This window comes from Streptomyces sp. RPT161 (assembly GCF_027533845.1).
Taxonomy (GTDB): Bacteria; Actinomycetota; Actinomycetes; order Streptomycetales; family Streptomycetaceae; genus Streptantibioticus_A; species Streptantibioticus_A silvisoli_A.
Window position 1 is genome coordinate 569,667 of the sequence record NZ_JAPZVN010000002.1, and the last position, 57,671, is coordinate 627,337.

Sequence of the window (57,671 nt, forward strand, 5' to 3'; positions counted from 1 at the left end):
CCAGACCGAGGACGCCGCCGACGTCGCCGCCCGGGTGCGCAACGCGGGCGCGGTCTTCGTCGGCGCGTACGCCCCGGTCTCGCTGGGCGACTACTGCGCGGGCTCCAACCACGTACTGCCCACCGGCGGCTGCGCCTGCCACTCCTCGGGCCTGTCGGTGCAGTCCTTCCTGCGCGGCATCCACGTCGTGGACTACACGCGGGACGCCCTCGCCGAGGTGGCCCACCACGTGGTGACGCTGGCCCAGGCCGAGGACCTGCCCGCGCACGGCGCGGCCCTGAAGGCGAGGTTCGGATGGAAGGTGCCCGGCCAGTGACCCGTATCGACGACCTCCCGATCCGGGACGAACTACGCGGCAAGACCCCGTACGGCGCCCCCCAACTCGACGTACCGGTACGCCTGAACACCAACGAGAACCCGTACCCGCTGCCCGAGCCGCTGGTCGAGCGGATCGCCGAGCGGGTCCGCGGGGCGGCCCGCGAGCTCAACCGCTACCCGGACCGGGACGCGGTGGAGCTGCGCACCCAGCTGGCCGCTTACCTGACCAGGACCACCGGCCACCGGATCGGGCTGGCCGGGGTCTGGGCGGCGAACGGCTCCAACGAGGTCATCCAGCAACTGCTGCAGACCTTCGGCGGTCCCGGCCGCACCGCCATCGGCTTCGAGCCGTCGTACTCGATGCACGCGCTGATCTCGCGCAGCACCGGTACCGGCTGGATCTCCGGGGCGCGCCAGGCGGACTTCACCATCGACGTCGAGGAGGCGAAGGCCCAGATCGCCGCGCTCCGCCCCGACGTGGTCTTCGTCTGCTCGCCGAACAACCCCACCGGCACCGCGGTGGAAGCCGACACCGTGCTGGCGCTGTACGAGGCGGCGCAGGCCGCCAAGGCCGGGACCGCCGGTGCGCTCGTGGTGGTCGACGAGGCGTACGGCGAGTTCTCGCACCGCCCCTCGCTGCTGCCGCTGATCGAGGGCCGACCGAATCTCGTGGTGTCCCGCACCATGTCCAAGGCGTTCGGCGCCGCCGGACTGCGCCTGGGCTACCTGGCCGCCGACCCGGCCGTGGTCGACGCGGTCCAGCTGGTGCGGCTGCCGTACCACCTGTCGGCGGTCACCCAGGCCACCGCGCTCGCCGCCCTGGAGCACACGGATACTCTGCTGGGGTACGTCGAGCAGCTGAAGGCCGAGCGCGACCGATTGGTCACCGAGCTACGGGCGATCGGCTGCGAGGTGACGGAGTCGGACGCGAACTTCGTGCAGTTCGGCCGGTTCGAGGACGCCCACGCCGCCTGGCAGGGTTTGCTGGACCGCGGCGTACTGGTCCGTGACAACGGGGTACCGGGTTGGCTACGCGTCACCGCGGGCACCCCGGCCGAGAACGACGCGTTCCTCGACGCGGTGCGCGAGCTGAAGAAGGAGAACTGAGCACATGACCCGCGTGGGCCGCGTGGAACGCACCACCAAGGAGACATCGGTGCTGGTCGAGATCAATCTCGACGGCACCGGCCAGGTCGATGTGTCGACGGGCGTCGGCTTCTTCGACCACATGCTTGACCAACTGGGCCGCCACGGCCTGTTCGACCTCACCGTCAAGACCGACGGCGACCTGCACATCGACACCCACCACACCATCGAGGACACCTCGCTGGCGCTCGGTGCCGCGTTCAAGCAGGCGCTCGGTGACAAGCGCGGCATCGTCCGGTTCGCCAACGCCTCGGTCCCGCTGGACGAGTCGCTGGCCCAGGTGACCGTCGACCTGTCCGGGCGACCGTTTCTGGTGCACAGCGAGCCGGACGGCATGGCGCCCATGATCGGCACCTACGACACCACCATGACCCGGCACATACTGGAGTCGTTCGTCGCCCAGGCGCAGATCGCCCTGCACGTCCACGTCCCCTACGGGCGCAACGCGCACCACATCGTGGAATGCCAGTTCAAGGCACTCGCCCGCGCCCTGCGGTACGCCGCGGAGATCGACCCGCGGCAGACGGGGATCCCCTCCACGAAGGGCGCGCTGTGAACAAGGGCGCGATGCTGTTCATCCTGTTGGGGCTGTTCCTCGCCGGAGGCGTTTACTCCTTCTGGAAGCAGAAGATGCCCAAGAGCGTGGTCGTACTGCTCGGAATCGGTTCGGTGATGTCGCTCGCGGCCGGGCTGCTGCGGCTCTAGCGCCGCGCACGTGGAAAGGGACAAGCGATGAGCAAGCGCGTGGTCGTCTTCGACTACGGCTTCGGAAACGTCCGTTCCGCCGAGCGGGCGCTGGCCCGGGTCGGCGCCGACGTGGAGATCACCGCCGACTACGACGCCGCGATGGCCGCCGACGGGCTGCTGGTGCCCGGCGTCGGCGCGTTCGCCGCCTGCATGGCCGGGCTGAAGGCGGCCCGCGGCGACTGGATCATCGGTCGGCGACTGGCGGGCGGGCGGCCGATCATGGGCATCTGCGTCGGCATGCAGATCCTCTTCGCCCGCGGCGTCGAGCACGGCGTGGAGACCGCGGGCTGCGACGAGTGGCCCGGCACCGTCGAGCCGCTGCGCGCGCCGGTCGTGCCGCACATGGGCTGGAACACCGTCGACGCGCCGGAGGACTCCAAGCTGTTCGCCGGGCTCGACAAGGACGAGCACTACTACTTCGTGCACTCCTACGGGGTGCGCGAGTGGGAACTGGAAGTCACCAACGACGCCATCCGCGCCCCCAAGGTCACCTGGGCCACGCACGGCGAGCCGTTCGTCGCCGCGGTCGAGAACGGGCCGCTGTGGGCCACCCAGTTCCATCCCGAGAAGTCCGGCGACGCCGGCGCCCAGCTGCTGACCAACTGGATCGAGACCCTGTGAGCCGCCCGATGTCCAAGCTCGAACTCCTGCCCGCCGTCGACGTGCGCGACGGCCAGGCCGTCCGCCTGGTGCACGGTGAGTCCGGTTCCGAGACCTCCTACGGCGACCCGCTGGCCGCCGCCCTGGCCTGGCAGCAGGCGGGCGCCGAGTGGCTGCACCTGGTCGACCTGGACGCGGCGTTCGGCACCGGCGACAACCGCGACCAGATCGCCGAGGTGGTGCGCTCCATGGACATCAAGGTGGAACTGTCCGGCGGCATCCGCGACGACGCCTCGCTGGCCGCCGCGCTGGCCACCGGCTGCACCCGGGTCAACCTCGGCACCGCCGCCCTGGAGAGCCCGCAGTGGGTGGCCAAGGCCATCGCCGAGCACGGCGACCGGATCGCGGTCGGCCTGGACGTGCGCGGCACCACGCTGCGCGGCCGCGGCTGGACCCGGGACGGCGGCGACCTGTACGAGACGCTGGCCCGCCTCGACTCCGAGGGGTGCGCCCGCTACGTCGTCACCGACATCGCCAAGGACGGCACGCTCCAGGGCCCCAACCTGGAACTGCTGCGCAACGTCTGCGCCGCGACCGACGCTCCCGTGGTGGCGTCCGGCGGCGTTTCCTCGCTCGATGACCTGCGCGCCATCGCCGCCCTCGTCCCCGAGGGTGTGGAAGGCGCCATCGTGGGCAAAGCCCTCTACGCCAAGGCATTCACCCTTGAGGAAGCGTTGAAGGCGGTGTCGCGATGACCGGAACCCCCGCTGTGCGGCGAGTGCAGAGCGATAGTCCGTGGGAGGAGACCATGGGCTTCGCCCGAGCCGTCGAGGTCGGCGACCGGGTGCTGGTGTCCGGCACGATGCCGCTGGTCAAGGGGGTTCTCCAGGGCGAAGGCGATCCGTACCTGCAGGCCAAGGCGGCGTTCGCGAACGCGTTCGCGGCACTGGAGCCGTTGGGCCTCGGGGCCGCGGACGTGGTCCGCACCCGTATGTACATCACCCACGCCCGCGACGTGGACGCGGCGGGCCGCGCGCACAAGGAGCTGTTCGACGACATCCGCCCGGCCACCAGCCTGGTGGTGGTCTCCGGCTTCGTCGACTCGCGGGTGCTGGTCGAGGTGGAAGTCGAAGCAGTGCGTCCGGTGGCCCGCCCTGACGGACGCCACGCTGAGGAACCGAGTGGAGATACGCCGTGAGCCTGGCCGTCCGGGTCATTCCCTGCCTCGACGTGGCCGACGGTCGCGTCGTCAAGGGCGTCAACTTCCAGAACCTGCGGGACGCCGGCGACCCCGTCGAGATGGCGAAGGTGTACGACGCGGAAGGCGCGGACGAACTCACCTTCCTCGACATCACCGCCTCCTCCGGCAACCGGGAGACCACCTACGACGTGGTGCGCCGCACCGCGGAGCAGGTCTTCATCCCGCTGACCGTCGGCGGCGGGGTGCGCACCGCCGAGGACGTCAACAAGCTGCTGCGGTCCGGCGCGGACAAGGTCGGCGTCAACACCGCGGCGATCGCCCGGCCGGAGCTGATCCGGGAGATCGCGGAGCGGTTCGGCAGCCAGGTCCTGGTGCTGTCGGTGGACGCCCGCCGCTGCCCCGAGGGCACCGTCACGCCCTCCGGATACGAGGTCACCACGCACGGCGGCCGCCGCGGCACCGGCATCGACGCCGTCGAATGGGCGCACCGAGCGGTCGAGTTGGGCGCCGGGGAGATCCTGCTGAACTCGATGGACGCGGACGGCACGAAGGACGGCTACGACACCGAGATGATCGAGGCGGTGCGCAAGCACGTCACCGTCCCGGTCATCGCCAGCGGCGGCGCCGGCAAGCTGGGCGACTTCCCACCCGCCATCGAGGCGGGCGCGGACGCGGTACTGGCCGCCTCCGTGTTCCACTTCGGCGACCTGCGGATCAGCGAGGTCAAGCGGACGCTGCGGGAAGCGGGGCATCCGGTCCGCTAGCCCCGGGCCGGGGCGCAGCGTGGCCGGGGCCGCCGGTTCGCATCGTCGCGGCGGCCTCCGCGTGGGGCTAGGCGTCGATTCCCAGCTTGGCGGCGCGCAGCTTCTCCACGGCGTCCTTGTCGCCGTCCAGTTCCACATGGGCGGCGGACTGGCGGCCGAAAGCGAACAGGGTCAGCTCGTCCGGCTCCCCGGTCACGGTGACCACCGGTGCGCCCCGGTGGGCCACCGCCGTCTGGCCGTCGGGGCGGCGCAGCACCAGGCCGACCGGCGACCTGCGGCCCAGCACCCTGGCCGCCCGCTCCAACCGCTTCCACAGCAGGTTCGCGAAGACCGGGTCGATGGCCCGCTCCGCCCACTCCGGCTGGGCCCGGCGGACGTCCTCGGCGTGCACGAAGAACTCGACGCTGTTCGCCGCCTCGTCGATCTGCTTCAGGGCGAATGGTGAGGAGCGCGGCGGGCCGGTCCGGATGAGCTGGATCAGCTCCTCGTACGGCTTGGCGGTGAACTCCTGCTGGACCCGGTCGAGCCGGGCCTTCAGCGGCTTGAACAGGATGCCGCCCGCCGCGTCCGGACGCCGCTCCCGGACCACCACATGGGCGGCCAGATCACGCGCGGTCCAGCCCTCGCACAGCGTCGGTGCCCCGGGGCCAGCGCTCTCCAACAGGTCTGCCAGCAGCAGACGTTCACGCTGCGCATGTGTCGACATGGCGGCAGCGTACGTCCACCCCCGTACGGGCGGCTACGGCAACGGGGCGGTCAGCTGCTTGCCGTCCATCGAATTGCTCAACGTCAGCGAGCAGGAGACGGTGTCCTCGCCCTGGAACTGGTAGGTCGCCAGGTCCGGGTAGAGCGCGTAGTTGTAGTACGTCCGCCCGTCCCTGGGTATGGACTCCAGCCGCTTCTTGGCGTCCGGCTCGCACAGTGCGAGCACCTTGCTCTTGAGGTCGTCCTCGGTGGTCACGGTGCCGGACAGGGTCTCGTTGGCTATGACCTCGCCGTCGTGCACCGAGGTGCAGGAGACCTTGGTGATCTGCTGGACACGGCTGTCCAGGCCGGGGGAGTTGAAGCAGTCGCCGGGCGAGAGCTTCACGTAGATCAGATGCTGGCTGGCCGACGGCATGGGCACCCCGGGCAGCGAGGAGCCGTCCGACGGGTCCTGGCTCGGCAGGCCGGACGCGCCGGAGTCGGACGGTACGGGTGACGCGGACGGGGAGCCGTCGGCCTGCGCGCTGTTGTTGTCGCTGTGGCTGCTGCCGAGCCAGACGATGCCGCCGATGACGATGGCCAGCACCACCACGGCGCCGATGACTATGCCCGCGACCTTCGGGCCCTTGCCCGGCCCCGGTGGGGGCGGCGGCGGATACGGCGGGTATCCGCCGGGGCCGCCGGGGCCGTATCCACCCGGTCCCGCCGGGCCGCCGGGCGCTCCCGGACCGTAGCCGCCGAACCCGCCGGGGCCGGGCGGCTGGGGACCGTATCCGCCATTGCCGGGCGGAGGCGGCGGGCCGAAGCCCTGCGGCGGGCCGAAGCCGCCGCCGGAGCCCGGGGGCGGGGTCTCGTTCGGCGGTGGAGGGAAACTCATGACCGAAGCATGCCCCATGGGACTGACAGCCGTTCGCCAGGGATGCCAAGTCGTGACTCCCAGCTCAGCGGCGGCAGTTGCGTCCCGTCGCACCGGGCACAGCGGTCTTCCGGCGCATCGCGGCGCCGACGGTTTCCCGTATCCGGCACGGCTGATCCACAATGGGGGGCATGCCAGCCGTCTCCCGCCTCGATCCCGCCATCGCCGCCCGCCTCAAGCGGTCCGCCGACGGCCTGGTCCCGGCCATCGCCCAGCAGTACGACACCGGTGAGGTGCTGATGCTGGGCTGGATGGACGACGAGGCGCTGCACCGCACCCTCACCACCGGCCGCTGCACGTACTGGAGCCGCAGCCGCCAGGAGTACTGGGTCAAGGGGGACACCTCCGGCCATGTGCAGCACGTGAAGTCGGTCGCCCTCGACTGTGACGGCGACACCCTGCTGGTCAAGGTCGACCAGGTGGGCGCGGCCTGCCACACCGGGGACCGCACGTGCTTCGACGCGGACCCCCTGCCGCTGAGCTAGTCGGCCCTCGGGACCTCGCCGCGCGGGGCTTGCGGAAGCGGCCTTGCCACAGGCGGGAGCATCGCGGCGGAAAGGCGGGCGTCCACCGCGGCGGAGCCCACCGCGGCCCGGATCCCGAACCCGCTGGAGAGGCGCCGCCGCCCGGATCCGCACCCCCTCGGGAAGGGTATGGTGCGAGCCATGACCACGGGCTACGTCACCCCCGACCTCGAAACGTTCCGCGAGCTGGCCCGGGATCGCCGGGTCATCCCGGTGACCCGGCGGCTGCTCGCCGACGGCGACACGCCCGTGGGCCTGTACCGGAAGCTGGCGGGCGAGCGCCCCGGGACGTTCCTGCTGGAGTCCGCGGAACACGGCCGCTCCTGGTCGCGCTACTCCTTCGTCGGCGTACGCAGCGACGCCACCTTGACCGAGCGCGACGGCCAGGCGCACTGGCTCGGCACGCCGCCGGTCGGGGTCCCCACCGGCGGTGACCCGCTCGGCGCGCTGCGGGCCACCATCGAGACCCTGCACACCCCGCGTGACCTGCACTCCAGCGGTACGCTCCCGCCGTTCACCGGCGGCATGGTGGGCTACCTCGGCTACGACGTGGTACGCCGCCTGGAGAAGCACATCGGCGACCACGCCAAGGACGACCTGCGGCTGCCCGAGCTGACCATGCTGCTCACCTCGGACCTCGCCGTGCTCGACCACTGGGACGGCACCGTCCTGCTGATCGCCAACGCCATCAACCACAACGACCTGGAGACCGGCGTCGACGAGGCCTACGCGGACGCCGTTGCGCGGCTCGACAACATGGCCGCCGACCTGGCCCGCCCGTCGGACAGCTCCCCCTGCGAACTGCCGCCCTCCGAACTGCCGGAGTTCACCGCGCTGTGGGGCGGCCCCGCGTACCAGGACGTGGTGGAGGACATCAAGGAGCGCATCCGCGCCGGTGAGGCGTTCCAGGTCGTGCCGTCGCAACGGTTCGAGACGCCGTGCCCGGCCAGCGCGCTGGACGTCTACCGGGTACTGCGGGCGACCAACCCCAGTCCGTACATGTACCTGCTGCGCTTCGACGGCTTCGACGTGGTGGGCTCCTCGCCCGAGGCGCTGGTGAAGGTCGAGGACGGGCAGGCGATGGTGCACCCCATCGCCGGAACCCGGCCGCGCGGCGGCACCCCGCAGGAGGACCAGGCGCTCGCCGAGGAACTGATGGCCGACCCCAAGGAGCGCGCCGAGCACCTGATGCTGGTCGACCTCGGCCGCAACGACCTGGGCCGGGTCTGCGAGCCGGGCAGCGTCGAGGTGGTCGACTTCATGTCCATCGAGCGGTACAGCCACGTCATGCACATCGTCTCGACGGTCACCGGCAAGGTCGCCGGGGGCCGTACCGCCTTCGACGTGCTGACCGCCTGCTTCCCGGCCGGGACCCTTTCGGGCGCGCCCAAGCCGCGCGCGATGCAGATCATCGACGAACTGGAGCCCACCCGCCGGGGGTTGTACGGCGGCTGTGTCGGCTATCTGGACTTCGCCGGTGACTCCGACACCGCGATCGCCATCAGGACCGCGCTGCTGCGTGACGGCACGGCATATGTTCAGGCGGGCGCCGGCATCGTGGCGGACTCCGATCCGGTGGCCGAGGACACCGAGTGCCGCAACAAGGCGGCGGCGGTGCTGCGCGCCGTGGCCACCGCCAACCGGCTGTGAACGCGGGGGAGTTGGGCCGCCCCCGGGAGTGGGCGGCCCAACCCGCTTGAGGGAGTCAGCCCTTGAAGGCGCTGACGCCCTTCGGGGTGCCGAGGCCCGTGGGGCCGTCGTACCCGGGCTTGGCGGTGCACAGGTAGCTGCCGCCGCACGAGCCGTTGGAGCCGCTCGTCACATCGTTGAGCGCCGAGGTGTGGGCGTACGGGAAGGACGCCGGCGTGGAGCCGGAAGAGGGCGTTCCGGCGAGGGCGTAGACGCTGGCGATGATCGGCGAGGACACACTGGTGCCGCCGAACACCTCCCAGCCCGGGTCGCCGCCGTAGGTGTCGTAGACCGCCACCCCGGTGGCAGGGTCGGCGACCGCCGAGACATCGGCGACCGTGCGCTTGCCGCAGCCGCTGTCCTTCTGCCAGCTCGGCTTGGCGTCGTCCGCCGAGCAGCCGGAACCGGCACCGCTCCAGGCGGTCTCGGTCCAACCCCGGCTGCTGGACGCCGTGGTGAGGTGCGTGCCGCCGACGGCGGTGACATAGCGGGAGGCGGCCGGGTACCCCACGCCGTAGCCGGAGTCGCCGGAGCTGGCGGTGATGGCGACGCCGGGGTGCTTGAAGTACTGGCTGTCGTAACCGGAGTCGGACGAGGACTCGCCGCCGCCGTAGCTGTTGGAGACGTACCGGGCGCCGAGCTTGACCGCCTCGTTGACCGACGCGCCGAGGTCGCCCATGGACGCCGAGTTGGCCTCGACCAGCAGGATGTGGCAGCTGGGGCAGATCGCGCTGACCATGTCGACGTCCAGCGACTCCTCCTCGGCCCAACCGGCGTCGGCGGAGGGGAGTTTGCTGGTGCTGCCGGTCTGGCCGACCTTCTTGAAGCAGCCGTTCGCGCTGGTGCAGGCGGGCAGGCCGAACTGCTTGCGGTAGGCGGCCACGTCCTTCTCGGCGTTGGGGTCGTCCTGCGCGTCCACGATCGCCACGGTGGCGCCGGAACCGCCGCTGGACGGAAGGGAGTAGGCCTTGTGCAGGTCGCCCGGTCCGAAGCCGGAGGGGGCGGCCTCGGGAGACGTGCCGGACGCCTTGGCGGCGACGGTGCCGGCGACCACCTTGAGCGCGTCACACGCCGCCCAGCCGGCCTTCTTCGGTACGGCGCAGGAGTGGACGGTGCGGACGGTGTTGGCCGAGGGCTGCCCCGCGTGGGCGGGGGCGGCGGCGAAGCCGGTGAGCGCCAGGCTCGCGACGGCGGTCAGGGAGAGCCCGGCGCTGCGGAGCGCCTTGGGAGTGGGTCTGCGCAATGTACTGCCTCCTGTGGCTGGTGACCCGGAGTCATGAGGGGGGACGGGCCACGGCGTACAGGGGGTGAGCCGTGGCCCGCTTGCGCGACGGTGCAACGGGGTGCCCCGATATCCGGAGCGGGATTGCCGGAAAACGTATTGTGACCGGCACACGTCAACAAGACCGGCTGCGTGACTCTGTACCGCCGCTTTGCCGGTGGATGTCATTCCGTAGGCAAGAAATTGCGCGGCCGTGGCCGAGGGCGGCGCATTAACCACCCCCGTCGGGGTAGACACCCCAAATCGCCGTCCGCGGCCCCCGGGTGCCCGGCCGCCGCGCGGTGACGAGATAGTGGTAGGCGTGAGTGCCGCCGCCGTACCCCAGCCCCGCCCCGCCGAGGGGCCCGCCGCCGAACCGCCGCGCCGCGCCGCCGGACGGCGCAGTCTGGCCGTGGCGCTGCTGCTCGGCGCGCTGGGCGCCGCCATGGTGCTGCTCGCCGTGGGCAAGACCTGGTCCACCGGAACCGCGCCCTCGGCTGGGAGCACGGTCCCGGTCAGCGTCACCGGCAAGACGGTCACCGGGCTGCCCGATGCGCTGGCGCTGGTCGGGCTGGCCGCACTGGTCGCGGTCTTCGCGGTGCGCCGGGTCGGCCGGTTGATCGTTTCCGTGCTGCTCGCGCTCTGCGGCGCCGGGACCGTCGCGGCCAGCGTCGGCGGCGCGGGCGACACCAGGGCGCTGGGCGCCGCCGCCGCCCGGGCCAGCGGCCTGACCGGTACCGCCGTCCAGCACGTCGGCCACACCGGCTGGCCCTGGGCCGCCGCCGCGGGCGGCCTGCTGCTGCTGCTCGCCGGAGTGCTGGCCGTGGTCCGGGGCGCGGCCTGGCCCGCCATGTCCAGCCGCTACGAGCGCGCGGACGGCCCCCGTACGCCGCGCGCCGCCCGCCGCGCACCGGACCCCGAGCACCCCGGCGAGATGTGGAAGGCCCTGGACCGGGGCGAGGACCCCACGGCCGGCTGAATCGCGGTAGGGACACCCCGCTCAGGAGCACTACTCCGGACGGGGGACAATGGTCCGGAGCAGCAGTGCGCCACCCCTCGGCGCCACAGCACCTTCAGGAAGGGAGCAGCAATGGCGGGAAACCACCACGGACACACGCCTGCCGCCTGGACCGGCGTGACCATCGCCTTCATCGGCTTCTGCGTGTCGGGCGTCTTCACGGTGGCGGCCAAGCCGGTCGGTTTCTGGGCGGGCCTTGTCGTGGTCGCCCTCGGCGGCATCGTGGGTCTGGGCATGCGCATGGCGGGCCTTGGCGCCCCGCTGCCGCAGAAGTCCCGCTCCTGAGGCCCCTTCCGGCGGAACCGTGGCACCGGGGCCTTTCAGACCGCCCCTGGTGCTGCGCCCGCCGGTGATTCCGTAGAGAATCGGCCACGTGGCGTCCACCCAACACCGACCGGCCCCCCACTCCCTGGTGCGGCGGGTCAGCGTCCCCGTCGGCCTGCTGGCAGCGGTCGCGGGGGCTTTCGGCTACGTGGGCTCGGTCGACCCCAACCATCCGGGGCACTACCCCGTCTGCCCTTTCCTGTACCTGACTGGCTGGTACTGCCCCGCCTGCGGCGGACTGCGCAGCGCGTACGCCGTGGTGCACGGCGACTTCGGCGCCGCACTGCGTGACAACGCGCTCGCCGTGGTCGGCTACGGAGCCGCCGCCGTGCTGTGGGTGCTCTGGCTCTCCCGCGAGGCGCGCGGACGCCCGGTCGGAACGCGGGTGCCGCGGGCGGTGTGGTGGGGGATGGGAGCGGTCGTACTGGTCTTCGGCGTTGTCCGGAACCTGCCGTTCGGGTCCTTCCTGGCCCCCTAGGCGCCCCTGCGAGCGGTGGTGTTCGTCCAGGTGGTGGGACTGGTGGCGACCGGATGCGGGTTCTCGGCCCGGTGACGGATACCATCGCACTACCTGAGCTCCACAGATCCACCAGTAGGTTTTCGGAACTTCGACAACCGCCACCGGAAGGGGGCCGCTCGCGTGAGTGTGCTCGACGAGATCATCGACGGAGTCCGCGCGGACCTCGCCGAACGGCAGGCGCGTGTCTCCCTCGACGAGCTCAAGGAGCGGGCGGCCAAGGCGCGGCCGGCCAAGGACGGCGTGGCCGCGCTGCGCGGCGACAGCGTGAAGGTGATTTGCGAGGTCAAGCGCTCCAGCCCCAGCAAGGGCGCGCTCGCCGCGATCGCCGACCCGGCCGGCCTGGCCGCCGACTACGAGGCGGGCGGCGCCGCCGTCATCAGCGTGCTCACCGAGCAGCGCCGGTTCGGCGGCTCCCTGGCCGACCTGGAGGCGGTACGCGCCCGGGTCGACGTACCCGTACTGCGCAAGGACTTCATCGTCACCGCCTACCAGCTGTGGGAGGCGCGGGCGTACGGCGCGGACCTCGCGCTGCTGATCGTCGCGGCGCTCGAACAGGAGGCGCTGGTCTCCCTCATCGAGCGCGCCGAGTCCATCGGCCTCACCCCGCTGGTCGAGGCGCACGACGAGGACGAGGTCGAGCGCGCGGTGGACGCCGGGGCGAAGATCATCGGAATCAACGCCCGCGACCTGAAGACCCTCCAGGTGGACCGGGGAACCTTCGCGCGCGTCGCGCCGGAGGTCCCCGACCACATCGTGAAGGTCGCCGAGTCGGGCGTACGCGGTCCGCACGACCTGATCGCCTACGCCAACGACGGCGCCGACGCGGTGCTCGTCGGCGAGTCCCTGGTCACCGGCCGTGACCCCAAGGCCGCCGTCGCCGACCTGGTCGCGGCGGGGGCCCACCCCGCGCTGCGGCACGGAAGGGACTGACGCGTCCCGTGCAGCTCTCCGCCCGCCTCGCCCCCGGTTGCCGCCCGCGCGGCTGCCGCGCGCCCGCGCGCCGGGTGCTCGGGCGGCGCGTGCGGTACGTGATCGGCTGCGAGCCGGGCCAGGTGAACGGCATGCGATGGCGCCGTCGCTCAGCGACGGCTTGAACGGGCTCGGGGCACGTCCCCGGTTCCGTCCGGCTCGGTTTCGCGGGCTGGGGTGAGTTCGGCACCGCCGGGCCACAGCGTTGCGGTTGCCCGCCGACACGGCGCAGGGGCTTCGCACCGCAACGGCGCGGTCCGCTCACCGCTCCAGTTCCGAAACCTCCTTTCCGCCGCAAGGGCGGCCAACCCCCACGGCGGAGTCCGTCGGTGGCGAACTGACCGGGACCACCGGAACGCACCGCTACCCCCAGGGGACGCCGCCGGGCGCACAGGAGCCATAGCCATACCGGCACAAGCCGCTAAAGTCGCATTCACCGGGAAAACCACCGCATTCGTCGCAGATCACGGAGTACGGGGCGCCAGCCCCGTCGAGGAGACACCGGATGTCCACCGACTTCTTCATCCCGGACCCCGAGGGTCAAGTCCCCACCGCCGACGGCTACTTCGGCCCCTTCGGCGGGAAGTTCATTCCCGAGGCGCTGGTCGCCGCGGTCGACGAGGTCGCCGCGGAGTACGAGAAGGCCAAGGGCGACCCCACCTTCGCCGCCGAGCTCAACGACCTGCTCGTCCACTACACCGGGCGCCCCAGCCCGCTCACCGAGGTCCCGCGGTTCGCCGAACACGCGGGCGGCGCACGGATCTTCCTCAAGCGCGAGGACCTCAACCACACCGGCTCGCACAAGATCAACAACGTGCTGGGCCAGGCCCTGCTCACCAAGCGCATGGGCAAGACCCGGGTGATCGCGGAGACCGGCGCCGGTCAGCACGGCGTCGCCACCGCCACCGCCTGCGCGCTGTTCGGCCTGGACTGCACCATCTACATGGGCGAGGTGGACACCGAGCGCCAGGCGCTCAACGTCGCCCGGATGCGGATGCTGGGCGCCGAGGTCATCGCCGTGAAGTCCGGCAGCCGCACCCTCAAGGACGCCATCAACGAGGCGTTCCGCGACTGGGTCGCCAACGTCGACTCCACCCACTACCTGTTCGGCACCGTCGCCGGACCGCACCCGTTCCCGGCGCTGGTGCGCGACTTCCACCGGGTGATCGGGGTGGAGGCGCGCCGCCAGATCCTGGCGCGGGCCGGTCGGCTGCCCGACGCGATCTGCGCCTGCGTCGGCGGCGGCTCCAACGCGATCGGCATCTTCCACGCCTTCCTGCCCGACGAGGACGTACGCCTGGTCGGCCTTGAGGCCGCCGGGCACGGCGTCGAGTCCGGCGAGCACGCGGCCACCCTCACCGCGGGCGACCCGGGCATCCTGCACGGCTCGCGCTCCTACGTGCTCCAGGACGAGGACGGCCAGATCACCGAGCCGTACTCGATCTCGGCCGGGCTGGACTACCCGGGCATCGGCCCCGAGCACTCGTACCTGAAGGACATCGGCCGCGCCGAGTACTACCCGGTGACCGACGACGAGGCGATGCAGGCGCTGCTGCTGCTGTCCCGTACCGAGGGCATCATCCCGGCCATCGAGAGCGCGCACGCGCTCGTGGGCGCCCTGCGCATCGGCCGCGAGCTCGGGCCCAACGGGCTGCTGTTGGTCAACCTCTCCGGCCGCGGCGACAAGGACATGGACACGGCCGCCCGTTACTTCGGGCTGTACGACTCACCCGAGGGGGACGCCCAGTGAGCGGGAACATCCAGCTGCTGAACAAGGTGCTGGCCACCGCCAAGGCCGAGAACCGCGCCGCCCTGGTGGGGTACCTGCCCGCGGGCTTCCCGACCGTGGCCGACGGCATCGCCGCCGCGACCGCCATGATCGAGGGCGGCTGCGACATCGTCGAGATCGGACTGCCGCACAGCGATCCGGTGCTGGACGGTCCGGTGATCCAGACCGCCGACGACATCGCGCTGCGCGGGGGCGTCAAGATCGTCGACGTGGTCCGCACGGTCGGCGAGGTGCACGCGGCGACCGGTGCGCCGGTGCTCTGCATGACGTACTGGAACCCCGTCGACCGCCACGGCGCGGAGCGGTTCGCCGAGGAGCTGGCCGCCGCCGGTGGGGCCGGCTGCATCCTGCCCGACCTGCCCGTCGAGGAGTCCGCCGGATGGCGCGCGGCGGCCGAGCGGCACGGCCTCGCCACCGTCTTCGTGGTCGCGCCCAGCAGCCGCGACGAACGCCTGGCCAAGATCACCGCCGCCGGTTCCGGCTTCGTCTACGCGGCCTCGCTGATGGGCGTCACGGGCACCCGTGAGTCCGTCGGCGCCCAGGCCGCCGACCTGGTACGCCGCACCCGGGCCAGCACCGACCTGCCGGTCTGCGTGGGGCTCGGGGTCTCCAACGCCGGGCAGGCCGCCGAGGTCGCCGGGTTCGCCGACGGCGTCATCGTCGGCTCCGCGTTCGTCAAGCGGCTGCTGGACGCCCCCGACACCGCGTCCGGCATCGCAGCGGCCCGCGAGCTGGCCGGGGAACTGGCGACCGGCGTGCGTAAGCGCTGAGCCGCCCGGTGTGATCCGTTCGGGGGAATTGACCGCCGGGGACGCGCGCTGCCGTGTCCCCGGCGCGTTAAGCAGGGGCGTGAGCGACAAGAACAGCGAGGGAAGGCGCAGCGCCCGCGAGCGGCTGCAGGCGGAGCGCGAGCGCGAGAAGGCCAGGGCCAAGCGCAAGCGGGCCGTCATGGTGTCGGGCGGGATCATCGCCGTACTGGCCATCGCCGCGGCCGTCGGGATCATGGTCGCCAACAGCAAGAGCGGCTCCAGCAGCGGCCCGGTGACGGCGCCCACGGGTGCCGTCGGCAAGGGCGATCTCGCCATCCCGGTGGGCAGAAACGGTGCGCCCTCGACGCTCACGGTGTACGAGGACTTCCGCTGCCCGGCCTGCGACGCCTTCGAGAAGGGCTTCCGCGACACCGTGCACAGCCTGATGGACAGCGGCCAGCTCAAGGGCGAGTACCACCTGGTCCGGCTGATCGACGGCAACAGCGGCGGCACCGGCTCGCTGAACGCGGCCAACGCCGCGGCCTGCGCACAGAACCAGGGCAAGTTCCGCGACTACCACGACGTGCTCTACGACAACCAGCCCGACGAGCGGGTGGACAAGTTCGCCGACAAGAACTACCTGCTCCAGCTCGCCGACAAGGTGCCGGGCCTGAAGACGCCGGCCTTCACCTCCTGCGTCCAGAACGGCACGTACAACGCGTGGGTGGACAAGTCCAACGCCGACTTCAACAGCTCCGGCTACAACTCGACCCCCACCATCCTGCTCAACGGCAAGAGCATCTTCGGCGAGAACCAGCCCCTCACGCCCGAGCAGCTCAAGGCCGACGTCACCGCGGCGAACAAGGGCAAGCCGGTCCCCAGCAGCTGACCGGCCCGTTACGCACCCGTTGCCGGGTGGATTGCGCCCGCCCCCGCCCGGCACGGTAGCGTCAGGTACGCCATGGACCTCGCATACATTCCCAGCCCGTCGAGGGGCGTCGTCTACCTCGGCCCCATTCCGCTGCGCGGTTACGCGTTCTGCATCATCATCGGCGTCTTCGTCGCCGTGTGGCTGGGCAGCCGCCGGTGGGTGGCGCGCGGCGGTGTGAAGACCACCGTCGCCGACATCGCGGTGTGGGCGGTGCCGTTCGGACTGCTCGGCGGGCGGCTTTACCACGTCATCACCGACTACGAGCTGTACTTCGGCAAGGGCAAGGACTGGGTCGGCGCCTTCAAGGTCTGGGACGGCGGTCTCGGCATCTGGGGCGCGGTCGCGCTGGGCGCCCTCGGCGCCTGGATCGGCTGCCGCCGCCGGGGCATCCCGCTGCCCGCTTACGCGGACGCGGTGGCGCCCGGCATCGCCATCGCCCAGGGCATCGGCCGCTGGGGCAACTGGTTCAACCAGGAGCTGTACGGCGGCCCGACCAAGCTGCCGTGGGCGCTGGAGATCGACCCGGCGCACCGCCCGGCGGCCACCCCGGACATCGGCCTGTACCACCCGACGTTCCTGTACGAGTCGCTGTGGGACATCCTGGTCGTCGCGATGCTGGTGCTCTGGGCCGACAAGCGCTTCAAACTCGGGCACGGCCGCGCCTTCGCCCTGTACGTGGCCGCGTACTGCGTGGGCCGCGGGTGGATCGAGCACATGCGGGTGGACTACGCGCACCACATCCTGGGCCTGCGGCTCAACGACTGGACAGCGATCATCGTCTTCCTGGCGGCGGTGACCTACATCGTGGTCTCGGCGCGGCTGCGTCCGGGCCGTGAGACGGTCGTGGAACCGGCCGCCGAGCAGACCGACGGCGAGCCGCAGTCCGACGCCGGTGCGGTGACCGGCGGCGAGCGGCCCGCCCCCGACGCCGCAGCGGAGGCCGCCGCACCGCACGACGAAGCCGCCGCGGACGACCCGGCGAACGCCCCCGACACCCAGGCGGCCAAGCCCCACGCCGCCGAGAAGACGGCCGAGGCGGCCAAGCCCCACGCCGCCGAGAAGACGGCCGAGGCCCCCGACACGGAGCCGTCCAAGAAGGCCTGACGCCTCCCACACGGTCCCGAGAAGGCCGCCGGATCTGACGGATCCGGCGGCCTTCCCGCGTAGCGGGACCGCGGCGCGGGAACCGCCCCCGCGGGGTCCGCACCCGCTTTGGCCAGGCTTTCCTTGCTGGCAGAGGCCATCGCTTCGTGCGTATCTTCGATGCGTTTGGGAGGGACCGGGCGGTCCGCACCTGGCCCGGAAGGGAGACCGAGCAGATGTCCACCGTCGTCGAGAACGAGGCCGAGCGCTTCGACTACCACGTACCGCACCACAGCCACCGCGACGTCAACGGTGGCTGGCTGCGCCCGGCCGTCTTCGGGGCGATGGACGGACTGGTGTCCAACTTCGCGTTGATGACCGGTGTCGCCGGAGGGCACGTCTCCAACAAGACCATCGTGATCGCCGGTCTCGTCGGCCTGGCGGCCGGAGCCTTCTCCATGGCGGCGGGCGAGTACACCTCGGTCGCCTCGCAGCGTGAGCTGGTGGAGGCCGAACTGGAGCTGGAGCGGCTGGAGTTGCGCCGCAACCCCAAGGACGAGCTGTACGAGCTGGCCAAGCTCTACGAATCCCGCGGCGTGGAACCGAAGCTGGCGATGGAGGTCGCGCGCCAGCTGTCCGCCGACCCCGAGCAGGCGCTGGAGATACACGCCCGCGAGGAACTGGGCATCGACCCGTCCGACCTGCCCTCGCCGCTGGTCGCCGCCGTCTCGTCATTCGGATCGTTCGCGGCCGGCGCGCTGCTGCCGCTGCTGCCGTACCTGCTGGGGGCCACCGCGCTGTGGCCCGCGCTCGTGGTGGCGCTGCTGGGGCTGTTCGCCTGCGGCGCGGTGGTGGCCCGGGTGACGGCCAGGTCGTGGTGGTTCAGCGGGCTGCGGCAGCTGGTGCTGGGCGGCGCGGCGGCCGGGGTCACCTTCCTCCTGGGCTCGCTGTTCGGGACCGCGGTCGGTTAGCCTGGTCAGCCGGGCCGTGACGTAGGCCACAAGCCACCGGATGGCCCATGGTGTTACCCGATCGTTTCGGCAGGCTTACGGCGGGGCATGAGGTACAAGCGCGCCGGGCAGTGCCGCCCGCCAAGGCGCCGGGTGACCTGCTCGGGGACCCCGAATCCACCGCGTTAGTCCACATACTGGGAAGCCCATATCCACTGTTCGGGATCCCGGTCATCATGTAACCTGCACGAAATCGCAGAGGGCCAGCGTCGTCCCTGTTGCGCCGTGACATCACTCCGGCAATGCAATGCCACGACGACAGGAGAGCCGATGCGTTCCGCGTCCACGCACTCCGCGCCCGGCACCCGCTGGGCTCGTATGGACGGGCGTCCCGCCCCGCAGGGGATGTACGACCCCCGCAACGAGCACGACGCCTGCGGCGTCGGATTCGTGGCCACCCTCACCGGCGAGGCGGACCACGCGCTCGTAGAGCAGGCGCTGACGGTGCTGCGCAATCTGGAGCACCGCGGAGCCACCGGTTCGGAACCCGACTCCGGCGACGGCGCCGGAATCCTTGTCCAGATCCCGGACAGCTTCCTGCGCGAGACCGTCTCCTTCGAGCTGCCCGCCGCCGGCGCCTACGCGGTCGGCATCGGCTTCCTGCCGGTCGAGGACGAGGCCAGGGCCAAGGCGGTGGACTCCATCGAGCGGATCGCCGCCGAGGAGGGCCTGGAACTGCTGGGCTGGCGCGAGGTGCCGGTCGCCCCCGAACTGCTGGGCGCCTCGGCCCGCGCCACCATGCCGTACTTCTCACAGCTGTTCGTCGCCGACGCCACCGGAGGACGGCAGGGCCTGGAGCTGGACCGGCTCGCCTTCGTGCTGCGCAAGCGCGCCGAGCGCGAGGTGAACGTCTACTTCCCGTCGCTGTCCGCGCGGACCATCGTCTACAAGGGCATGCTGACCACCGGCCAGCTGGAGCCGTTCTTCCCCGACCTGTCCGACCGCCGGTTCGCCACCGCGATCGCCCTGGTCCACTCCCGCTTCTCCACCAACACCTTCCCCAGCTGGCCCCTGGCCCACCCGTACCGGTTCGTGGCGCACAACGGCGAGATCAACACCGTCAAGGGCAACCGCAACTGGATGCGGGCCCGCGAGTCGCAGCTGGCCAGCGACGCTTTCGGCTCCGCCGATCATGGAACGGGCAAGGGCGACCTGGAGCGGATCTTCCCCATCTGCACCCCGGACGCCTCGGACTCCGCGACCTTCGACGAGGTGCTGGAACTGCTGCACCTCGGCGGCCGCTCACTGCCGCACAGCGTGCTGATGATGATCCCCGAGGCGTGGGAGAACCACGACTCCATGGACCCGGCCCGCCGAGCCTTCTACCAGTACCACTCCACGATGATGGAGCCCTGGGACGGCCCGGCCTGCGTCACCTTCACCGACGGAACCCTGGTCGGCGCGGTGCTGGACCGCAACGGCCTGCGTCCGGGCCGCTACTGGGTCACCGACGACGGCCTGGTGGTGCTCTCCTCCGAGGTCGGCGTGCTGGACATCGCCCCGGAGAAGGTGGTCCGCAAGGGCCGCCTCCAGCCGGGCCGGATGTTCCTGGTCGACACCGCCGGCCACCGCATCATCGAGGACGACGAGGTCAAGGCGGAGCTGGCCGCCCAGCAGCCGTACGCCGAATGGCTGGAAGCCGGTCTGATCCACCTCAAGGACCTGCCCGAGCGCGAGCACATCGTGCACACCCACGCCTCGGTCACCCGCCGCCAGCAGACCTTCGGCTACACCGAGGAGGAACTGCGGGTCATCCTCGCGCCGATGGCGAAGACCGGCGCCGAGCCGATCGGCTCCATGGGCACCGACTCGCCGATCGCCGCGCTCTCCGAGCGTCCCCGGCTGCTGTTCGACTACTTCACCCAGCTGTTCGCGCAGGTCACCAACCCGCCGCTGGACGCCATCCGCGAGGAACTGGTCACCTCGCTGATCTCCGTGGTCGGCCCGCAGGGCAACCTGCTGGAGCCGACCCCGGCGGCCTGCCGCAACGTCACCCTGCCGTTCCCGGTGATCGACAACGACGAGCTGGCCAAGCTCATCCACATCAACGCCGACGGCGACATGCCCGGACTGAAGGCCGCCACGCTTTCCGGCCTGTACCGGGTCGCGGGCGGCGGCCAGGCGCTGGCCGCCCGGCTCGCCGAGATCTGCGCCGAGGCCGACGCCGCCATAGCGGCCGGCGCCCGGCTGATCGTGCTCTCCGACCGCCACTCCGACGCGGAGCACGCGCCGATCCCGTCGCTGCTGCTCACCTCGGCCGTCCACCACCACCTGATCCGCACCAAGACCCGCACCCAGGTCGGCCTGCTGGTCGAGGCCGGTGACGTGCGCGAGGTGCACCACGTCGCGCTGCTGGTCGGCTACGGCGCCGCGGCCGTCAACCCGTACCTGGCGATGGAGTCGGTCGAGGACCTGGTGCGCGCCGGGACCTTCCTGCCGGGTACCGAGCCGGAGGCCGCGATCAAGAACCTGATCAAGGCGCTGGGCAAGGGCGTGCTGAAGGTGATGTCCAAGATGGGCATCTCCACCGTCGCCTCCTACCGCGGCGCCCAGGTCTTCGAGGCCGTCGGCCTGGACGAGGGCTTCGTGGACACCTACTTCCACGGCACCACCACCAAGATCGGCGGCGCCGGGATCGACGTCATCGCCAAGGAGGTCGCCGCCCGGCACGCCAAGGCGTACCCGGCCTCCGGCATCGCCGCCGCGCACCGCCGCCTGGAGATCGGCGGCGAGTACCAGTGGCGCCGCGAGGGCGAACCCCACCTGTTCGACCCGGAGACCGTCTTCCGGCTCCAGCACGCCACCCGCACCCGTCGCTACGACATCTTCAAGAAGTACACGGACCGGGTGAACGAGCAGTCCGAGCGGCTGATGACGCTGCGCGGCCTGTTCAACCTCAAGACCGGCGAGCGGCCCCCGGTGCCGATCGAGGAGGTCGAGCCGGTCTCCGAGATCGTCAAGCGCTTCTCCACCGGCGCCATGTCGTACGGGTCGATCAGCCGCGAGGCGCACGAGACCCTGGCCATCGCCATGAACCAGCTCGGCGGCAAGTCCAACACCGGCGAGGGCGGCGAGGACCCGGAGCGGCTCTACGACCCGGCCCGGCGCTCGGCGATCAAGCAGGTCGCCTCCGGCCGCTTCGGCGTCACCTCCGAGTACCTGGTCAACGCCGACGACATCCAGATCAAGATGGCCCAGGGCGCCAAGCCCGGCGAGGGCGGCCAGCTGCCCGGCCACAAGGTCTACCCGTGGGTCGCCAAGACGCGGCACTCCACCCCCGGCGTCGGCCTGATCTCGCCGCCGCCGCACCACGACATCTACTCCATCGAGGACCTCGCCCAGCTCATCCACGACCTGAAGAACGCCAACCCGGCCGCCCGCATCCATGTGAAGCTGGTCTCCGAGGTCGGCGTCGGCACGGTCGCGGCGGGCGTCTCCAAGGCCCACGCGGACGTCGTGCTGATCTCCGGCCACGACGGCGGCACCGGTGCCTCGCCGCTCACCAGCCTCAAGCACGCGGGCGGCCCCTGGGAGTTGGGCCTGGCCGAGACACAGCAGACCCTGCTGCTCAACGGGCTGCGCGACCGGATCGTGGTGCAGACCGACGGCCAGCTCAAGACCGGCCGTGACGTGGTCATCGCCGCGCTGCTCGGTGCCGAGGAGTTCGGCTTCGCCACCGCGCCGCTGGTCGTCTCCGGCTGCGTGATGATGCGGGTGTGCCACCTGGACACCTGCCCGGTCGGCATCGCCACCCAGAACCCGGTGCTGCGCGAACGGTTCAACGGCAAGGCCGAGTTCGTGGTCAACTTCTTCCAGTTCATCGCCGAAGAGGTCCGCGAACTCCTCGCCGAACTCGGCTTCCGCTCCATCGAGGAGGCCGTCGGCCGCGCGGAGTTGATCGACACCACCCGTGCCGTCAACCACTGGAAGGCCCAGGGCCTCGACCTCGCGCCGCTGCTGCACGTGCCCGAACTGCCGGACGGCGCGGTGCGCCACCAGGTCGTCACCCAGGACCACGGCCTGGCGAAGGCACTCGACAACCAGCTGATCAAGCTGGCCGCCGACGCACTGGAGAGCGGCTCGCCGGTGCGCGCCCAGCTGCCGATCCGCAACATCAACCGCACGGTCGGCACCATGCTCGGCCATGAGGTCACCAAGCGGTACGGCGGCGCCGGCCTGCCCGACGACACCATCGACGTCACCTTCACCGGCTCCGCCGGGCAGTCGTTCGGCGCGTTCCTGCCCAAGGGCGTCACGCTGCGCCTGGAGGGCGACGCCAACGACTACGTCGGCAAGGGGCTTTCCGGCGGCCGGGTCATCGTGCGCCCGGACCGGGGCGCCGACCACCTCGCCGAGTACTCCACGATCGCGGGCAACACCCTCGGCTACGGCGCCACTGGCGGCGAGATGTTCCTGCGCGGCCAGGTCGGCGAACGGTTCTGCGTCCGCAACTCCGGTGCCACCGTCGTGGCCGAGGGCGTCGGCGACCACGGCTGCGAGTACATGACCGGCGGGCGCGCCGTCGTACTGGGCGAGACCGGGCGGAACTTCGCCGCGGGAATGTCCGGCGGCATCGCCTACGTCCTCGACCTGGACCCCTCCCGGGTCAACAACCAGTTGGTCGGCGTCGAGCAGCTGGACGCCGACGACATCGCGTGGCTGCACGACGTGGTGCGCCGCCACCAGCAGGAGACAGGCTCCACCGTCGCCGAGGCGCTGCTCGCCGACTGGGGCACCACCCTCACCCGGTTCGGCAAGGTCATGCCGAGGGACTACAAGGCAGTGCTCGCCGCCAAGGACGCCGCCGAGCAAGCGGGACTCAGCGAGTCCGAGACCACGGCGAAGATGATGGAGGCGGCTCATGGCTGACCCGAAGGGCTTTCTGACCACCGGGCGCGAGGTCGCCACCTCCCGCCCGGTCAGCGAGCGGGTCACGGACTGGAACGAGGTCTACGTCCCCGGCTCACTGCTGCCGATCATCTCCAAGCAGGCAGGCCGCTGCATGGACTGCGGCATCCCGTTCTGCCACAACGGCTGCCCGCTGGGGAACCTCATCCCGGAGTGGAACGACTACGCGTACCGCGGTGACTGGAAGGCCGCCTACGAGCGGCTGCACGCCACCAACAACTTCCCCGAGTTCACCGGGCGGTTGTGCCCCGCGCCGTGCGAGTCCGCCTGTGTGCTGGGCATCAACCAGCCCCCGGTCACCATCAAGAACGTCGAGGTCACCATCGTCGACAAGGCGTGGGAGGGCGGCCATGTCACCCCGCAGCCGCCGGACCGGCTCTCCGGCAAGACCGTCGCGGTGATCGGCTCGGGACCGGCCGGACTCGCCGCCGCCCAGCAGCTCACCCGGGCCGGGCACACGGTCGCGGTGTACGAGCGCGCCGACCGTATCGGCGGCCTGCTGCGCTACGGCATCCCCGAGTTCAAGATGGAGAAGCGGCACATCAACCGCCGTATCGAGCAGATGCGCGCGGAGGGCACCAAGTTCCGCACCGGAGTGCAGGTCGGCACCGACGTGGACGCCGCCGCGCTGAAGCGGCGGTACGACGCCGTGGTCATCGCGGCCGGTGCCACCACCGCCCGTGATCTGCCGGTGCCGGGCCGCGAGTTGAACGGCATCCACCAGGCGATGGAGTACCTGCCGCTGGCCAACAAGGTCCAGGAAGGCGACTACGTCGCCTCCCCGATCTCCGCCGAGGGCAAGCACGTCGTCGTCATCGGCGGCGGCGACACCGGCGCGGACTGCGTCGGCACGGCGCACCGCCAGGGCGCGGCCTCCGTCACACAGTTGGAGATCATGCCGCGCCCCGCCGACGAGCGCCCCGCCCACCAGCCGTGGCCCACGTACCCGATGACGTACAAGGTCACCTCCGCGCACGAGGAGGGCGGCGAGCGGGTCTACTCGGTCAACACGGCGCGGTTCGAGGGCGACGAGGACGGGAACGTGCAGTTCCTGCACCTGGTCGAGGTCGAGTTCAAGGACGGCAAGTTCGAGCCGAAGCCCGGCACCGAGCGGAAGATCCCGGCCCAACTCGTCACCCTCGCCATGGGGTTCACCGGTACCGACCAGCGCAACGGCCTGGTCGAACAACTCGGCCTGGAACTCGACGAGCGCGGCAACATCGCCCGCGACAAGGACTTCGCCACCAACGTGGACGGTGTCTTCGTCGCCGGTGACGCGGGCCGCGGCCAGTCGTTGATCGTATGGGCGATCGCCGAGGGCCGCTCGGCCGCCCGTGCTGTCGACGGCTACCTGACCGGCGCCAGTTCACTGCACGCGCCGATCCGCCCGACCGACCGCGCGCTGGCGGTCTGACGGCGGCCACGAGTGAGCCGTACAGCGCCGTACGGCTGTTGAGGCGGCGCCCGCCCCCTTCCCCGACCGGAGGGCCGGGCGCCGCGTCGTGTCCCTACCGAGGCGTAGCCTGACCCTGGTTCACCGAACGGTAGTTGGGGAGGCATCAGGTGGTAGAGCACCGCAGCGTCAACGTGAACGGCATCCGGTTGCACATCGCCGAGGAGGGCGAGGGGCCGCTCGTCGTGCTGCTGCACGGATTTCCGGAGTGCTGGTACTCCTGGCGCCACCAGTTCGCGCCGCTTGCCGCCGCCGGGTACCGGGTCGTCGCGCCCGACCAGCGCGGCTACGGGCGCAGCGACCGGCCCGAGGAGATCGAGGCCTACACCATCCTGCACCTGGTCGGTGACGTCATCGGCCTGATCCACGCGCTCGGCGAGGAGAGCGCCGTGGTCGTCGGCCACGACTGGGGCGCACCGGTCGCCTGGCACACCGCGCTGCTGCGCCCCGACGTGGTGTCCGCCGTCGCGGGCCTGAGCGTGCCGCCGCAGCCGCGCGGCCCGGTACCGCCGTTGCGGGCGATGCGCGAGCGGTTCGACGGGCAGTTCTACTGGAACTACTTCGAGACGCCCGGCGTCGCCGACGCCGAACTCGCCGCCGACCCGCGCACCACGTTCCGCCGCACGCTGTACGGCGCCTGCGGCGACAACCCGCACAACAACCCGCCCGCCCAGCCCCTGATCCAGCCCGGCGGCGGCTTCCTCGACCGCGTCAAGGCCCCGGAGAAGCTGCCCTCCTGGATCACCGAGGAGGACATCGACGTCTTCGTCGCGGAGTACGGCGAGGCGGGCTTCACCGGCGGCCTGAACTGGTACCGCAACCTGGACCGCAACTGGGAACTGACGGCCGCCTGGCAGGGCGCCGCCGTCCAGCCCCCCGCCCTGTACATCACCGGCGACCGAGACCTGGTCTACGGCTTTCCCGGCATGGAAGACCTACTCCCCGCGCTGCCCAACCTCCACCCCAACCTCCGCGAGCCCATCATCCTGGAGGGCTGCGGCCACTGGACCCAACAGGAACGCCCCCAGGAGGTCAACGCGGCGCTGCTGGAGTTCTTGGACTCCCTGTAAAGCCCCCCGCCTCCGCGCCCCGGCTCCCGACCTGTCGGGAGCCGGGTCGCAGCCCCACCGCCCCAGAGGGGCGGTGGCGGCGCCCCGAGACGCGGTCAGAATCGCAGCCCCAGCGCGGGGGCGCCCCAACGGCGTCCGGAACCCAACCCGAGCGGACCGGTATCGACGGGGCCGCGCCGAGGTCAAGCCGACCGGTTCCCGGGCGCGCCCCGACGGCGTTGGGGACGCGACCGGAGGGGACCGGTGTCGGCGGGTCCGCGTCGAGGCAGACCGCGCCGGACGGTTCCCGGACGTAGCTGCTAGCGGGGACAGGGGCGCAGCCCAGGGGGGGACGGGGGACGCACCCCAACGGCGTCCGGGACGCAACCGGAGGGGACCGGTGTTGACGGAGCCGCGCCGAGGCAAACCGCGCGGGGTTTGGGGCGCAACCCCACGTGGGACGGGGACACAGCGCCGAGCGGGGTTTGGGGCGCAGCCCCAGCGGGTTCGGCGCAGCCCAGGCGGGGTTTGGGACGCAGCCCTGAGCGGGCTTTAGGGCGCAGCCCTAGCGGGAGGCGCAGCCTCAGCGGGGGCGCTGTCCAGGTGGGGTTCGGGGCGGAGCCCCGAGCGGGGTCCGGGGCTGCGCTCCGCCGGGGTTTGGGGCGGAGCCCCGAGGGGGGCTGGGGCTGCGCCCCAGAAGGGCGGGCGGGTGGGCTACGTGTCGCACTGGAGTTCCGACCCACAAACCCCACACCGCGCCGTGAACCTCCCCCGCACCGGAACCCGGATCCGCTGATGGCACGTGGGGCAGGGGAACGACACCCGCAGCGGCGACCCGCCCTCGAACGCGTAGCCCCCCGCCCGCACGGGCGACACCCCGTCCCCCCGCTGCACGATCCGGCGGTCCGCCGCGTACCGCCGTCGACCGGCCCACCCGCACCGCGCCAGCGGCGGCTGCCGCAGATCCGCCTGGGCCCGCGCCATCCCCGCGCGGTACGCGTCCCGCGCCTGCGCGCTGGAGAACCACGGCTCGATGTCGTCCCCGAACGCCAGCGCCCGCTTGGCCAGCACGTACCCGAACTCCTCCGGGGTCAGATACCCGAGCTTGGACGCCGACCGCACCAGCCGGTCCCCGCGTACGTTGCTCTCCTCCCGGTAGGCGTCCAGCAGCAGCCACCCCGCACCGAGATAGGCGGACGCGGTGTCCGTGAGGATCTCGTTGTCCCGCGTACCGGCGAACTCCAGCCCCAGCCGGTGCAGATAGACATGCATCACCTCATGCGCCAGGCACGCCCCGATGTCCCGACGATCCTCCTTGAACCGCGAGTTCAGCTCGATGAAGTACTCCGGCCCGGCCTCCAGCTCCACGTTCCCCGCGTGCACCATGTCCCGGAACGCCACGATCATCCGCGCCTCCGGCAACCGCAGGTGCTGCACGATGGTCCGCGCCACCTGCTGGGTGCCCAGGTAGATGTCGGCGTCCGGCGGTACCCGCACCTCGTCCGGGAGTACGCTGACCGCGAACGTGCTGATGGTGTCGTACGACAGCCGCCTGTAGAGCGCGGTCAGGGAGGCCTGGATGGTCTTTAGGTGCGGAAAGCCGTGCACGATCGGCCCGGAGGCCGGTCCAGACCGGTCCGCGGGTTCGGCATGACGCGTCACGGGCACCTCCCCAGGGCTGTCGCCCTTACGAGCCTACGTGCCGCCGCCACCTTTCGCCCTCGGCTCAACCACGCTGCGCCACCCCCTCCCGCGAACTACCGTCTGCGTCCATGGAGACGGTACAACTCACCACCGACATCTGGATGTTGCGCTTCACCGTGGGCCAGGCGTACGCGGTGCGCACGGCCGACGGCTTCTTCCTGGTGGACTGCGGCGCGGCGGGCGCCGAGCAGGACATCCTCACCGCCCTGCGCGGCCTCGGCGGCCGCCCGGAGGACCTGAGGGAGATCGTGCTGACCCACTCCCACAACGATCACACGGGCTCGGCCGCCGCGCTCGTAGCCGCCACCGGGGCCACGGTCGCCGCCGGTGCCGCCGACGCGCCGGTGATCCGCGGCACTGTGCCCGAGCCGCCCCCGTTGCTGCTGGGCTGGGAGCGCCCGCTCTACGACAGCATCGCCCCCAACGTCCCGCCCATGCCGCCCTGCCGCATCGACCGGGAGCTGACCGGCGGCGACGAACTCGACTGGGGCGTCCCGGCCCGGATCCTGCACACCCCCGGGCACACGGCGGGCAGTGTCGCCGTCCATCTGCCGGACGCCGAAGTGGTGTTCACCGGTGACACGGTCGCCAACGTGGACCGGCTGATGCTCGGCGTGTTCAACGTCGACCGCGAGCAGGCGGCGGCGTCCTTCCGCGGAATCGCCGAACTCGATGTGCAGACCGCCTGCTTCGGCCACGGCGAACCGATCCTGCACGGCGCGGGCGACGCACTGCGCGCGGTGTCGCTCCAACCGCACTAGCCCTCGGGGAAGCGCGGCTCGGTCGCCTGCCAGGCGGTGAACAGCGGCAGTTCTCCGGTCGAGTCGAGGACCACCAGCCCGAAGGGCCGGTCGAACGCGATCTCCACCACCCGTGGCCGTGAGGTGACCATGCCCGCGTACATCATCCTGACCGCCGTGGCCGATGCCGCCTCGATGCCTTCCTCGGCCACCTTGACCACCGCCTCCTGCACCACCTGGTCGATCGTGAGGGCCTGCGGCGACAGCCCGGAGAAGTCGGCGTGGTCACTGGTGGCGATGTCCAGGCCGAGCGCCGGAAGATGCCCGGTCACCTCGATCGTGGTGCGCAACGCGAGCCGCGGCAGCAGCACCCGCACCCGGTCGGCGTCGAGCCGGGCACGCAGCCCCGTGGGCGCCCACGCCGCGGGCAGCACCTCGGGTGCGGTGCGGCCCGGCGAACCGATGACGAACCGTACGACGGCCGGAGTGAACCCCTCGGTCGCGCACCGCAGTTCGACCACCCGGGTCAGACCGCCGGACGACTCCGGTACGGTCCACGCGGAGTGGGCCGAGAACGTCTTGCACATCGTGGGCACCTGGTGCACGGCCCCGGCGGCGTCGGTGAACGGACGGTCCCGGGTGTTCGCCGTGTCGAACGGATCGGCCCAACGGGCCTTCAGCGCCAGCGCGTTGACCAGCAGCAGACGCGTTTCCTCCGGTATTCGCACCGGCAGCCGCTCGACCAGCCCACCGGTGGCCTCCCGCACCCAGGCGTCGATCACGGCCGGGGAAGCGTCGTCCAGCTCCCCGAAGCCGACATCCGGCAGCGCGGCACGGAACTCCTCGCGCAGCGGCGAGCGGCTCCACACCCCGGTCGCCAGGGCCAGGGCGTCGGTCTTCTCCAGCGCACGCACCGCCGCGGCCACCGCGGCGGCGGGCTCCGGGCCGGTCTCCAGCACGCCCTCGAACGCCGTGGCGGTCTTGCCGCGCGCTCCCACCGAGACCGTGGCCAGGGCCAGCCACAGACCCGCGGGAGAGGCGGCGAAGTCCCCGTCGGGGGTCTGGGCGACGGACTCCAGCCAGCGGTGCGCGAGTTGACGCATACCGTCAGAGTACGGCGCCATCCTCCTTTCGGACGATGGGGCGATGGCCACATGGTGGACGCGGCGTCACGCACGGCCCCGTAGCGTCAACGGTATGCGCAGGACCACCGCCCGTTCCTCCGAGCTCCGTGTCAACGGTGCCGCCGTCCTGCTGCTCCTGATCTCGGCCGCCCTCTGCGCCTGGGCGCTGCTGTACACCCCGGACGGCTCCGGAACCCGGGTGCACGGTGCCTACGCCGCGACGGCAGCCAGCACCACCGGCGCGCCGGTGCAGATCGACATCCCGCGTGCGGGTGTGCACGCCAAGGCGGTCCCGGTCGGCGCGACCTCGCCCGCCCTGTCGCCGCAGTGCGCGGGCTGGTACGCCGCCAGCGCGGCGCCAGGCGACCCGGGGCGCTCCGTCATCATCGGTGACCGCGCCGTCTTCCACGGGCTGCCCCGGCTGCGCCCGCACGACGCCATCGAGATATCCCGCGCCGACGGCACGCACGTCTGCTACTCGGTGACCGACGTCGAACACGACGCCGCCCAGACACCGCGCCAGCCCGTCGCCGTCCTCGGCCCCAAGGCCACCACCGCGGCCCAGCTGGAGCTGATCACCCCGGTCACCGCGAACGAGACGGTGGTCGTCCACGCCGACCAGAACGCGTGACAGGGCTTCCGCAAGGGCCTTCCCACCGCGGCGGCCAGTGATCACCAAGGCGCGGACCGGCGCTGCCGCACACCCCGGTTGCGGGGTGCCGACGATCCCGTTCCCATAGACACACACAAGCCGCGTAAACCCCGCAAACCGCCCCCGTGAAGGGCCCCGCGAAAGGAACCCATGGCGATCAGCGTGGTCATCGCGGACGACCAGGAGATGGTCCGCACCGGCTTCCGGATGATCCTCGACAGCCAGCCGGACATCGATGTCGTCGCCGACGTCGTGGACGGCGAGGCCGCCTTGGACACCGTGCGCCGGCTGCGCCCGGACGTCTGCCTGCTCGACATCCGGATGCCCAAGGTGGACGGCCTTGAGGTCACCCGCCGCCTGCTCGCCCCCGAGGCCGCCTCGTACTGGCAGGGCTCCCCGCCGCGGATCGTCATCGTCACCACCTTCGACCTGGACGAGTATGTGCACACCGCGCTGCACCACGGCGCCAGCGGCTTCCTGCTGAAGGACTCCAGCCCGGCCATGCTGGTCGAGGCGGTCCGCGCAGCCGCCGTCGGCGACTCGCTGATCTCCCCGGCGATCACCGTACGGCTGCTGCGCACCATGGCCACCACGGCCGCCACCGGCAATCCCGCCAGACAGCCGTCCGAGCCGCTCACCGACCGTGAGGCCGACGTCGCCCGCTGTCTGGCCCGCGGGCTGACCAACGCCGAGATCGCCTCCGAGCTGTTCGTCTCCCTGTCCACCGTCAAGACACACCTGGCCCACATCCAGTCCAAGCTCGACGCCCGCAACCGCGTGGAGATCGCCGCGTGGGCGTGGGAGAGCGGACTTGCCACCAGCGGCTCGGGCACCGCCGGCCCTTCCGGCGGCGCGGGCGGATGACCGGGCTGGCGGGATGGGCGGCCCGCCATCCGCGAGCGGTCGGCGTCGGCAAGTGCGCCCTGGCCTTCGTGCTGCTGTTCCTGGTGGCCCTTGAGGCGCTCGTGCTGGCCCGGCAGCCTACCCGTCCGCACGCCATCGTCTGGGCCGCGGGCGTCGCCGTGTGCGTGTGCGCGGTGCCGAACAACCGCGTCCCACTGGTGGTACGGGCGGCGGTGGCCGCGGTGGTCTCCTGGACCACCACCATCGTGCTGCTCGTCGGCCAACCCCCGCTCAGCGTCTGGGGGCTCGGTGAGGCGATCGCCCTGCTGGTGCTGTTGACCGCGGTGGTGCACCGCGCCCCGGACCGGGCCGCCGTAGTCCTCGGGCCGCTGCTGGGCCTGGCCGCCGTCGCCGCGCCGCTGCGCGACACCAAACCGGGCGCCTTCACCCTGGTGATGGCCGTCTCCACCACGCTGGTCGCCGCCTTCTCACTGGTGCTGCGCGCCCAGTCCACCCAGCGGCTGCGCGACCTGGCCGCCGTGCGCTCCGCCGAACGCAGGGAACTGGCAAGGGAGTTGCACGACGTGGTCGCCCACCACATCACCGGCATCGTGGTGCAGGCCCGCGCCGCCCGGTTCACCGAGCGTGAACAAGGCGCCGTGGTCGACGCCGCCGAGAGCTTCGGCCGGATCGAGACCGCGGCGGGCGAGGCGCTGGGCGCCATGCGGCGCCTGGTGCACGTACTGCGCGAGGACACCGCGGAGACCGCGCCGCTCGCCGGTATCGAGCAGGTACGAGAGCTGACGCAGGCGTTCTCACGCACCGGCCCGCCCGTGCTGCTCCAGGTGGAAAGCGGCCTCGACGACCGTGTCCCACCCGATGTCGCGGCGGGTGTCCACCGCATCGTCCGAGAGGCGCTCACCAACGTGGTCAAGCACGCGGCCGACGCCACGGCGGTCCGCATCACGCTTCGCACCGTCGCCGACGGCCTGGAAGTGCGGATCGCCGACGACGGCAGCAAGGCCGCCAAGCTCGCCGAGTCCGCGCGCGGCGGCGGCTTCGGCCTGGTCGGCCTCACCGAACGCGCCGAAGCGCTCGGCGGACGGCTGTCCGCCGGACCCGCCCCCGAAGGCGGCTGGCTGGTCACCGCCGTACTTCCGCTGCACTGACCCCGGCCGCGGAACGCGGGAGTCCAAGCGCTGCCACCCCTTTGTCCATGGGCAGCACCGGCCCCGGTGATCCACCCTGTGCGGATCGGATGCCATGCCGGAAGGAGCGCGATGTTCCGCCCCGCCCTCGATCCACAACCAGCCGACCGGACCGGGCCGAGCCGCAGGTCCGTACTGCTCAGCACGGCACTCGCCGGGATCGGCGGCGCGCTCACCCCCCACGACGCCCAGGCCGCGGGCGAGACCGTACTGCGCTCCACCGCCCTGGAAGTGCGCGTCGACCCCGCCTTCCCGCGCGTCATCTCGTACACCGACCGCGGCAGCGGCGCGGTGTTCCACGCCCAGCCCACCCCGGTCAACTCCCTTGTCGTCAACGGCGTTCCGCACACGCCGAAGGTCACCTGCGCGGCGGCCGCCGACCGCGTGGCCTACGCCCTCACCCTCGAAGGCGGCACCGAGATCGACGCGGAGATCGCGGTCCACGACTGGACGGTGACCTTCCGGATCACCCGGGTCGCCGACACCCCCGCCCTGCGCGTCGGCACCCTGCAACTGCCGGGCCAGGCGTGGCTGAGCGTGCGCGGCGACCAGAGCGGCGCTTGCGTACTGACCGCCAGAATCGACCTGGACAAGGCGAAGAACGGCGACACCACCGTGCACGTCACCGACGCCACCCCGGCCGACGCCGCGCCGATCGGCTGCGCCTACGCGGTCGCCAGCCATGACACCCTGGCCGCCGCCATCGAGACCAACACCGTCTGGGACGACGTCACCGCCCACCCCGAGGCCGCCTGGGAGAACGGCCGCCTGTGGCGGCAGGCGGTCAGCACCGGCGGCCACACCCTGGTCGGCATCTCCTGCGGCCAGTGGACCCACCGCGCGGCGGGCGCCGCCGTAGACGACACCGAACCGCTGCCCTGGGTGACCGTCATCCTCACCCGCGATCGCAACGGTGACGGACACATCGACTGGCAGGACGCGGCCATAGCGCTCAGAGACATCATGGTGACCCCGCTCGGCGCCGACGAGCAGTATCTGCGCGTCGTCCCGCACATCCCGTTCAACTTCGCCAGTCAGGCCACCAATCCGTTCCTGACCACCCTCGACAACATCAAACGCATATCCCTGGCCACTGACGGACTACGGCAGTTCACCCTGCTCAAGGGATATCAGTCCGAAGGACACGACTCCGCCCACCCGGACTACGGCGGCAACTACAACACCCGCGCCGGGGGCCTGGCCGACCTCAACCTCCTTGTCGCCGAGGGACGTCACTGGAACAGCGACTTCGCGGTACACGTCAACGCCACCGAGTCCTACCCCGTGGCCCACGCCTTCTGCGACGCCCTGGTCGACGTCCACGACCCGCAGTGGGACTGGCTCGACCAGAGCTACCGCATCGACTCACGGCGCGACCTGTACACCCACGGCATCGTGCGGCGCTTCCAGCAACTGCGGGACGAGACGGATCCGGCACTCGACACGCTGTACATCGACGTCTTCCGGGAGAGCGGCTGGCCCTCCGACGGTCTGCAAAGACATCTGCGCGCGCAGGGCTGGAAGGTCGGCAGTGAATGGTCGAGCGGTCTGGAGCGCTCCTCCCTGTGGTCCCACTGGGCCAACGAGGTCGACTACGGACCCGACACCTCCCGCGGCATCAACTCCACCCTGATCCGCTTCCTGCGCGGGCACCAGAAGGACGTGTTCGCCGACAAGTTCCCCCTGCTGGGCACCCCGAAGCTGGGCACCTTCGAAGGCTGGCAGGGAAAGACCGACTGGACCACGTTCTACCACCAGTTGTGGACCGACAACCTAACCGCCAAGTACCTCCAGGCATATCCGATCAGGACCTGGACCGACCACGAGATCACCTTCTTCGGTCCCTACGGGACATCCGTCTCGGACCGCACCGGCCGTCGGGTCATCACCACCGACGGACAACCGGTCTACGACGGCGGCACCTATCTGCTGCCCTGGGAACCGCGCGAGGCCCACGCGCCAGGCAGGCTCTACCACTACAACCCCGCTGGCGGCACCAGCAGTTGGCGCCTACCGCGCGACTGGCGCACGGCGCCCTCGGTCTCCCTGTACCGGCTCACCGACCAGGGGCGCGTCCTCGTCGGCGACCTGCCGGTGCGCGGCGGCGAGGTCACCATCGAGGCCGACCCGGACCAGCCGTACGTCCTCTACCGACGGCGGGCACCCCGGCAGAGCGCGCCCGGCTGGGGCCAGGGCACACCGCTGTACGACCCCGGCTTCAACTCCGGCTCGCTGCGCGGCTGGCAGGTCAGCGGCCCGGCCTCGGTGGTGCGCAGCGTTCTCGGCGACTACGAGCTGGTCATCGGCGCGGGCTCGGCCGCCTCGGTCAGCCAGCGGCTGGCCCGGCTCGCCCCGGGCGGCTATGCCGCCTCCGTGCAGGTCGAGGTGGGGGAGAGCGCGGGGGAGCGGCGCCGGGCGGCGCTGCGGGTGCGGACCGGCGACGGGGTCACGGCGGAGAACTGGACCGAGACGTCCACCGCCGTCAACTACGTCGCCGCCGACCGCAAGCACGACTCCCGCTTCCAGCGGATGTTCACCTACTTCGAAGTACCGCCCGGCGGCGGCCCGGTGACCCTCGCACTGACCGCGGCGGCAGGCGAGGCACGCGTCCGCTTCGACAACGTACGGGTGGTCCCCGCGGTACGAACGCATGCCCAAGGCGCCCTGGTGCACGAGGACTTCGAACACGTCCCGCAGGGCTGGGGGCCGTTCGTCAAGGGCGACGCCGGCGGCGCCACCGACCCCCGCACCCACATCGCCCAACGGCACGCCCGCTACACCCAGCGCGGCTGGAACGGCAAGGTGATCGACGACGTCATCGACGGCGGGCAGTCGCTGAAGTCACGCGGCGAGAACAACGGCACCGTCTACCGCACCGTCCCGCACACCGTGCGCTTCGAACCCGGCCACCGCTACCGGATCACCTTCCGGTACGAGAACGAGTCGGCCGGACAGTACGCCTGGACCACCGCCGTCGACACCCCCACGCCCCAGGTCCTCACCAGCACCCCACTGCCCGCCGCCGACGCCCCCGCCGACCACCGCTACGAGTTCACCGCCCCGGCCGGCGGCGAGGCCTGGGTCGGGCTGACCAAGACCGGCGACAGCGGCACCGCCGAGTTCGCCCTGGACTCCTTCACCGTCATCGACCTCGGCAGCGCCTGAGGACATATGGCGTCACGGCGCGCCATGCCGCAGGATCGGTGCTCGGCATGTACCAGACATGGATGCGCTACTTCACCCCGAGCCCGGTCCACCACCGGCTCGGGCTGGTGTGCCTCGGCGTCGGCCTCCAGCGCGGCGCGCTGCCGACGGTCGGGCCACGTGCCATCGACCACCACGTGGCGGTCGTCATCAGCACCGGACACGGCTGGTTCCGCCACCGGTCCGGGCCGCCCGTCCCCGTCACCGCACCGGCGCTGCTGTGGATCACCCCCGGTGTCGAACACCACTACGCGCCCGACCCGGACGACGGCTGGGACGAGGGCTTCGTGGACTTCACCGGAGCCGCCACCACCGCGTACACCGAACTGGGCTACATCGACCCCGACCGGCCGGTGACCCCACTGCGGGACAGCGCCGCCGCCCGCGGCATCATCACCCGCGTCGCCCGCGCGGCACGGATCGGCAACCCCCTGCTGGAAGTCGAGACGTCCGCCGCCGTCCACGAACTCCTGGTGACCCTGCGCCGCTCCCGCGCCGACACCGGAGGCGACGGCTCGCCCGTACTGGACGCGCTGGCGCGGGACGCCTTCCTGCCGCTCGCCGTCGCGGAACACGCCGCACGCCACGGCATGACGCTCGCCGAACTGCGCGCCGCCGTCCGGCGGGCGGCCGGATGCAGCCCCAAGGACTATCTGCTCGGTATCCGCCTCGGCCGGGCCAAGGAACTGCTCGCCGCCACCGACCTACCGGTCTCCGCCGTGGCCCGCCGGGTCGGCTACCACGACCCGGCCTACTTCAGCCGACTGTTCACCCGCCGCGTGGGGGTCGCGCCGATACGTTTCCGCGCGCAGCAGCACCACACCGTCCCCGGCGGCTGGAGCGACCGCGTCCCCCACCCGGACCACCCGCCGACGATCGCACCGGACTGAACCCGCCACGATCCTGCCGCCACCCCGCCCAGGATATGGACATACATAACCCCGCAATACCCCTTTCGGGTCGAGATCGTTGTGCTCGTCAGGTGAACGCACCTGAACGCCACAAGACTTGGGGACGTCTGTGCCTCCTCAAGCCGCCATCCCGAAGGGCACCGCACCCATGCCGACGCCGAACGACCCCGGGGAACCGCCCGCCCTCGCCGGGGGCGCCACGGGCCCCAGCCAACTGCGGCCACTGGTCGACACCGTGCTGGGCGCACTCAGCCAGGGCGCCGCAGCCCGCGGCGGCCCCATCCCGGCGGGCGGCCCCCAGGCGGTCGCCGAACGGCTGCGCGCCCAGGCCACCCCCGTCCTGCCCGCCAACGGCACCGGCGCCCAGGACGCGCTGCGCACCCTGGTACGCGCCGTCACCGAGGGCTCCGCCGACCCCGCGGAACGGTACTGCTCCGCGCACCTGCACTGCCCGCCGCTCGCCCTCGCGGTCGCCGCCGACCTCGCCGCGTCCGCGCTCAACCCCTCCATGGACTCCTGGGACCAGGCCCCCGCCGCCACCGCCCTGGAGGCCGAGACCACCGCCGCGTTCGCCGCCCTGGTCTACCCCGACCTGCCACAACCCGCCTGCCTGGTCACCACCGGAGGCAGCGAGTCCAACCAACTCGGCCTACTGCTCGCCCGGGAACGCGCCCGCGCCACCGGCGTGCCCGCGGTACACATCGTCTGCGGCGACAACGCCCACCACAGCGTCCACCGCGCCGCTTGGCTGCTCGGCCTGCCAGAACCCCGCACCCTGCCCACCCACGACGGCACCCTGCGCCCCGCCACCGTCGACCGCGCCCTCGCCGAACTGCGCGGCCCGGCCCTCGTCATCGCCACCGCCGGAACCACCGACACCGGCGCCATCGACCCACTCCCCGGCATCGCCGAAGTCACCACCGCCCACGGCGCCGAACTCCACATCGACGCCTCCTACGGCGGACCGCTGCTGTTCAGCAAGCACCACCGCGCCCAGCTGTCCGGCCTGCAGTCCGCCACCTCCGTCGGCATCGACCTGCACAAACTCGGCTGGCAGCCCATCGCCGCCGGACTGCTCGCCGTACCGGACACCACCGCACTGCGGCCACTGGCAACCAACGCCGACTACCTCAACGCCCACGACGACATCGAAGCGGGCTTCCCCGACCTGCTCGGCCGCTCACTACGCACCACCCGCCGCCCCGACATCCTCAAGATCGCCGTCACCCTCCGGGCCCTGGGCCGCGACGGGCTCGCCCAACTCATCGACAGGGTCTGCCAACAGGCCCAGCGCCTCGCCGACCTCGTCGAAGCCCACCCCGGTCTCACCCTCTACGCCCGCCCCACCATCACCACCGTCCTCTTCCGCCCCAGCCATGCCACCGACGCCGAACTGGCCGCCATCCGCCGCGCCCTGGTGACCTCCGGCACGGCCGTACTGGGCCGCGCCCACGCCGCGGGGCGCCTGTGGCTCAAGGCCACCCTGCTCAACCCCGCCACCGAACCAGCCGACTTCACCGCCCTCCTCGACCTCGTCGCCCGCACCGCACGGGAAACCCGAACCGGCCGACCGCCGTCGAACGGCCAGGAACCCTCCACCGGCCAAGACCCGCCGGGCGGCAACGCACCCCGGAACGGTCAGTAACCCACGGAAGGACACCGCCATGAACACCGTCGACCCCGCCGACAGCCCTTCCACCGACGAACCCCTGGACCTACTCGGCATCGGCATCGGGCCGTTCAACCTCTCCCTCGCCGCCCTCGCCGACGGACTGCCCGAACTACGCACCGCCTTCTACGACCGGCGCCCCGCGTTCAGCTGGCACCCGGGCCAGCTCATCCAGGGCAGCACCCTCCAAGTGCCCTTCCTGGCCGACCTGGTGAGCCTGGTCGAACCCGCCAGCCCCTGGTCGTTCCTGTGCTACCTCAAAGCCCGCGGCCGCCTCTTCCCCTTCTACTTCGCCGAGCGCTTCCACATCCCGCGCACCGAGTACGACGCCTACTGCCGCTGGGTCGCCGACTCACTGCCCACCTGCCACTTCGGCCACCAGATCGACGCCGTCCGCTGGAACCCCGAACGCGACCTGTTCCAGGTCGACTTCACCCGCCTCGACGCCGACGGCGAGGCCGTCGCCGTCGGCCGCACCCACAGCCGCAACCTCGTCATCGGCATCGGCACCACCCCCCACGTACCCGAACGGCTGCGCCCGCTCGCCGAATCCCCCAGCGTCCCCGTCCTCCACTCCGCCGACTACCTCACCCACCGCGACCGGCTGCTCGCCGCCGGCCATGTCACCGTCGTCGGATCCGGGCAGTCCGGCGCCGAAATCTTCCTCGACCTACTACGGCACCGCCCGCACGGCCGCGAAGGGCTCACCTGGCTCGCCCGCACCGAGGCCTTCGCCCCCATGGAATACAGCAAACTCGGCCTCGAACACTTCACCCCCGACTACACCCGCTACTTCCACGCCCTCCCCGAATCCGTACGCGACCAACTCCTCCCACACCAGTGGCAACTCCACAAAGCCATCGACCACGAGACCATCAGCGCCATCCACGAAGAGTTGTACCAGCGCACACTGACAACCGAGTCCGGACAGCCCTCCTGGCCCGACGTCACCCTCACCCCCGGCGTCTCGGTGCGCACCGCCGGCCGCATGGGCGCCGACCGCGTCGAACTCCACCTCGAACACGTCCAACAGGGCACCCAGAGCCGCGTCACCACCGACGCCGTCGTCCTCGCCACCGGATACCGGCAACGGCCCCTGGAACCCCTCCTCGCCCCCATCGACCCGTACCTGCGCCGCGACTCCGCCGGCCGCCCACGCGTCGACGAACGGCACCGCCTCGTCCTCGACCCCTCCATCCGCGGCGCCATCCACGTACAGAACGCCGAAACCCACACCCACGGCGTGGGCACCCCCGACCTCGGCCTCGGCGCCTGGCGCTCCGCCGTCATCCTCAACTCCCTCACCGGCGACACCGCCTACGAACTGCCGCAGCGCACCGCCTTCACCACCTTCGGCCTGGACCCCCACCCCGCCCACCGCCCACCCCGCACCGCCGTACCCCGCACCGGTACCAGCACCCCCACCATCAGAACAGCGGCACTCCCACGCGGGTGAGCCACCAGCCACCGGAGGCGAACACGGCCGGAGACCACCGCCCTGTTCGCCTTCACCCAGCCAGACCGCGCGCACAACACCCCCGTACGCGCCCCACCGACAACCCTCCGGCGCCCAACCCGCCTGCCACAGTGGAGACATGACCACGACACCGGCACCCCAGGACCACCCCCACGAGGACGCGCCACGCCTCGGCGTACGCGGCGAGGCCCACATCGAGGCCGAACCCGAACTCGCCCGCATCGCCATCACCGTCAACGCCCGCGGCACCGACCGCCGCGGCGCCCTCGACGACCTCACCCGCCGCAACACCACCGTCCTGGAACTCATCAGGGCCCACACCGAAGCCGTCGAGAAGACCCAGACCAGCGCCCTGGTCATCACCCCCGAACTCGCCAAGGGACGCGGCGAACGCGTTCGCTCCTACCACGGCCGCGTCCACCTCCAGGTCACCCTCAACGACTTCACCGCCCTCGGTGAACTCATCACCCGACTCGCCGAACTCGACCTCACCAGGGTCGACGGCCCATGGTGGTCCCTGCGCCCCGACTCACCCGCCTACCGCACAGCCAGAACCCAGGCCGTACGGGACGCCGTACGACGCGCCCGGGAGTACGCCGAAGCGCTCGGCGGAGAGGTCACCGCGCTCCTCGAACTCGCCGACACCGGCACGGAGCCGACCGCCCCATATCACCCCCGGGCGTTCGCACCCGCCGCCCCCGGCGGTGCGGCCGGGGCCCAGCCGGTCCCGGCGATCACCCTCGAACCCGAACGCCAGACCGTGCACGCCCAGGTCACCGCGCACTTCACCATGACCCGACCCGACCTGCGGGCCCCTGAGCCGCGCTGAAAGCCCTTGTGGGGTACGTACACCGTTGCGATTCACGTCAACAACCTTTAACGGAGCGGACGTTCCCCCTTCTCCGGGAGACGGTTCCCTACCGGCAGGTAGGTCGTAGGCTCGGCAGTATGCGCCGAGCAAAGATCGTCTGCACTCTGGGCCCCGCCACAGACTCGTACGACCAGATCAAGGCCCTGGTCGAGGCAGGAATGGACGTCGCCCGGTTCAACCTCAGCCATGGCTCTTACGCCGAACACGAGGACCGGTACCGCCGGGTGCGCAAGGCGGCCGACGAGACCGGGCGCAGCGTCGGGGTGCTGGTCGACCTTCAAGGCCCGAAGATCCGCCTCGGCCGGTTCGCCGAAGGCCCCGTACTCCTTGAACGCGGCGACGAGTTCACCATCACCGTCGAGGACATCGAAGGCGACCGGCAGATCTGCGGCACGACCTACAACGGCCTGGCCGCCGACGTCAGCCGCGGTGAACGCATCCTCGTCGACGACGGCCGCGTCACCCTCGAAGTCACCGACGTCGAAGGCCCCCGCGTACACACCATGGTCATCGAGGGCGGGCTGGTCTCCGACCACAAGGGCCTCAACCTGCCGGGCGTCGCCGTCAGCGTCCCCGCGCTCTCCCGGAAGGACCTGGAGGACCTGCGCTGGGCCCTGCGCATCGGCGCCGACGTCATCGCCCTGTCCTTCGTACGCAACGCCCGCGACGCGGAGGACGTGCTGCGCGTCATGGCGGAGGAGGGGCGGCGGATCCCGGTCATCGCCAAGATCGAGAAACCACAGGCCGTCGAGCACCTGGACGAGATCGTCGACGCGTTCGACGGGATCATGGTCGCGCGCGGTGACCTCGGTGTCGAAATGCCGCTGGAGACCGTGCCGATGGTGCAGAAGCGCGCGGTCAAACTCGCCAGGCGGAACGCCAAACCGGCCATCGTCGCCACCCAGATGCTGGACTCCATGGTCGAGGCGTCCCGGCCGACCCGCGCCGAGGCATCCGATGTCGCCAACGCGGTGATGGACGGGGCCGACGCGGTGATGCTCTCCGGCGAGACGAGCGTCGGCAAGTACCCGGTGGCCACCGTCAAGACCATGAGCCGGATCGTCGCGGCAGCCGAGGAGGACATGCTCGCGGCCGGCTTGCCCCCGCTGTCCGAACGCGGCAAGCCGCGCACCCAGGGCGGCGCCGTCGCGCGGGCCGCCGCCGAGATGGGCGACTTCCTCGGCGCGCAGTTCCTGGTGGCGTTCACCCAGAGCGGCGACACCGCCCGGCGTCTGTCGCGCTACCGCTCACCGATCCCGGTCCTGGCCTTCACCCCGGAACCGGCGACACGCTCACAACTGAGCCTGACCTGGGGCGTGGAGACGTTCCTCGGCCCGATGGTCCAGACGACGGACGAGATGGTCGAGCAGGTCGACGAACACCTTCTGCGAATCGGCCGCTGCAAGCCCGGCGACGTGGTCGTCATCACGGCGGGCTCACCCCCGGGCGTCCCCGGTACGACGAACATGGTCCGGGTCCACCACATCGGGGAGGACGACTCACCGAAGTAGCGGGGGCCTGAACGCACGGCTCCTAGTACTTGGGGCCTATGTGCTGGTCCATCATCGCCACGGAGACCTTGCGGGCCACCGAGATGTTCCAGGTGTTCGCCTGTTTCCACTCGATGCCGAGGTGGTCGAGGGTGTCGGTGTAGAGCCGTCGGATGTCCTCGGACTTGTTGGTGAAGAAGTAGCGGGGGTACTCGTAGCGCTTGCGCTGCCCGGCGACGGTGCGTTCGGTCCAGTTGGTGGTGCGGCAGCCGTCGGAGTGGACGAGTCCGCGGATGAACTCCCAGGGGTGGGCGTTGACCGATTCCCGTTGCCAGGTGGCGAGTTGGATGTGCCGCTCGTGCTTCTTCCCGGGTGCGTGCTGGGGGAAGAGGCAGGGCCAGTGCCGACCGTAGCTGACCACGCTCACGCAGCCCTCGCGTGGCAGTCGGTGGACCGAGCCCGTCGGATGTACGGCGTGCACCGCGTCGGCGCAGGCGTCGATGAGGCCAGGCCAGGCGTTGGCGCAGGCGATGCGGAGGAAGTAACCGGTGCGCGGATGCGGGCTGACGCAGCCGTCGCCGAGGTACAGGCCGAGTAAGTACGCGTACGCGTCCGGGGGATGGGGGAGATCGGGGCGATCTCGGCACCGGCGGCAGTCACTTGGGCGCAGCGGCTCGATACGGGCCTGCCAGCCGCGGATGGCGGCGCGGGAGATGCCCGTCTGCCTGCTGGCCGAGTTGAGGCTGCGTCCTTGGCGGAGCAGGGTGAGTGCGCGCTTGCGCGTCTCAAGGTCGTACATGCGATCGATCCTGGCGGAAAGTCAATGACCTCTGGCCGAATCGAAGGGTTGTTCACTCTAAGCGGTGAAGATCGCTAATGAGGTGATGACCTTGGAAAAGAAGGTGAGTGCCCCGGGTCGGATTCGAACCGACACTGTATGGGTTTTGAATCCATTGCCTGCTGCCAGTTGGGCTACCGGGGCCCCTTCGAAATGAAGGATAGCGGATACCCGCCATGACTCAAACCTACAGGACGTAGGTAGGCTCATGCATGCACCCCCGCACTGAAATGAGGAGCCGAAGCCAGTGACCGCCGCTGACGCCCCCGATGAGATGACGCCCCCGGCTGCCGACGCCGAAGGCGAACCGTCGCACGTTCCGCCGCACACGACGCGCGTCGTCATCGCCGAGGACGAGGCGCTGATCCGCCTCGACCTCAAGGAGATGCTCGAAGAAGAGGGGTACTTGGTCGTCGGAGAAGCCGGGGACGGCCAGCGGGCGGTGGAACTCGCCGAGGAGCACCGGCCCGACCTGGTGATCCTGGACGTGAAGATGCCGATCCTGGACGGGATCTCCGCCGCCGAGCGCATCGCCAAGGAGCGCATCGCTCCGGTGCTGATGCTGACCGCTTTCTCGCAGCGGGAGCTGGTCGACCGGGCGCGTGAGGCGGGCGCGATGGCGTACCTGGTCAAGCCGTTCAGCAAGAGCGACCTGGTTCCGGCCATCGAGATGGCCGTCTCCCGCTTCACCGAACTGCGCGCGCTGGAGGCGGAGGTCGCGGACCTGGCCCAGCGGTTGGAGACCCGCAAGCTGGTGGACCGGGCCAAGAGCGCGTTGCAGACGGCGTACGGGCTGAGCGAGCCCGCCGCGTTCCGCTGGATCCAGAAGACGTCGATGGACCGCCGGATGTCGATGCAGCAGGTGGCACAGGCCGTCATCGACGAGGTCAGCGGCACCGCCGGCAAGAGCGGCATGGACGACACGGGCGGCACGGACGACAAGGGCGCGGCCGGCTGAGGTCCGCCGTCCGGCTGCTCCCGGCGCACCGGGCGCGTTGAGTCCCATGTCACCTGGCGTGGCGCTGATGGCGTGACGGCCGCTTCGGGCCGTTACGCCGTCTGGCCGCAGCGGCCCGGCCGTGCGGCGGGCGCTGGCCGTGCGCCGCGAGGTGCTCGGGAAGATGATGGTGACGGCGCTGGTCGGTCGTATGCCGTCAGGAGGAAGAAGCCGCCGCCCAGGAGTTCCTTCCGCGCCGCCGGCGTCCAAGCCGCGCATTCAACCGTCTGCCTGGGCACCGCACACCCGCTGCACACCGCTGGGAGTGACAGGTGAACCAGCAACACCGCGGCGAGGTCGGCAAGGCCGACCACCGCCGTGCGGCGAGGTTGAGCGACGCGGGCTTGCAGGTGCCCGCCGCACCGGCCTGGATGCGCTGGCTGCCGGTCGCGTACGTGGCGGCGGTGCTGTTGCTGGAGCCGGTGACTCCGGTGCAGTGGCCGGTGAGTTTCCTGCTCATCGCGCTGCCGGTGATCGCCGCGTACACGCAGGGCCCGGTGGGCGTCGCCGCGGTGACGGTGTTCGCGATCGCGTTCGAGGCGGTCCTGGCGGGGACGCCGTGCTGTGCCGGCCGCAACGCGCACGACCTGTGGGAGAGGCACTATGTCGGCGCGTACATCTCCACGGCCCTGGTGGGCTTCATCGGCACCGTGCTGTCCGCCCACCGCAAGCGCCAGGAAGCGCATCTGCTGCACGCCAACTCGGTGGCTGAGGCGCTGATGCACACCCTGCTGCGGCCGGTTCCGCACCAGGTGGGCCATGTGCTGGCGGCCAGCCTGTACCACCCGGCCGAGGCGGGGACCATGGTGGGCGGCGACCTGTTCGACATCTGCGCGACCCCGGCGGGTGAGCGGGCCATCATCGGCGACGTGCGGGGCAAGGGCCTGCAGGCCGTGCGTACTGTCGCCGATGTGCTGGGCAGTTTCCGGCAGGCCGCCTACGATCCCGGCGACCTGCTACAGGTGGCGGTCAGCATGGAGCGCCGGATCACCCGGGAGGCGGCGGCGATCCTGGACGACGAGTTGTTCGTTACCGCCGCCCTGGTCGAGTACGACTCGCGGGCGAACCGCGTGACGATCATCAACCACGGCCATATCGAGCCGGTGCTGATCTCCGGTGGGGAGGTGAACACGCTCGCCGGGCCGCCGGCCCTTCCGCTGGGCCTGGGCGTGCTGGCCCCGGGGCGTCCGGTGTCCTATGAGCACCGCTTCGCTCCGGGGGATGTGCTGCTGCTGTGCACCGACGGCCTGATGGAGGCCCGGGACCATGGTGGGGTCTTCTACCCGCTGCTGGACCAGCTGCGGACGCGTTTCGCCGGGCTGGCGGCGCCCACGCCCAGGGATGTGATCGACTTCCTCGACACCGATCTGCCCCGGCACGCCCGGGCGCTCCACGACGACGTGGCGATCCTGGCCATCGCCCCGCACGGGCGGTAGGCGGCGGTCAGGTGGTCTGGTTGCCGCTGGGGGCCGAGGGGCGAAGTACGCAGGTCAGTCGGGCCGAACAGATGCGGCGTTCCTGTTCGTCGGTGATGACGATCTCGTAGGTGGCGGTGGAGCGGCCCCGGTGCACGGGGGTGGCCACGCCGGTGACGGTGCCGGTGCGGATGCCGCGGTGGTGGGTGGCGTTGAGGTCGACGCCGACCGCGATCTTGTGGGGTCCGGCGTGCATCATGGCGCCGACCGAGCCGAGGGTCTCGGCGAGTACGGCCGAGGCGCCGCCGTGCAGCAGCCCGTACGGCTGGGTGTTGCCCTCGACCGGCATGGTGCCGACGACCCGCTCGGCGGAGGCCTCGGTGACCTGGATGCCCATGCGGGTGCCCAGGGTTCCGGCGGAGAACAGGGACGGCAGGTCGATGCCGAGCCCTGCGTACTGTTCGAGGACCTCCGGCGGGAACTTGGTGGGGGCCTGGGTGGCGGCCTGCTCGCCCATGTCGGTCGGCTCCGATCGTCTTCGGTCGGTCGCGGTGGGCTTCGGACGTCGCGGAGCCGGCACCGCCTGGGCCCGGGGCCCGCGGCGTCGGCCGCGGCCCCCGGGAAGTGTGTCAGCAGCGTCCTATCAGGTGTTCACGCGTCCGGGGCGGCCGTCGGGAGGTGGTTTTGATCACGTGTGGCCTCCAGGCGTATGACGACGGACTTCGACGCCGGGGTGTTGCTGGTGTCGGCGGTGTGGTCGAGCGGGACCAGTACGTTGGTCTCCGGGTAGTACGCGGCGGCGCAGCCGCGGGTGGTGGGGTAGTGGACGACGCGGAACCCTTCCGCGCGCCGCTCCACTCCGTCGGACCACTCGCTGACCAGGTCGGTGTAGGCGCCCTCGGCCAAGCCGTGGGCGTGGGCGTCCTCGGGGTGGAGCAGGATGACGCGGCGGCCGCCCCTGATGCCCCGGTAGCGGTCGTCGAGGCCGTAGATGGTGGTGTTGTACTGGTCGTGCGAGCGCAGCGTCTGCAGCAGCAGCCGGCCTTCGGGTACCTGGGGGTACTCGACGGGAGCGGCGGTGAAGTTGGCCTTGCCGGTGGCGGTGGGGAAGCGGCGGTTGTCGCGCGGGGCGTGCGGCAGCGTGAAGCCGCCGGGGCGGCGGACTTTGGTGTTGAAGTCCTCGAAGCCGGGGACGACCCGGGAGATCCGGTCCCGTACGAGGTCGTAGTCGGTTTCGAACTCGGCCCAGGGGACGACGCTGTCCGGGCCGAGCGCGGCGCGGGCGAGCCGGCAGATGATGGCGGGTTCGGAGAGCAACTGGGCGCTGGCGGGGGCGAGTCCGCCGCGGGAGGCGTGCACCATGCCCATGGAGTCCTCGACGGTGACGAACTGTTCGCCGGTGGCCTGGACGTCCTTCTCGGTGCGGCCGAGAGTGGGCAGGATCAGGGCGCGGGCGCCGGTGATCACATGGGAGCGGTTGAGCTTGGTCGACACATGGACGGTGAGCCGGGCGCGGCGCATCGCCGCCTCGGTGACCTCGGTGTCGGGGGTGGCGGAGACGAAGTTGCCGCCCATGGCGAAGAACACCTTCGCCGTGCCGTCGCGAAGCGCGCGGATGGACCGTACGACGTCCAGGCCGTGTTCGCGCGGTGGTGCGAAGCCGAACTCCTTCTCCAGGGCGTCGAGGAAGGCGGGCGCGGGCCGTTCGAAGATGCCCATGGTGCGGTCGCCCTGGACGTTGCTGTGGCCGCGCACCGGGCAGACTCCGGCCCCGGGGCGGCCGATGTTGCCGCGGAGCAGCAGGAAGTTGACGACCTCGCGGATGGTGGGCACGGCGTGCTTGTGCTGGGTGAGGCCCATCGCCCAGCACACCACGATGCTGCGGGCGCTCAGGACCATGTCGTGCAGTTGCTCGATCCGTTGGCGGTCCAGTCCGGTGGCGCGCAGTACCTCGTCCCAGTCGGTGGCGCGGGCGGTCTCGGCGAACTCCTCGAAGCCGTGGGTGTGTTGGGCGACGAACTCGGTGTCGACGGCTCCGTCGGTCTCCAGGAGGAGCCTGTTCAGGGCGCGGAACAGCGCCTGGTCGCCGCCGAGCCGGATCTGGAGGAACAGGTCGGTGAGCGGGGTGCCGGAACCGGCGAGTCCGCGGGCGGTCTGCGGGTTCTTGAACCGCTCAAGTCCCGCCTCGGGCAGCGGGTTGACGGTGACGATCTTCGCGCCGTTCGCCTTGGCCTTCTCCAGCGCGGACAGCATCCGGGGGTGGTTGGTGCCGGGGTTCTGTCCGGCGACGATGATCAGGTCGGCGCGATAGAGGTCTTCGAGGAGCACGCTGCCCTTGCCGACGCCGAGGGTCTCGGTGAGTGCGGAGCCCGATGACTCGTGGCACATGTTGGAGCAGTCGGGCAGGTTGTTGGTGCCCAGTTCGCGGGCGAACAACTGGTAGAGGAAAGCGGCCTCGTTGCTGGTGCGGCCCGAGGTGTAGAACACCGCCTCGTCGGGCGAGTCGAGCCGGCGCAGTTCCTCGGCGATGATGTCGAAGGCGCGCTCCCACGGCACCGGCTCGTAGTGGTCGGCGCCTTCGGGCAGGTACATCGGCTGGGTCAGCCTGCCCTGCTGGCCGAGCCAGTAGCCGCTGCGGGCGGCGAGGTCGGAGACCGGGTGGCGGGCGAAGAACTCGGGGGTGACGCGGCGCAGCGTCGCCTCTTCCGCGACGGCCTTGGCGCCGTTCTCGCAGAACTCCGCGCGGTGCCGCTTGTCGGGCTCGGGCCAGGCGCAGCCGGGGCAGTCGAAGCCGTCCTTCTGGTTGACCTTGAGCAGGGTCAGCGCGGTGCGGCGCACGCCCATCTGCTGTTGCGCGATGCGTAGCGTGTGCCCGATGGCGGGCAGCCCGGCGGCGGCGTGCTGCGGTGCGGTGACATCGGGCGCGTCCTGGACCGGGTCCCCCGCGGGCGGTTTGCCTGCCATCGTCGTCCCCTTCGCTACGTGCCGGTACGGGTTCGCCCCGGCCGGCGTCGCGTGTTCGATGCTGTCGTTTCGATCCTCCCACGGGCCGCTGACGGCGGGGGCGGGTGGCGGCGCCGCGGGCGGGGATGTCAGTGGTCCGTGGGAGGATCGGAGACGTGGCAGCAAAGGCATCGAAGACGACGGCGAAGAAGACCGCGACGACCACCGGGGCGACCGGAGGCCAGAAGGGAGGCCGCCCGCGCCTGCTCCTGCTGGACGGGCACTCCTTGGCGTACCGGGCGTTCTTCGCGCTGCCGGTGGAGAACTTCAACACCGCCACCGGCCAGCCGACGAACGCGATCTACGGGTTCACCTCGATGCTGGCCAACACGTTGCGTGACGAGCAGCCGACGCATCTGGCGGTGGCGTTCGACGTGTCCCGCAAGACCTGGCGGATGGAGGAGTATCCGGAGTACAAGGCGACGCGTTCCAAGACTCCGGACGAGTTCCGCAGCCAGGTGGAGCTGATCGGCGAGCTGCTGGACGCGATGCGGGTGCCGCGGTTCGCGGTGGACGGCTTCGAGGCCGACGACGTGATCGCCACCCTGGCCACCCAGGCCGAGCGGGCCGGCTACGAGGTGCTGATCGTCACCGGTGACCGGGACTCGTTCCAACTGGTCAGCGAGAACGTGACGGTGCTGTACCCGACCAAGGGCGTGTCCGAGCTGACCCGGTTCACCCCGCAGAAGGTCGAGGAGAAGTACGGCCTCAGCCCCCGGCAGTACCCGGACTTCGCGGCGCTGCGCGGCGACCCGTCGGACAACCTGCCGGGCATTCCCGGCGTCGGTGAGAAGACCGCGGCCAAGTGGATCATCCAGTTCGGCTCGTTCGACGAGTTGGTGAAGCGGGCCGACGAGGTCAAGGGCAAGGTCGGGCAGAGCTTCCGCGACCATCTGGAGGCGGTCACGCTGAACCGCCGGCTCACCGAGATGGTGCGGGACGTCGAACTGCCGGTCGGCCCCGACGGGCTGGGGCGTCAACCGTATGACCGGGCTTCGCTCGATGTGGTGCTGGAGGCGCTGGAGTTCCGGCACGCCAACTTCCGCGAGCGGCTGTACGCGGCCGACCCCGGCACCAGCGAGGCCGCCGAGGCGGTCGGCGACGGGGTGGAGATCGACGGGCGGGTGCTGGCCGCCGGTGAGCTGACCGACTGGCTGGAGGAGCACGGCCGGGGCACGGTCGGGGTGGCCACGGTCGACTCCTGGGCGCTGGGCTCGGGGACGGTCACCGAGATCGCGCTGGCCACCGAGGGAGGACCGGCGGCCTGGTTCGATCCGGCGCATCTGGTGGAGCGGGACGAGAAGGCGTTCGCACGCTGGATCGCGGACCGTGACCGGCCCAAGGTGCTGCACAACGCCAAGGGCGCCATGCGGGTCTTCGCCGAGCACGGCTGGACGGTGGACGGCGTGGCGATGGACACCGCGCTGGCCGCGTACCTGATCAAGCCAGGGCGGCGCTCGTTCGCCCTGGACGCGCTCTCGGTGGAGTATCTGGGCCGTGAGCTGACCACGTCCGAGGGCGACGGCGGGCAGTTGGCGTTCGGTGTGGACGACGGCGCCGAGGCGGAGGCGCTGATGCTCCAGGCCCGTACGGTGGCTGACCTGGGCGAGGTGTTCAGCGCCCGGCTGGCCGCGGACGGCGCGCTGGAGCTGCTGCGGGACGTGGAGCTGCCGATCTCGGTGCTGCTGGCCCGGATGGAGCGGCACGGCATCAGCGCCGACCGCGAGTGGCTTGAGCGCATGGAGCAGCAGTTCGCCGGCGCCGTGCAGCAGGCGGTCGCCGAGGCGCACCGGTCGGTGGGGCACGAGTTCAACCTGGGCTCGCCCAAGCAGCTCCAGGAGGTGCTGTTCGGCGAGCTGGGGCTGCCCAAGACCAAGAAGACCAAGACCGGATACACCACGGACGCCGACGCGCTGGCGTGGCTCGCCGGGCAGACCGACCACGAGCTTCCGGTGATCATGCTGCGCCACCGTGAACAGGCCAGGCTCCGCTCCACCGTTGAGGGCCTGATCAAGACCATCGCGCCGGACGGACGGATCCACACCACCTTCAACCAGACGGTGGCCGCCACCGGACGGCTGTCGTCCACCGACCCCAACCTGCAGAACATCCCGGTCCGCACCGACGAGGGCCGGGCGATCCGCCGGGGCTTCGTGGTCGGCGAGGGTTACGAGTCGCTGCTGACCGCCGACTACAGCCAGATCGAACTGCGGGTGATGGCCCACCTGTCCGAGGACGAGGGCCTGATCGCCGCCTTCACCTCCGGCGAGGACCTGCACACCACGGTGGGTTCGTACGTCTTCGACGTCCCCAGGGCGAGCGTGGACGCCGAGATGCGGCGCAAGATCAAGGCGATGTCGTACGGGCTGGCCTACGGCCTGTCCGCGTTCGGCCTCTCCCAGCAGTTGGGCATCGACGCCGCGGAGGCAAGGGCGTTGATGGACACCTACTTCGAGCGGTTCGGCGGGGTGCGCGACTATCTGCACCGGGTGGTGGAGGAGGCCAGGGTCACCGGCTACACCGAGACGCTGCTGGGCCGCCGCCGCTATCTGCCGGACCTCAACAGCGACAACCGGCAACGCCGGGAGATGGCCGAGCGGATGGCGCTCAACGCGCCGATCCAGGGTTCGGCCGCCGACATCGTCAAGATCGCGATGCTGCGGGTGGACGAGGCGCTGACCAAGGAGGAGCTGCGTTCCCGCACCCTGCTACAGGTGCACGACGAAATCGTGCTGGAGGTGGCGCCCGGCGAGCGCGAGCAGGTCGAGGAACTGGTCCGGCGGGAGATGGCGGGTGCCTACCCGCTGCGTGCCCCGCTCGACGTCTCCGTCGGTCACGGCCCCGACTGGGAGTCCGCCGCGCACTGACCGCCCCGGTCGCGCGAGCGCGCCCGTCTGGCGTGGACCGCGGCGGCGACCGCCGCCGCGGCCGGCACCAGACCCGCGCCCGCGCCGAAGGTGGCGGAGGCGATCAACGACGAGACGTCGCCCGGCCGGTCCCGCCGACAGCGCAGCGCCGCCCCCGCCACCGCGCAGGCCGCCAGCGTCCAGCCGCCCGCCCGCCTGGTCCGCGCCGTCAGCCGGGGCACCGCGGGCGGCGGCGCATGCGGGGCGCGCCGCGACTCCCGTGCCGTCCACAGCCCGAGGGCGGCCAGTCCCGCGGCCGAACTCGCGTACTGCGCCCAGTGGTACAGCGGTACGCCGCACACGGTGCGGCTCAGCACCGGCAACAGGCGTACACCGCCGCGTCCTTGGTGGGTGAAGGCGTCCCAGCCGAGATGCGTGGCCGCCCCGGTCGCCGCCGAGACCCAGAACCATCCGGTGTCCCGCACCGTCGGTGCCGTCGCCCCACCCGTCGCCCCACCCGTCGCCACGCCCAGCAGCGGCGCCGCGCGGCCGCCGATCGGCGGCGGCAGCAAGGCGGTCAGCGGCCCGCGCACCGCCAGCCAGCCAGCCGTCAGCCCGGCCGCGAGCAGCGGATCGAGCACGGCGGCACCGGCCAAACCGTGGGTGGCCCGGCCGTATCGGCCGGTTCCGGGGATCAGCGAGTCGAGGAAGAACGGCACGTCCGGGGCGAGCGACCCGGCGATCAGCCCTGCCGCGAGCAACGGTCCGCGCCCCCGTACCGTGCCTGAGGCATCGGTCCGCAGCAGGGGCAGTACCGCCGCGGGATGGCTGAAGGTGAACGGCATCCACGCCTCCCGTAGCTGTGATTCGCACTGTTCATCACCATCTCTGTCACGGACGGTGGCTCCGGTTCACAAGTTGCCGTAGTGTCCGTTTCGTTGTCGCGCTGGGGAGCGCATACGACACACCATCGGGAGGGAATAGGCGTATGTCTGTGCCGTTCGGCCGACGGATACGCAAGGGTGCGGCGGGCACCGCGATCGCGGCGTTGGCGATGGCAGCGCTCACCGCCTCACAGGCCCCGGGCGTGGCCCTGGGCGTGGCACACGGCAGCACCGTGGCCCCGCCTCCCGGCCCGCCGATCGACGGTGGAAAGCCGTACATCACCAACCTGCCGCCGCTCAACTCGCCGGTGAAGCCCGGCAGTCCCAGCGGGCAGCCCGGTAGCGGGCCGGGTGTGGGGGCGGGTGGCGCGGGCATCCCCGCGACCGTACTCGCCGCGTACCAGAAGGCCGAGGCGGCGCTCCAGAGCAGTCGGCCCGGCTGCCATCTGCGCTGGCAGCTGCTCGCGGCGATCGGCGAGGTGGAGTCCGGCCAGGCGGACGGCGGCAACGTGGACGCCTCCGGCACCACCCGTACGCCGATCCTCGGCCCGGTGCTGGACGGCACCGGGGGCAACGCCAACATCGGTTCCAGCAGCACCAGTTACTACGACGGCGGCCTGTCCTACGCCCGCGCGGTCGGCCCCATGCAGTTCATCCCGTCCACCTGGGCGCAGTGGGGCGCGGACGGCAACGGTGACGGCGTCAAGGACCCCAACAACATCTACGACGCCTCGCTCGCCGCCGCCGACTACCTGTGCGCCGCCGGTGGCGACCTGTCCGACCCCAAGGGCCTGGACCGCGCGATACTGGGCTACAACCACTCCCAGGACTACCTGAACACCGTCAAGGACTGGTACCAGTACTACCTCAACGGTGTGCACCAGATCGCGGACGGCTCCGGTGGCGGCTCGGCGCCCGGTGCCGGGGGCGACCGGATACCGTCGGCGCAGCCGTCGCCGTCGGCCTCGTCCGGCGCCGGAGGCAGGCCGGGCGGTGGACCGTCCGCGTCGCCCTCGCACAGCCCGCTGCCCACCGTGTCGGCCAGCGGCAGTATCGGCCCCGGGCCCAGCGGCAGCCCCTCGCCGCACCCGTCCGGCAGCGGCAGCCCGAGCCCGTCGCCCACCGGGGGGTGCCCCACCGGCTCGCCCAGCCCGTCGCCCTCGCCGTCCGGTAGCGCCAGCCCCTCGCCGTCCCCGAGCCCGTCGCCCTCGCCGAGCGGCAGCGCTTCCGGGTCGCCCTCGCCCTCACCGTCCCCGAGCGGTGGCCGCTGCCCGACACCGAAGCCGAGCGGCGACGCCAGCCCCTCGCCGTCCGCCGCGCCCAGCCAGTCGGCGCACTGAACCCACGGCAACGCAAAGGAGGGCCGGGTCGACGCGACCCGGCCCTCCTGACGTTGCGTCAGCGAACTTGTTCTCATTTGGCGTTCCGGTTGCTACCGTGCGTCGGGCCCCGCAGCCCACACCGGGAGGCTGTCCATGCGCGCCCTGATCGCCGCGGCCGTCGGACTCGCCGCCGCGCTGGCCCTGGTCATGACGATCACCGCGATCGGGGCGCCGGCGGGCAGCACCTCACCGAAGCCGCTCATGACCACCGTCCCGCGGCATCCGTGAAGGGGGCCGGGAGAATGCGCCGCAAAGCCAGCCTGGTACTGCTCGGATTCGCCGCGTTCTGCGCCGCGTTGTCACCACTGCTGCGCTGGTACGCCTTTCCCCGGCTGGCGAAGATCCCGGCCAACGAATACCAGGTCGTCGTCCTCCAGGCGAAGAACCCGACCCTGCTCGACTACACCCGGATGAAGGACGTCACCGTTCCCGAAGTGAACATCGTGCAGACGCTGCGCGGTAATGTGCGGGCGGCGGAACAGGTCAAGAAGCAGACCGGCCGCGATGTCGTCGTCTGGGACGCGCTGTCCTACATCGCCGACCCGCACGGCGCCATGGTCTCCGAGATCCCCGAACGCTACGTCTTCGACGCCCACTCCCAGGCACCCGTGCACGCGGGCGGCGAGAGCGTGGACGGCGACCCGGTGCGGCGCCAGGGCATAGAGTTCAAGTGGCCGTTCCTCACCCAGAAACGCGACTACTACTACTTCGACGCCCAGACCCGCACCTCCGCCCCCATCCACTACCGGGGCACGCGGAACTTCCACGGCCTGAAGGTCTACTACTTCGAGCAGACCATTCCATGGACCAAGGTGCCGCTGCCGAAGAAGATGCCGCTCGGCGTGACACCCGCCGTCGTCACCGCCGCCGGAATGGAACGCTGGTACACCACCAAGCGGATGTTCTGGGTGGACCCGGTAACCGGCGCACCGGTCAACGGCGAGGAGATCCACAAGGAGGAGATGCGCTATATCGGCGACCCGCGGAAAACACCGCTGATCGCCTTCGCGGGCGATGTGAAGATGCGGCCCGACTACGTCGACTCGACCGTCGAACTCGTCAAGGAGCAGCGGCAGTTGGTCCTCGCACTCACCAGCTATCTGCCCTGGGGCTTCCTGGGCCTGGGCGCCGCGCTGCTGGCCACCGCCCTGGTGCTGGAAGCCCGCGACCGCCGCGGCGGCGCGTCCAGTACGGACACCGTGGAACCGACCCCGCGGCCGGTGCCCGCCTAGGACCGTCCGTTCGTCCGCCGTGTCGCCCGCGCCGTCGAAGGGTCCTCGGGCCAAGGGTGCTTGGGATAGCGTCCGCGCAACTCCGCGCGCACCGCCCGGTACCCGTCCCGCCAGAACGACGCCAGATCCGAGGTGACCGCCGCCGGACGCCCGGCGGGGGAGAGCAGATGCACCAGCAGCGGCACCCGCCCGCCCGCGATCCGCGGCGTCTCCTGCCAGCCGAACAACTCCTGGAGCTTCACCGCCAGCACCGGCTGCCCTTCGCCGTACGACACCCGGATCCGGGAGCCGCTGGGCACCTCGACCCGCTCCGGCGCCAACTCCTCGAACCGGGCCGCCTCCCCGCCGGCCCACGGCAGCAGCCGGGACAGCGCGGCGCCCGCGTCCACCCGTTCCAGATCCGCCCGGCGCCGGGCCGCGCCCAGCTCCGGGCCCAGCCACTCCTCGACGCGGTCCAGTAGCGCCCCGTCCGACACATCCGGCCACGGCGCGCCCAACTCCCCGTGCAGGAACGCCAGTCGCTGCCGCAGCCCCTCCGCCTCCCGGCTCCACCGCAGCACACCGGTGCCCTCCCGGCGCAGCCCGTCAAGCAGCGCCGCCCGCACCGCCTCCGGGTCGGGGGAGCGCAGCGCCCGTGACGACAGCTCGATCGCCCCCAGCCGCCGCACCTCGCGGGCCACGACGTCCCCGTCCCACGCCACCTCCTGGTAGGAGGACAGCAACGGCGCCGCAGCCGTGCGCGCCGTCTCCTCGTCGATCACCGCGGCCAGCCGCGCCCGCGCCGAGGCGGCCGAAACCGGACGGTCCGCCACCGCCACCGCCAGCCAGTCCGCCCCCGACAGCCGGGTGCCGTCGGCGAGTTCGGCCGCCGTGCCCGAGGCCATCAGATATCCGCCGGCACGCCTCCTGGCCACCCGCTCCGGGAAGGCCAGTGCGGCCACCAACCCGGCCGCGAGGTCGTCGGCGAGCCCGCCGTCCGACGCCGTGCCCGCACGGGACTCCGCCACGCCGCCCTCAGCGGCAACCGCCGTCAGACGCTTCGCCTCCGCTCGCCAGCGTCCGCCGTAACCGTCACCGCCCCGCCGGGCCGAGCGCCACGCCCCGGCCAGATCATCCCCGTACTCCCGGGGTGGCTCCTCACTGAGCAGCGCCACCACCTCGGCCGCCCGGCGCGCGCCGATCAGCCGCGCGCCGTCCAGCAGCGCCCGCGCCAGCCGGGGATGCAGTCCCATTCCGGCCATGCGCCGCCCGCGGTCCGACACCCGGTCGTCCGGGCCGAGCGCCCCGACCGCCCGCAGCGTCTCTCGCGCAGCCGCCATCGCGCCCGCCGCGGGGGCGTCCAGCAGCGCCAGACCGGACGCGTCCGGATCACCCCAGCACGCGACCTGCAGCGCGAACGCCGCCAGGTCCGCCACCGCGATCTCCGGTGCGGGCCGGGCCGGATGACCGACGTCATCGGCCCGCGACCAGCAGCGGTACACCGTGCCCGGCCCCTCGCGCCCGGCCCGGCCGGCGCGCTGACGGGCCGCCGCGTGGGAAACCCGAACGGTCGTCAGCGCGCCCAGGCCGCGTGCGTGGTCGGTGCGCGGCTCACGGGCCAGACCGCAGTCGACCACCACCCGCACGCCCGGCACCGTAAGACTGGACTCGGCCACCGAGGTGGCCAGCAGCACCCGCCGCCGGGCGCCCGGCGCGAGCGCAGCGTCCTGCACCGCGGCGGGCGCCCGCCCGTGCAGTTGCAACACCTCCACGCCATCGACGCGCCCCAGCGCCCCGGCGACCCTCGCGATCTCCCCGACGCCCGGCAGGAAGCACAGCACATCCCCCTCGCGCTCCCGCAGCGCACGCCGCACCACCGACGCCGTGTGCTCCAGCAGCGCCGGATCCACCCGCATCCCGTGCGGCGGCCGTACCGCACGCGCCGGAGGCGCCCACACCACATCGACCGGATGCAGCACGTCCCGCGCCTCGACCACCGGTACATCGCCCATCAGCCGCGCCCACGCCGCGGTGTCCGTCGTCGCCGACGCCGCCACCACGCGCAGCTCCGGGCGCAGCGCGGCGCGCACGTCCAGCACGAACGCCATCACGGTGTCCGCGTCCAGATGCCGCTCATGGCACTCGTCGAGCAGCACCACGTCCACACCGGGCAGTTCGGGATCGCGCTGCAACCGCTGGAGCAGCACGCCCGTCGTCACCACCTCTACGACGGTACGCCGTGAAACCTTCCGCTCCCCACGAATCGTGAACCCGACCCGGTCCCCGGCCTCCTCGCCCAGCAGCCAGGCCATCCGGCGGGCCGCCGCCCGTACCGCCATCCGCCGCGGCTCGGCCACCAGAACCCGCCGCACCGGTGCGCCGTCCAGCAGCCCGGCCAGCACCAGCGGTACCAGCGTCGTCTTGCCGGTGCCCGGCGGCGCCGCCAGCACCGCGCCACCGTGCTCGTCAAGGGCGGCCAGCAGCGCGGGCAGCACGTCGCGTACCGGCAGGTCGAGTGCCGCGGTCCGGATCACGCGGTCAGTCCCGTACGCACACGAAGATCGCCGTGCCCGGCAGCAGCGCCCCGCGCAGCGGGGACCAGCCGCCCCACTCCTGGGTGTTCCACTCCGGCCAGCGCGGCTCCACCAGGTCGACCAGCCGGAAACCGGCCGCCGCTATCTCCCGCACCCGGTCCCCGACGGTGCGGTGGTGCTCCACGTACACGGCGGTGCCGTGCTCGTCCTGCTCGACATAAGGGGTGCGGTCGAAGTACGACGCGGTGGCGGTCAGCCCCTCGGGGCCCGGCTCGTCCGGGAAGGCCCAGCGGATCGGGTGGGTGACCGAGAAGACCCAGCGCCCGCCCGGCCGCAGCACCCGGTGCACCTCGCGCATCACCCGCGCCGAGTCGGCCACGAACGGCACCCCGCCGTACGCGGAGCACGCCAGGTCGAACGAGCCGTCCGCGAACGGCAGCGCGCCCGCGTCCGCCTGCACCAGCGGGAAGCCGCCGCCGATCCGGCGGGAGTGCCGCAACTGCCGGTACGACAGGTCCAGCGCCACCGGCCGGGCGCCCCGCCCCGCCAGCCAGCGCGAGCACTGCGCCGCACCGCAGCCGATCTCCAGCACCGACCGTCCGGCCAGCTCCCGCGCCGGGCCGAGCAGCGCGGCCTCGGCCTCGTCCAGGCCCTCGGGGCCCCAGACGAAGCGGTCGTCGCCCAGGAACGTGCCGTGTTCGGCCTGGTACTCGTCGGCGTTGCGGTCCCACCACCCCCGGCTCGCCCGGCTGCTCTCGGCGGTGTCCGCGGTGCGCCGCACCGCTTCCGGCTCGGGCTGGTCGACGGTGTCGGACGGGGAGTCTTGGATCATCGCGGCGGTCGTCGTACTCTCATCGGAGGATTCGGGGTTCCGCGGGTCACGGACCTCGGGGGAGCTGGGGCTGGGCGGTTTGTACCGGGTATGTGACGTTGCGTCCCTGGTATGCCTCTTCGCGCATTGACCGTGCCCGGCTGCCCCCGTATGCTACAAGTT

The 57,671-nt window shown here is 71.6% G+C and carries 50 protein-coding genes and 1 tRNA gene (1 of these 51 only partly in view); 39 read left to right on the forward strand and 12 right to left on the reverse strand.

The window, feature by feature from the left end:
• The 8 genes in view from hisD to hisF are tightly spaced (at most 27 nt apart) and all read left to right on the forward strand, a layout consistent with a single transcriptional unit that may run on beyond the window.
• On the forward strand, positions 1–316 hold the final stretch of the coding sequence (gene hisD, locus O5O46_RS07210) for a histidinol dehydrogenase (protein WP_269854393.1). Its footprint begins 1,016 nt before the window's first position; only the last 316 of its 1,332 coding nucleotides appear in the window; the start codon falls outside the window, past its left edge; the stop codon is at positions 314–316.
• Entirely contained in the window at positions 313–1,425 is a 1,113-nt protein-coding gene (locus tag O5O46_RS07215) for a histidinol-phosphate transaminase (protein ID WP_269854394.1), read from the forward strand. Before hisD ends, O5O46_RS07215 begins: the two co-directional genes overlap by 4 nt.
• Before the next feature lie 4 nt (positions 1,426–1,429).
• On the forward strand, positions 1,430–2,020 hold the full coding sequence (gene hisB / locus O5O46_RS07220) for an imidazoleglycerol-phosphate dehydratase HisB (RefSeq protein WP_269854395.1): 591 nt from the start codon (positions 1,430–1,432) through the stop codon (positions 2,018–2,020).
• A complete protein-coding gene (locus O5O46_RS07225; protein WP_269854396.1) occupies positions 2,017–2,169 on the forward strand; it encodes a hypothetical protein in 153 nt (50 codons plus the stop codon). The genes hisB and O5O46_RS07225 overlap by 4 nt, the downstream gene beginning before the upstream one ends.
• Before the next feature lie 27 nt (positions 2,170–2,196).
• Complete coding sequence (gene hisH / locus O5O46_RS07230; RefSeq protein ID WP_269854397.1) at positions 2,197–2,832, forward strand: imidazole glycerol phosphate synthase subunit HisH; 636 nt, start codon at positions 2,197–2,199, stop codon at positions 2,830–2,832.
• An 8-nt stretch (positions 2,833–2,840) separates the two neighbouring features.
• Entirely contained in the window at positions 2,841–3,566 is a 726-nt protein-coding gene (gene priA, locus O5O46_RS07235) for a bifunctional 1-(5-phosphoribosyl)-5-((5-phosphoribosylamino)methylideneamino)imidazole-4-carboxamide isomerase/phosphoribosylanthranilate isomerase PriA (RefSeq protein ID WP_269854398.1), read from the forward strand.
• Entirely contained in the window at positions 3,563–4,009 is a 447-nt protein-coding gene (locus tag O5O46_RS07240; RefSeq protein ID WP_269854399.1) for a Rid family hydrolase, read from the forward strand. Before priA ends, O5O46_RS07240 begins: the two co-directional genes overlap by 4 nt.
• Entirely contained in the window at positions 4,006–4,776 is a 771-nt protein-coding gene (gene hisF / locus O5O46_RS07245) for an imidazole glycerol phosphate synthase subunit HisF (protein WP_269854400.1), read from the forward strand. The genes O5O46_RS07240 and hisF overlap by 4 nt, the downstream gene beginning before the upstream one ends.
• Positions 4,777–4,843: 67 nt before the next feature.
• Here the strand turns inward: hisF and O5O46_RS07250 are convergent, their stop codons facing one another.
• Positions 4,844–5,482, reverse strand: coding sequence for a TIGR03085 family metal-binding protein (locus tag O5O46_RS07250; protein WP_269854401.1), 639 nt, complete (start codon positions 5,480–5,482; stop codon positions 4,844–4,846).
• Between the two features lie 33 nt (positions 5,483–5,515).
• Positions 5,516–6,358, reverse strand: a complete 843-nt coding sequence (locus tag O5O46_RS07255; RefSeq protein WP_269854402.1) for a hypothetical protein — start codon at positions 6,356–6,358, stop codon at positions 5,516–5,518.
• A 170-nt stretch (positions 6,359–6,528) separates the two neighbouring features.
• Between O5O46_RS07255 and hisI the strand changes: the two genes are divergently transcribed.
• Entirely contained in the window at positions 6,529–6,882 is a 354-nt protein-coding gene (gene hisI / locus O5O46_RS07260; RefSeq protein ID WP_269854403.1) for a phosphoribosyl-AMP cyclohydrolase, read from the forward strand.
• Positions 6,883–7,062: 180 nt separating this feature from the next.
• Positions 7,063–8,571 (forward strand): anthranilate synthase component I, encoded by a 1,509-nt coding sequence (locus O5O46_RS07265; RefSeq protein ID WP_269854404.1) that lies wholly within the window; start codon positions 7,063–7,065, stop codon positions 8,569–8,571.
• Between the two features lie 55 nt (positions 8,572–8,626).
• On the opposite strand, the gene O5O46_RS07270 is transcribed toward O5O46_RS07265, so the two are convergent.
• A complete protein-coding gene (locus O5O46_RS07270; protein WP_269854405.1) occupies positions 8,627–9,853 on the reverse strand; it encodes a S53 family peptidase in 1,227 nt (408 codons plus the stop codon).
• Between the two features lie 340 nt (positions 9,854–10,193).
• Between O5O46_RS07270 and O5O46_RS07275 the strand changes: the two genes are divergently transcribed.
• The 13 genes from O5O46_RS07275 (at position 10,194) to O5O46_RS07330 (ending at position 25,695) form a co-directional block, all read left to right on the forward strand.
• The gene (locus O5O46_RS07275) at positions 10,194–10,850 is read left to right on the forward strand and encodes a TIGR02234 family membrane protein (protein WP_269854406.1); all 657 of its coding nucleotides are present in this window, start codon (positions 10,194–10,196) and stop codon (positions 10,848–10,850) included.
• A 111-nt stretch (positions 10,851–10,961) separates the two neighbouring features.
• Complete coding sequence (locus tag O5O46_RS07280; protein ID WP_269854407.1) at positions 10,962–11,174, forward strand: HGxxPAAW family protein; 213 nt, start codon at positions 10,962–10,964, stop codon at positions 11,172–11,174.
• An 88-nt stretch (positions 11,175–11,262) separates the two neighbouring features.
• Positions 11,263–11,691, forward strand: coding sequence for a DUF2752 domain-containing protein (locus tag O5O46_RS07285; protein ID WP_269854408.1), 429 nt, complete (start codon positions 11,263–11,265; stop codon positions 11,689–11,691).
• 162 nt (positions 11,692–11,853) lie between these two features.
• Positions 11,854–12,663: an indole-3-glycerol phosphate synthase TrpC gene (gene trpC, locus O5O46_RS07290; RefSeq protein ID WP_269854409.1), complete on the forward strand. Its 810-nt coding sequence runs from the start codon at positions 11,854–11,856 to the stop codon at positions 12,661–12,663.
• Positions 12,660–12,827, forward strand: a complete 168-nt coding sequence (trpM, locus tag O5O46_RS35450; protein WP_443072428.1) for a tryptophan biosynthesis modulator TrpM — start codon at positions 12,660–12,662, stop codon at positions 12,825–12,827. The genes trpC and trpM overlap by 4 nt, the downstream gene beginning before the upstream one ends.
• Before the next feature lie 380 nt (positions 12,828–13,207).
• Positions 13,208–14,452, forward strand: coding sequence for a tryptophan synthase subunit beta (trpB, locus tag O5O46_RS07295; RefSeq protein ID WP_269854410.1), 1,245 nt, complete (start codon positions 13,208–13,210; stop codon positions 14,450–14,452).
• Positions 14,449–15,261: a tryptophan synthase subunit alpha gene (gene trpA / locus O5O46_RS07300; protein ID WP_269854411.1), complete on the forward strand. Its 813-nt coding sequence runs from the start codon at positions 14,449–14,451 to the stop codon at positions 15,259–15,261. The genes trpB and trpA overlap by 4 nt, the downstream gene beginning before the upstream one ends.
• A 79-nt stretch (positions 15,262–15,340) precedes the next feature.
• The gene (locus tag O5O46_RS07305) at positions 15,341–16,129 is read left to right on the forward strand and encodes a DsbA family protein (protein ID WP_269854412.1); all 789 of its coding nucleotides are present in this window, start codon (positions 15,341–15,343) and stop codon (positions 16,127–16,129) included.
• 72 nt (positions 16,130–16,201) lie between these two features.
• The gene (lgt, locus tag O5O46_RS07310) at positions 16,202–17,275 is read left to right on the forward strand and encodes a prolipoprotein diacylglyceryl transferase (RefSeq protein ID WP_269854413.1); all 1,074 of its coding nucleotides are present in this window, start codon (positions 16,202–16,204) and stop codon (positions 17,273–17,275) included.
• 215 nt (positions 17,276–17,490) lie between these two features.
• On the forward strand, positions 17,491–18,225 hold the full coding sequence (locus O5O46_RS07315; RefSeq protein ID WP_269854414.1) for a VIT1/CCC1 transporter family protein: 735 nt from the start codon (positions 17,491–17,493) through the stop codon (positions 18,223–18,225).
• A 309-nt stretch (positions 18,226–18,534) separates the two neighbouring features.
• Entirely contained in the window at positions 18,535–23,133 is a 4,599-nt protein-coding gene (gltB, locus tag O5O46_RS07320) for a glutamate synthase large subunit (protein WP_269854415.1), read from the forward strand.
• On the forward strand, positions 23,126–24,586 hold the full coding sequence (locus O5O46_RS07325; protein WP_269854416.1) for a glutamate synthase subunit beta: 1,461 nt from the start codon (positions 23,126–23,128) through the stop codon (positions 24,584–24,586). The genes gltB and O5O46_RS07325 overlap by 8 nt, the downstream gene beginning before the upstream one ends.
• Positions 24,587–24,735: 149 nt before the next feature.
• Complete coding sequence (locus O5O46_RS07330; RefSeq protein ID WP_269854417.1) at positions 24,736–25,695, forward strand: alpha/beta fold hydrolase; 960 nt, start codon at positions 24,736–24,738, stop codon at positions 25,693–25,695.
• 693 nt (positions 25,696–26,388) lie between these two features.
• Here O5O46_RS07330 and O5O46_RS07335 read toward each other — a convergent pair.
• The gene (locus tag O5O46_RS07335; protein ID WP_269854418.1) at positions 26,389–27,336 is read right to left on the reverse strand and encodes a hypothetical protein; all 948 of its coding nucleotides are present in this window, start codon (positions 27,334–27,336) and stop codon (positions 26,389–26,391) included.
• Positions 27,337–27,446: 110 nt separating this feature from the next.
• Here O5O46_RS07335 and O5O46_RS07340 point away from each other — a divergent pair, with 110 nt between their 5' ends.
• A complete protein-coding gene (locus O5O46_RS07340) occupies positions 27,447–28,139 on the forward strand; it encodes an MBL fold metallo-hydrolase (protein ID WP_269854419.1) in 693 nt (230 codons plus the stop codon).
• On the opposite strand, the gene O5O46_RS07345 is transcribed toward O5O46_RS07340, so the two are convergent.
• Positions 28,136–29,221 (reverse strand): serpin family protein, encoded by a 1,086-nt coding sequence (locus tag O5O46_RS07345; RefSeq protein WP_269854420.1) that lies wholly within the window; start codon positions 29,219–29,221, stop codon positions 28,136–28,138. The two genes, O5O46_RS07340 and O5O46_RS07345, sit on opposite strands and share 4 nt — an antisense overlap.
• A 94-nt stretch (positions 29,222–29,315) precedes the next feature.
• On the opposite strand from O5O46_RS07345, the gene O5O46_RS07350 reads away from it, so the two are divergent.
• The 9 genes from O5O46_RS07350 to pyk all read left to right on the forward strand — a co-directional run bounded on the left by O5O46_RS07350 (position 29,316) and on the right by pyk (position 41,588).
• The gene (locus O5O46_RS07350; protein ID WP_269854421.1) at positions 29,316–29,873 is read left to right on the forward strand and encodes a class F sortase; all 558 of its coding nucleotides are present in this window, start codon (positions 29,316–29,318) and stop codon (positions 29,871–29,873) included.
• 171 nt (positions 29,874–30,044) lie between these two features.
• Positions 30,045–30,758 (forward strand): response regulator, encoded by a 714-nt coding sequence (locus O5O46_RS07355; protein WP_269854422.1) that lies wholly within the window; start codon positions 30,045–30,047, stop codon positions 30,756–30,758.
• Positions 30,755–31,906 carry a sensor histidine kinase gene (locus O5O46_RS07360; RefSeq protein WP_269854423.1) on the forward strand — a complete coding sequence of 384 codons (1,152 nt, stop codon included), beginning with the start codon at positions 30,755–30,757 and terminating at the stop codon, positions 31,904–31,906. Before O5O46_RS07355 ends, O5O46_RS07360 begins: the two co-directional genes overlap by 4 nt.
• Before the next feature lie 111 nt (positions 31,907–32,017).
• Entirely contained in the window at positions 32,018–35,110 is a 3,093-nt protein-coding gene (locus tag O5O46_RS07365) for an endo-alpha-N-acetylgalactosaminidase family protein (protein WP_269854424.1), read from the forward strand.
• A gap of 47 nt (positions 35,111–35,157) precedes the next feature.
• Positions 35,158–36,039: a helix-turn-helix domain-containing protein gene (locus tag O5O46_RS07370; protein ID WP_269854425.1), complete on the forward strand. Its 882-nt coding sequence runs from the start codon at positions 35,158–35,160 to the stop codon at positions 36,037–36,039.
• Between the two features lie 169 nt (positions 36,040–36,208).
• Positions 36,209–37,705 (forward strand): pyridoxal phosphate-dependent decarboxylase family protein, encoded by a 1,497-nt coding sequence (locus O5O46_RS07375; RefSeq protein ID WP_269854426.1) that lies wholly within the window; start codon positions 36,209–36,211, stop codon positions 37,703–37,705.
• A gap of 19 nt (positions 37,706–37,724) precedes the next feature.
• Positions 37,725–39,185, forward strand: coding sequence for a lysine N(6)-hydroxylase/L-ornithine N(5)-oxygenase family protein (locus O5O46_RS07380; protein ID WP_269854427.1), 1,461 nt, complete (start codon positions 37,725–37,727; stop codon positions 39,183–39,185).
• Positions 39,186–39,324: 139 nt separating this feature from the next.
• Entirely contained in the window at positions 39,325–40,035 is a 711-nt protein-coding gene (locus O5O46_RS07385; protein WP_269854428.1) for an SIMPL domain-containing protein, read from the forward strand.
• Between the two features lie 119 nt (positions 40,036–40,154).
• On the forward strand, positions 40,155–41,588 hold the full coding sequence (gene pyk, locus O5O46_RS07390; protein ID WP_269854429.1) for a pyruvate kinase: 1,434 nt from the start codon (positions 40,155–40,157) through the stop codon (positions 41,586–41,588).
• A gap of 22 nt (positions 41,589–41,610) precedes the next feature.
• Here the strand turns inward: pyk and O5O46_RS07395 are convergent, their stop codons facing one another.
• A complete protein-coding gene (locus O5O46_RS07395) occupies positions 41,611–42,366 on the reverse strand; it encodes a helix-turn-helix domain-containing protein (protein WP_269854430.1) in 756 nt (251 codons plus the stop codon).
• Positions 42,367–42,474: 108 nt separating this feature from the next.
• Positions 42,475–42,549, reverse strand: a tRNA-Leu gene (locus tag O5O46_RS07400).
• 130 nt (positions 42,550–42,679) lie between these two features.
• Between O5O46_RS07400 and O5O46_RS07405 the strand changes: the two genes are divergently transcribed.
• Together O5O46_RS07405 and O5O46_RS07410 are read left to right on the forward strand one after the other, a co-directional pair.
• Entirely contained in the window at positions 42,680–43,363 is a 684-nt protein-coding gene (locus tag O5O46_RS07405) for an ANTAR domain-containing response regulator (protein ID WP_269854605.1), read from the forward strand.
• Between the two features lie 311 nt (positions 43,364–43,674).
• Positions 43,675–44,838 carry a PP2C family protein-serine/threonine phosphatase gene (locus O5O46_RS07410; protein WP_269854431.1) on the forward strand — a complete coding sequence of 388 codons (1,164 nt, stop codon included), beginning with the start codon at positions 43,675–43,677 and terminating at the stop codon, positions 44,836–44,838.
• A gap of 7 nt (positions 44,839–44,845) precedes the next feature.
• Here the strand turns inward: O5O46_RS07410 and O5O46_RS07415 are convergent, their stop codons facing one another.
• Both O5O46_RS07415 and O5O46_RS07420 read right to left on the reverse strand, forming a co-directional pair.
• Positions 44,846–45,334 (reverse strand): PaaI family thioesterase, encoded by a 489-nt coding sequence (locus tag O5O46_RS07415; protein ID WP_269854432.1) that lies wholly within the window; start codon positions 45,332–45,334, stop codon positions 44,846–44,848.
• A gap of 134 nt (positions 45,335–45,468) precedes the next feature.
• Entirely contained in the window at positions 45,469–47,781 is a 2,313-nt protein-coding gene (locus tag O5O46_RS07420) for an FdhF/YdeP family oxidoreductase (protein WP_269854433.1), read from the reverse strand.
• 125 nt (positions 47,782–47,906) lie between these two features.
• Between O5O46_RS07420 and polA the strand changes: the two genes are divergently transcribed.
• Complete coding sequence (gene polA / locus O5O46_RS07425) at positions 47,907–50,687, forward strand: DNA polymerase I (RefSeq protein ID WP_269854434.1); 2,781 nt, start codon at positions 47,907–47,909, stop codon at positions 50,685–50,687.
• Here the strand turns inward: polA and O5O46_RS07430 are convergent.
• Entirely contained in the window at positions 50,654–51,511 is an 858-nt protein-coding gene (locus O5O46_RS07430; RefSeq protein ID WP_269854435.1) for a DUF4184 family protein, read from the reverse strand. The two genes, polA and O5O46_RS07430, sit on opposite strands and share 34 nt — an antisense overlap.
• A gap of 143 nt (positions 51,512–51,654) precedes the next feature.
• Here O5O46_RS07430 and O5O46_RS07435 point away from each other — a divergent pair, with 143 nt between their 5' ends.
• The 3 genes from O5O46_RS07435 to O5O46_RS07445 all read left to right on the forward strand — a co-directional run bounded on the left by O5O46_RS07435 (position 51,655) and on the right by O5O46_RS07445 (position 54,164).
• Positions 51,655–52,890: a lytic transglycosylase domain-containing protein gene (locus tag O5O46_RS07435; protein WP_269854436.1), complete on the forward strand. Its 1,236-nt coding sequence runs from the start codon at positions 51,655–51,657 to the stop codon at positions 52,888–52,890.
• Between the two features lie 135 nt (positions 52,891–53,025).
• The gene (locus tag O5O46_RS07440) at positions 53,026–53,160 is read left to right on the forward strand and encodes an SPW_0924 family protein (RefSeq protein ID WP_269854437.1); all 135 of its coding nucleotides are present in this window, start codon (positions 53,026–53,028) and stop codon (positions 53,158–53,160) included.
• 14 nt (positions 53,161–53,174) lie between these two features.
• Positions 53,175–54,164, forward strand: coding sequence for a DUF3068 domain-containing protein (locus O5O46_RS07445; RefSeq protein WP_269854438.1), 990 nt, complete (start codon positions 53,175–53,177; stop codon positions 54,162–54,164).
• On the opposite strand, the gene hrpB is transcribed toward O5O46_RS07445, so the two are convergent.
• Together hrpB and O5O46_RS07455 are read right to left on the reverse strand one after the other, a co-directional pair.
• Complete coding sequence (gene hrpB, locus O5O46_RS07450; protein ID WP_269854439.1) at positions 54,161–56,677, reverse strand: ATP-dependent helicase HrpB; 2,517 nt, start codon at positions 56,675–56,677, stop codon at positions 54,161–54,163. The two genes, O5O46_RS07445 and hrpB, sit on opposite strands and share 4 nt — an antisense overlap.
• A 4-nt stretch (positions 56,678–56,681) precedes the next feature.
• Positions 56,682–57,509: a class I SAM-dependent methyltransferase gene (locus O5O46_RS07455; protein ID WP_269854440.1), complete on the reverse strand. Its 828-nt coding sequence runs from the start codon at positions 57,507–57,509 to the stop codon at positions 56,682–56,684.
• Positions 57,510–57,671 lie beyond the last annotated feature (162 nt).

Excerpts from the sequence above, each read along its gene's own strand:
- hisB (WP_269854395.1), top strand. The coding sequence starts at position 1,430 with ATGACCCGCGTGGGCCGCGTGGAACGCACCACCAAGGAGACATCGGTG.
- hisH (WP_269854397.1), top strand. The coding sequence starts at position 2,197 with ATGAGCAAGCGCGTGGTCGTCTTCGACTACGGCTTCGGAAACGTCCGT.
- priA (WP_269854398.1), top strand. The coding sequence starts at position 2,841 with ATGTCCAAGCTCGAACTCCTGCCCGCCGTCGACGTGCGCGACGGCCAG.
- O5O46_RS07240 (WP_269854399.1), top strand. The coding sequence starts at position 3,563 with ATGACCGGAACCCCCGCTGTGCGGCGAGTGCAGAGCGATAGTCCGTGG.
- O5O46_RS07250 (WP_269854401.1), bottom strand. The coding sequence starts at position 5,482 with ATGTCGACACATGCGCAGCGTGAACGTCTGCTGCTGGCAGACCTGTTG.
- O5O46_RS07255 (WP_269854402.1), bottom strand. The coding sequence starts at position 6,358 with ATGAGTTTCCCTCCACCGCCGAACGAGACCCCGCCCCCGGGCTCCGGC.
- hisI (WP_269854403.1), top strand. The coding sequence starts at position 6,529 with ATGCCAGCCGTCTCCCGCCTCGATCCCGCCATCGCCGCCCGCCTCAAG.
- O5O46_RS07265 (WP_269854404.1), top strand. The coding sequence starts at position 7,063 with ATGACCACGGGCTACGTCACCCCCGACCTCGAAACGTTCCGCGAGCTG.
- O5O46_RS07280 (WP_269854407.1), top strand. The coding sequence starts at position 10,962 with ATGGCGGGAAACCACCACGGACACACGCCTGCCGCCTGGACCGGCGTG.
- trpB (WP_269854410.1), top strand. The coding sequence starts at position 13,208 with ATGTCCACCGACTTCTTCATCCCGGACCCCGAGGGTCAAGTCCCCACC.
- lgt (WP_269854413.1), top strand. The coding sequence starts at position 16,202 with ATGGACCTCGCATACATTCCCAGCCCGTCGAGGGGCGTCGTCTACCTC.
- O5O46_RS07315 (WP_269854414.1), top strand. The coding sequence starts at position 17,491 with ATGTCCACCGTCGTCGAGAACGAGGCCGAGCGCTTCGACTACCACGTA.
- gltB (WP_269854415.1), top strand. The coding sequence starts at position 18,535 with ATGCGTTCCGCGTCCACGCACTCCGCGCCCGGCACCCGCTGGGCTCGT.
- O5O46_RS07325 (WP_269854416.1), top strand. The coding sequence starts at position 23,126 with ATGGCTGACCCGAAGGGCTTTCTGACCACCGGGCGCGAGGTCGCCACC.
- O5O46_RS07340 (WP_269854419.1), top strand. The coding sequence starts at position 27,447 with ATGGAGACGGTACAACTCACCACCGACATCTGGATGTTGCGCTTCACC.
- O5O46_RS07345 (WP_269854420.1), bottom strand. The coding sequence starts at position 29,221 with ATGCGTCAACTCGCGCACCGCTGGCTGGAGTCCGTCGCCCAGACCCCC.
- O5O46_RS07350 (WP_269854421.1), top strand. The coding sequence starts at position 29,316 with ATGCGCAGGACCACCGCCCGTTCCTCCGAGCTCCGTGTCAACGGTGCC.
- O5O46_RS07355 (WP_269854422.1), top strand. The coding sequence starts at position 30,045 with ATGGCGATCAGCGTGGTCATCGCGGACGACCAGGAGATGGTCCGCACC.
- O5O46_RS07360 (WP_269854423.1), top strand. The coding sequence starts at position 30,755 with ATGACCGGGCTGGCGGGATGGGCGGCCCGCCATCCGCGAGCGGTCGGC.
- O5O46_RS07365 (WP_269854424.1), top strand. The coding sequence starts at position 32,018 with ATGTTCCGCCCCGCCCTCGATCCACAACCAGCCGACCGGACCGGGCCG.
- O5O46_RS07370 (WP_269854425.1), top strand. The coding sequence starts at position 35,158 with ATGTACCAGACATGGATGCGCTACTTCACCCCGAGCCCGGTCCACCAC.
- O5O46_RS07375 (WP_269854426.1), top strand. The coding sequence starts at position 36,209 with ATGCCGACGCCGAACGACCCCGGGGAACCGCCCGCCCTCGCCGGGGGC.
- O5O46_RS07380 (WP_269854427.1), top strand. The coding sequence starts at position 37,725 with ATGAACACCGTCGACCCCGCCGACAGCCCTTCCACCGACGAACCCCTG.
- O5O46_RS07385 (WP_269854428.1), top strand. The coding sequence starts at position 39,325 with ATGACCACGACACCGGCACCCCAGGACCACCCCCACGAGGACGCGCCA.
- pyk (WP_269854429.1), top strand. The coding sequence starts at position 40,155 with ATGCGCCGAGCAAAGATCGTCTGCACTCTGGGCCCCGCCACAGACTCG.
- O5O46_RS07395 (WP_269854430.1), bottom strand. The coding sequence starts at position 42,366 with ATGTACGACCTTGAGACGCGCAAGCGCGCACTCACCCTGCTCCGCCAA.
- O5O46_RS07405 (WP_269854605.1), top strand. The coding sequence starts at position 42,680 with ATGACGCCCCCGGCTGCCGACGCCGAAGGCGAACCGTCGCACGTTCCG.
- O5O46_RS07415 (WP_269854432.1), bottom strand. The coding sequence starts at position 45,334 with ATGGGCGAGCAGGCCGCCACCCAGGCCCCCACCAAGTTCCCGCCGGAG.
- O5O46_RS07420 (WP_269854433.1), bottom strand. The coding sequence starts at position 47,781 with ATGGCAGGCAAACCGCCCGCGGGGGACCCGGTCCAGGACGCGCCCGAT.
- polA (WP_269854434.1), top strand. The coding sequence starts at position 47,907 with ATGTCAGTGGTCCGTGGGAGGATCGGAGACGTGGCAGCAAAGGCATCG.
- O5O46_RS07430 (WP_269854435.1), bottom strand. The coding sequence starts at position 51,511 with ATGCCGTTCACCTTCAGCCATCCCGCGGCGGTACTGCCCCTGCTGCGG.
- O5O46_RS07435 (WP_269854436.1), top strand. The coding sequence starts at position 51,655 with ATGTCTGTGCCGTTCGGCCGACGGATACGCAAGGGTGCGGCGGGCACC.
- O5O46_RS07440 (WP_269854437.1), top strand. The coding sequence starts at position 53,026 with ATGCGCGCCCTGATCGCCGCGGCCGTCGGACTCGCCGCCGCGCTGGCC.
- O5O46_RS07445 (WP_269854438.1), top strand. The coding sequence starts at position 53,175 with ATGCGCCGCAAAGCCAGCCTGGTACTGCTCGGATTCGCCGCGTTCTGC.
- O5O46_RS07455 (WP_269854440.1), bottom strand. The coding sequence starts at position 57,509 with ATGATCCAAGACTCCCCGTCCGACACCGTCGACCAGCCCGAGCCGGAA.